Here is a 55,112-nt window from a genome sequence, read left to right as displayed (position 1 = left end):
CTGCCGCGCGGCAATCCGCCTGCGCTCGAGCCTGAGCCGGCGGATGCCTGAAGTGCGGTACACCCAAGGAGAGAAGGTCATGCCGTTCGATTTTTCCCCCACCATCCTGCTGGTCGAAGACGAGCCGCATATCCGGCGCTTCGTTCGCTCGACGCTCGAGGCGGAGGGCTGCACGGTATGCGAGGCGGAAACGCTCAGGCGCGGCTTGATCGAGGCCGGGACGCGCCAGCCAGACCTTGTCATTCTCGACCTGGGGCTGCCGGACGGCGATGGCGTGCAGTTGATCGGCGAGGTGCGAACCTGGACCCATGTGCCGATTCTGGTGCTGTCCGCCCGCAGTGGCGAAGCCGACAAGGTTGGCGCGCTGGATGCCGGTGCCGACGACTACCTGACCAAGCCGTTCAGCGTCGCCGAGCTGACCGCGCGCTTGCGCGTGCTGCTGCGCCGACATGCCAAGGCCAATCCGCAGGGGTCTTTCCAGATTTCGTTTGGCGACGTGCACGTCGACCTGTCCAACAGGACGGTGACGCGTTCCGGCCAGGCCGTGCATCTGACCCCGATCGAATATCGCTTGCTGGCGGTATTGATCGCGCATCGCGGCAAGGTCATGACGCACCGCGAACTGCTGCGCGAAGTCTGGGGCCCGGCGCAGTCCGAAAGCAGCCAGTACCTGCGGGTCTACATGGGACACCTGCGGCACAAGCTCGAAGCCGACCCGGCGCAACCCGCCCATCTGCTGACCGAGATCGGCCTGGGCTACCGGTTCGCGGGATAGACCCCGGGAAAGCCAGGATCTTTATGGGATTTACACGCAGGCGTGGCAGTCTTTTGATACCGTTTTTAGCCGTCTGCGCCTATCGTGGCGAGGCTCCCGCTTCGGGAGTTCCTTCAACTCTCGCCAAACGAAAATGACTTTCCTGCGCCAGACCTCCGGTGCGCTGCTTGTCTGCGCCGTACCTGCCCTTACGCTGTTTGCTGCCTGCCCCGCCATGGCGCAATCGCAGCCTGAAGCCGAAACGCCGACGCACGCGTTCAGCGCCAACGTCTCGGTGGCAACCGACTACCGCTACCGTGGCCTGATGCAGACCAACCGCCGGCCTGCCATCCAGGGCGGCTTCGACTACAGCCATGCCAGCGGTTTTTACCTGGGCAACTGGAACTCCAGCATCAGCTGGCTGGGCGACAGCAACGCGGAAGTATCGGCGCCGATCGAGATGGACTTCTACGGCGGCTACAAGGGCATGATTGGCACGGACTGGAGCTACGACGTCGGCGTGCTGCAGTACTTCTATCCGGGCGACTATCCGGCAGGCTACACGCGACCCTATACCACCGAGCTCTACGCCGGCCTGGGATATGGCCCGGTGACGCTGAAGTACTCCTATGCGCCGACCAACCTGTTCGGGTTCGCGGACAGCAAGCATAGCTGGTACGTCGACCTGTCGGCGAACGTGCCGCTCAATGTCTGGGGCCTGACGCTGAATACGCATGTCGGCTATCAGAAGGTGCAGGTGGCCAACGCATCGTATGTGGACTGGAGGATCGGCCTGACCAAGGACCTGGGCAAGGGCTTCGCGCTGGCGGTGGCCTATATCGATACCAATGCCGACAAGGCCGTGTACACCAATGCCAAGGGCCGCTACATGGGCCGTGGTACGGCGTGGGCGTCGCTGACCAAAACGTTCTGAGCGTTCGTGTCGCCGGTGCCGGTCTTGATGCCGATTTGATGGCGCCGCCCCCAATCCTTGCATCAAATTTAGACGTCGCTCGCTAGCATAAGGCTATGTCCAACATGCGACCCGCACGCGCGGGTTCACATCAACATGCGACCTTCAAGCCTGGCGGTTGATACGGTTCCCCGACGTCCCACCTCGCGCCGCGGCGAAAGCGCCGTCGCCGCGCCGCGCAAGGTTCCCTTGCCGGCGCCCGCGCGGATCCGGCTGCGCCTTGGCGTGTCTTCCGTCGAGGTGTTTGCCTTGCGCCGGACGCTGCACCAGGTGCTCGGTGGACGCATCCGCGTCTACGTGGTGAGCGTGGACTACCGGCACGGGGAAACCACGATGCACGTGGACCTGGCCCGCGCCGATCGCGACGCGGCCATGCATGCCATCATGACGGCGTTGCCGGCAGCGGAATTCGGCGCCACGACGGCGCTGGGGGACGACCATGTGGCGCACTGAAGAAGAGGCCTTCACCGGTCCCGCCGTGCAGTCCTGCACCGCGACCGAAGCGGCCGGCATCGGTGCGAATCCGCGCCGCTCGCCATGGGGCGTGTGGGTGCCCATGGTCACGCCGATGCGTGGCGGCGCGCTGGACCTGGCGGGCGCAGCCCGGCTGGCCGAGCATTACGTCGAGGCGGGCGTGAACGGCCTGATCATCCTGGGTACGACGGGCGAGGGTAGCCTGCTTTCCTGCCGCGAGCGGCAAGCCTTCACGGCGGCGGTGCTCGAAGCCGTCCATGGCGAGCTGCCGGTGATGGCCGGCGTAGGCGCCGTCGATACGCGTGCGGTGTGCGCGCAGGTGGCTGAACTGGATGCCTTCGATCTGGCGGGCTACCTGGTGCCGCCGCCGTACTACCTGCGGCCCTCCGACGAAGGCCTTGTCTGGCATTTTGGCGAGGTGGCGCGCGCAACCGGCCGCCCGCTGATGCTGTACAACGTGCCGAAGCGAACGGGTTGTCCGATGTCGCCTGCGCTGATCGCAACGCTGTTGGCGCACCCGCGGATCGTGGCGGTCAAGGAGTGCGACCGCGCCGGTTTGCAGGCATCTGGCAGCGATCCGCATGTTGCCGTGCTGTGCGGCGAGGATGCGGCCTTGCTCGATCACCTGCTGGCCGGCGGGGCAGGCATTGTCGCCGCGTCCGCCCATATCCGTCCGGACCTGTTCGTGCGCCTGCTGCAGCTGGCGCAGACCGGGCGCCTGCGCGCAGCCCGTGCCTTGTTTGCCAGGCTTGCCCCGCTGGTCTCGCTGCTGTTCGAGGAGCCGAACCCCGCACCGGTCAAGGCGGCCCTGGCGCTATCCGGCGTGATTGCCCCGGAAACCAGGCTGCCGTTGCAGCCGGCAAGCGCTGCGCTGGTCCACCGGCTGGAACACGCCATGGCCCTGCTCCCCTAGTGCCGCCACGCCGCGGCCCGCCCGTCCGCGGCGGTCCGGCGGCGCGTCACGGGATTACCGCTTGCCGTCTTTCGCGTACACGCGCTCGCCGGCCACCCACGTCTCGAGCACCTGCGTCTTCCAGATGTCGGCAGGCTTGACCTTGAACAGGTCCTGGTCCACCAGGATAAAGTCCGCCCACTTGCCCGGCTCGAGCGAGCCCAGCGTCTTCTCCTGGTGCTCGGCGTAGGCCGCGTCAAGCGTGAAGGCGCGGAAGGCCTGCGCCAGGGTCATGGCTTCTTCGGCATGCCAGCCCTGGATCGGGCGGCCTTCATGGTCGGTGCGGGTCACCGCCGCGTGCAGGCCGTAGAACGGGTTGGCCGATTCCACCGGGAAGTCCGAACCGCCCGCGATCACGGTGCCTTGCCCGAGCAGCGTCTGCCAGGCGTAGGCACCCTTGATGCGGTCCTTGCCGACGCGGTCTTCGGCCATGTTCATGTCGCTGGTCGCGTGCGTGGGTTGCATCGACGCGATCAGGTCCAGGCCCTTGAAGCGCGGGATGTCCGGCAGCGCGATCACCTGCGCGTGCTCGACGCGGTTGCGCAGTTCGCGCCCGCCCACCTCCCGGTAGGCCGCTTCCATGGCGTCCAGCACCTGGTGGTTGGTGGCGTCGCCGATGGCGTGGATGTTGACCTGGTAGCCGGCCTTGATCGCGGTCTTGACCGCGGCCTGCATGGCGGCATCGCTCATGAACAGCAGGCCGCTGTGCACGTGGTCGTCCGAGTACGGTGCCATCAGCGCCGCGCCGCGGCTGCCGAGCGCGCCGTCGCCGTACAGCTTGACCGCGCGCAGGTAATAGCGGTCATTGCCGTAGCCCGACAGCGGCCCCCTGGCCGACAGCGCCTTGAAGTCGTCGCCGGTGTCGCGGATCATGCCGTAGATGCGGGTGGTCAGCTTGCCCTGGTCGGCGAACTCGCGGTAGATGCGGTCTTCGGCGACGGTCACGCCGGCGTCGCCCGCGGCGGTCAGGCCGAGCGCGTTCATGTGCGCCAGCGCGGCGGCCAGCGCGGCGCGGCGGTCGTCGTCGCTGTACGGCGGGATCACGTTGTTGACCAGCGCCATGGCCTTGTCGACCAGCACGCCGGTGGGGTTGCCGCTGGCATCGCGCTCGATGCGCCCGCCGGCCGGATCCCTGGTGTCGCGCGTGATGCCGGCGGCCTGCAGCGCCTTGGTGTTGAGCCACGCGGCATGGCCGTCGACGCGCACCAGCCGCACCGGCCGGTCCGACACCGCGGCGTCGAGCTCGGCCGCGGTGGGGAAGCGGCCCAGCTTCCAGTTCACCTGGTTCCAGCCATAGCCCAGCAGCCACTTGCGCTGCGGGTTCTTGTCGCCATAGGCGCGGATCATGCCCTGCGCCTCGGCCAGCGTGCGCGTGCCCGACAGCGAGATCTCGGTGGTCTTGAAGCCCAGGCGGAACACGTGGCCGTGGGCATCGATCAGGCCCGGCAGCAGGGTCTTGCCCTGGCCGTCGATGCGCTGCGCGCCCGGATACTGCGCGCGCAGGGTGGCGGCGTCGCCGGTGGCCAGCACCTTGCCCTGGTCGAATACCAGCCCGGTGAAGCGGGTGAGCTGGTCCTGCTGCAGGGTATAGCCCTGCACCGATTCCACCAGCGTGGGCGCGGCGTGCGCGGGCAGGCCCAGGACCATGCCGGCGCCAAGCGCCAGCAGGCTGATGCGGATTGCTGTCTTCAAAGCCATGCTCCTTGTCGTTGTGCTTGTTTTGCTTGGTGACTGCGGATTGCCAGGCGCCCGGGAACGGCGCCTATTCACCGGCTGCCGGCACGGCGGTACGCATCACGTCGGCTTCGCGGGCCGGCAGCGCGGGGAATTTCATCTCGGCGTAGCGCACGAAGCGCGTCTTGCGCGCGATGCGGTAGCCCAGCCAGATCAGCAGGAAGATCGGAATGCCGATATAGGTGGCGGCCACGCCGACCCAGTCGATCTTGCCGCTGGTAAAGGCCTGGTAGTTCTGGCCCAGCGTCACGACCAGGCACAGCCCGAAGGCAAAGATCGGCCCGTAGGGAAAGAACGGCGAGCGATAGGGCAGGCGGTCCAGGTCATGCCCCTGGGCGACAAAGCCCTTGCGGAAACGGTAATGGCTGACGGCGATGCCGAGCCAGGCAATGAAGCCGGTCATGCCCGACAGGTTCAGCAGCCACAGGTACACCGACTTGCTTTCGAACAGCGAGGTCAGGAAGCACAGCGCGCCCACCGCGGTGGTGGCCAGCAGCGCCACCAGCGGCACGCCGTTGCGCGTCAGGCGGGCAAACACGCGCGGCGCGCGGCCCTCGGTGGCGAGGTTGTACAGCATGCGGGTCGAGGCGTACATGCCGGAGTTGCCCGCCGACAGCACCGCGGTCAGGATCACCGCGTTCATCACGCCGGCGGCAAAAGCCAGGCCCGCATGGCGGAACACCAGCGTGAACGGACTCACGCCCACGGTCTGCACGTCGCTCTTGAGCAGGCTGGGGTCGGTGTAGGGAATCAGGATGCCGATGATCAGGATCGCCAGCACATAAAACAGCAGGATGCGCCAGAACACCTGGCGCACGGCGCGCGGGATGTTCTTCGCCGGATCGGCCGATTCGCCGGCGGCGATGCCGATCAGCTCGGTGCCCTGGAACGAGAAGCCGGCAATCATGGCCACGCCGATCAGCGCGGGCAGCCCGCCGACGAAGGGCGCATCGCCGCTGGTCAGGTTGGCCAGCCCGTGGCTGGCCGCCATGTCGCCGCGCAGGATGCCGAAGATCATCAGCGTGCCGATGCCGATAAAGGCGACCACCGTCACCACCTTGACCAGCGCGCACCAGTATTCGGCCTCGCCGAAGCCGCGCACCGAGATCGCATTGAGCGCGAACATCAGGCCGAGAAACAGCGCGCTCCACAGCACGCCGGGCGTGTCCGGGAACCAGTACTGCATCACCAGCTGCGCCGCGGCGAGTTCCACCGCGATGGTCACGGCCCAGTTGTACCAGTAGTTCCAGCCGAGCGCGAAGCCGAAGCCCTCGTCGACATAGCGCGCGCCATAGGTGGCGAACGAGCCCGACACCGGCATATAGGCCGCGAGCTCGCCCAGGCTGGTCATCAGGAAATACACCATCGCGCCGATCAGGATATAGGCGGCCAGCGCGCCGCCGGGTCCGGCTTGCGCGATGGTGGCGCCCGAGGCCACGAACAAGCCCGTGCCGATGGAGCCGCCGATGGCGATCATGGTGAGGTGGCGTGCGCGCAGGCTGCGGCGCAAGGTGGGCGCGCTCGCGCCGGCGGAGGAAGGCTGGGAAGGTTGGGTCGACATCGGGATCCGGTCTGGGGGCGCGCCCTGCGGTACAGGCGAAAGGCCGCGAAGGCGCGCAACGCTGCCGGCAGCGCCGGGCGGCCGCAAGCTGCGAGTCCGCCACCGCGCGGGCGGCGACACATGCCGCAGGGCCTCCTCCCGGTGCTACCGGCCGGTATATTGGGCGGCATCATAAGAGAAATCGCTGTGCAGGGAAAGCCGCTGCGGACAGGCCGTGCCGGGCCGTGGTGCCGGGTGCCGCACTCGCCGCCAGGCCGTGCCTGGTCACCGGGACGCTTGCGCTGTAGGACAAACACCCGGCGCGGACAGGAATGGCACCGCTGCCGATGCCGGCGCGCGGGGTATATCTTGCGAGGTAGCAGGCGCTGCACGCCGGCCGGTGCGATTAACCGGCCAACCGGCCCATCCCCGTTCCTTCATTCACTGGCGCAGGGAGACTGACGGATGTTCCACACGCACAGCCATGTTCCGTTCGACGCCCGGCGGGCGCTGACCGCGGGGCGTGCCGGCGCCGGCTGGTGCCGGCGCGCGCGCCAGCTGGCCGCCTTCGCGCTGGCTGCCCTGCTCGGCGCCGCGGTGCTGGGCGGCTGCGCCAGCCTGCCGGCGCAGGCCGAGCGCACCCCCTCGACCGCGCCAGCCAATACCAGCGACACGCCTTTGGGCAAGGTGCTGGCGCCGCGCCTGGCCAAGCGTCCGGGCGAGTCGCTGTTCTATCCGCTGCAATCCGGACCCGACGCGCTCGCCGCGCGGCTGGCGATGGCACGCGCGGCGCAGCGCAGCCTGGACCTGCAGACCTATATCTTCGAGCCCACCGGCACCGGCGCGGCCGTGCTCGGCGACATCCTCGACGCGGCCGATCGCGGCGTGCGCGTGCGCATGCTGCTCGATGACCTGCATACCGGCGGCCTCGACAAGGTCCTGTCGGCGATCGACTCGCATCCCAATATCGAGGTGCGCCTGTTCAACCCGTTCGCCAACCGCAGCGTGCGCTGGCTGGAAATGCTCGTCAGCTTTAACCGCCTGGACCGCCGCATGCACAACAAGTCGATGACCGTGGACAACCAGATCACGCTGCTGGGCGGGCGCAATGTCGGCGACGCGTATTTCTCGGCGCGCACCGACATGGACTTCAGCGACCTCGACGTGCTGGTGGCCGGGCCGGCGGTGCCCCAGGTATCCGCGGTGTTCGACGAGTACTGGAACGACGCGTCGTCCTATCCCGTGGTGGCTCTGATCCCCGCCGGCAAGGAAGCGCCGGTGGAAATGCGCAGCCTGCGCAAGCGGCTGGAGGCGCGCGGCGACCAGGCCGTGGCCAGCCCCTACGTGCAGGAGCTGCTCGATTCGGGTCTGGCCAGGGGCATCGAAAGCGGGCATATGCCCGGCTACTACGGCAAGGCCGTGGTGGTCTCCGACAAGGCCGCCAAGATCACGCACCAGACCCACGACGAGCCGGGCCACGCCACCGCCCGGCTGGAGAAGATGATCAGCAGCGCGCAGAAGGAGGTGCTGCTGATCTCGCCCTACTTCGTGCCCGACGACGACGGCGAAGCCTGGCTGATCGCGCTGGCGCGGCGCGGCATCCGCGTGCGCATCCTGACCAACTCGTTCGAAGCCACCGATGTCAGCCCGGTGCACGCGGGCTACGCGCCGCACCGCCGGGCGCTGGTCGCCGCCGGCGTGGAACTGTACGAGCTCAAGCCCAGCGCCTACGCCGAGCTGGCCAACCGTGGCAAGGCCGCGCGCGGCTCGCGCTCGCGCGCCTGGCTGTCGTCCAGCCGCGCCAGCCTGCACGCCAAGAACTACATCGTCGACCGGCGCCTGGTCTTTATCGGCTCGCTCAACATGGACCCGCGTTCGGCCAGGCTGAATACCGAGATGGGCGTGGTGCTCGACAGCCCGGCGCTGGCCGAGCGCATGACCCGCTCCACCGAAGACGGCCTGCTCGACATGGCTTACCGCGTCGGGCTGCAGACCGACGGCGACGGCGGCAATCCGCGCCTGACCTGGACCACGCGCGAGAAGGGCCAGCTGGTGGTCTACGACGGCGAGCCAGGCATGGGCCCGCTGCAACATCTGGGGATCGGCGTGCTGCGCGTGCTCCCGATCAAGGAAGAGCTTTAAAGCGGCATCGGCGGGCGTCCCGCGGCTTTCCTGAACGCTGGTTTGGGGGTATTTTTTCCGGCACCGTAGCTCCCCTCCGGAGGAATTCCATGAAAGCTGCAGTGCTGCATCAACCCCGGACGCCGCTGGTGATCGAAGACGTGGCCATCGGCAAGCCCGGACCGCGCGAAGTGCTGGTGCGCACCGCCGCCGTCGGCGTGTGCCACTCGGACCTGCACTTCGTCGACGGCGCCTACCCGCATCCCGTCCCCACCATCCCGGGCCACGAGGCCGCGGGCGTGGTCGAGCAGGTCGGCGCCGAAGTCCGCACGGTCAAGCCCGGCGACCACGTGATCACCTGCCTGTCGGCCTACTGCGGCCATTGCGAACATTGCCTGACCGGCCACCTGTCGCTGTGCACCGAGCCCGATACCCGCCGCCGCGAAGACGAAGCGCCGCGCTTGCAGGCCGCCCATGGCAACGCCATGCACCAGTTCCTGAACCTGTCGGCCTTCGCCGAGCAGATGCTGATCCATGAGCACGCGCTGGTGGCGATCCGGCGCGACATGCCGCTGGACCGCGCCGCGCTGATCGGCTGCGCGGTGACCACCGGCATGGGCGCCGTGATCCATACCGCCAGGGTGCAGCCGGGCGAGACCGTCGCCGTGATCGGCTGCGGCGGCATCGGGCTGGCCACGGTCAACAGCGCCGCCATTGCCGGCGCGGGCCGCATCATCGCCATCGACCGCTTGCCCGGCAAGCTGGAGCTTGCCCGCAAGTTCGGCGCGACCGACGTGATCGATGCCAGCGAGGGCAACGTGCTGGACGCGGTGCGCGCCCTCACCGGCGGCGGCGTGCACCATGCCTTCGAGGCCATCGGCCTGAAGGAGACCACCGAGCAGGCCTTTGCCATGCTGCGCCGCGGCGGCACCGCCACGGTCATCGGCATGATCGCGCCGGGCGTCAAGATCGAGCTCAAGGGCAGCGATTTCCTCGGCGAGAAGCGCATCCAGGGCTCGCTGATGGGGTCCAACCGCTTCCCGGTGGACATGCCGCGCATGGTGGACTTCTACATGGCCGGCCGCCTGCACCTGGATGAGCTGATCGCGCAGCGGCTGCCGCTGGACCGCATCAACGACGCCTTCGACGAACTGCGCCGCGGCGAACTGGCGCGCTCGGTGATCCTGTTCGACTAGGCGCGCAGCCGGGCCGGTGCGCCGGCGCCGGCTTGTCCCTTCACGCCACGCAAGCGTCGACGCGGCGTTCAGTAAGGCTGGTCCGCCGGCCGCACCTCGAAGCGCAGGGTCTCGGCCAGGTCCAGCATCTCTTCATCGTCCTCGCTGCGCGTGATCCAGCCGGCGTAGGCGTCGCCGCCGGTATCCCAGTTCCATAGCGTATAGCCGGCCACGCGCAGCTGGTTGTGCACCAGCTCCATCAGTTCCGGCACGCTGGTGCTCTCCAGGAAGGCTTCGTCCTCGGGGTCATCGGTGCCCCAGTCGAGCTCCAGGTCCATGCGCTCGCACAGCTGGTTCAGGCAGCCGATAAAGGACTGCGCATCCTTCCAGTCGACAAAGAACCCGGACTGCCAGTCGATGACCTCGCGGATCACCCACAGCAGTTCCGGCCCCTCGGTGTCGTCGTCCTCGGCATCGAGCAGGGCATCCTCGAACATCGCCAGCTGCGCCGAGGTCTGGGCGCTGTCGCCAAGGTTGATCAGGGCGAAGAAACGCGCGATCGCGTCCTGCGTGTCGTCGTCCAGCGGTGTGGCCATCTTTTTTCTCCGGTTGCCGCGGCGCGCTAGGCCGCGATGCGGATGATCTCGCGTTGGCCGGCCGGTGTCACGCGCAGCGCGCGCGAGGTGCGCGTCGGCTCGACCCAGCCGCGCGCCAGCAGGCTGCCCAGCAGCGCCGCGCCGAGCGCGCCGCCCAGGTGCGGCTTGCGCTCGCTCCAGTCCGGGCAGGTGCAGGCAAACTGCCGCCGCTTGCGGCGCGCCGCCTCCACGTCCACGCCCAGCCCGCCCAGCGCCTGCGCGCCGTCGCCGCTGAGCTCGACCCGCGGCCCGTCCAGCATCAGCCAGCGCGACTGCGTCATGCGCTCGAACAGCCCCACCGCCAGCTCGCCCGCCAGGTGGTCATAGCAGGTGCGCGCCTGCCGCAGCGCCGGCGGCGCCGTGCGCGACACCGGCACCGCGCGCAGCCGCGGCGGCTGGCTCGCCAGCGATGCCGACGCCAGCGCCTCGATCGCCACGCCGATCTCCGGCGCCGCCAGCCGGTAATAGCGGTTGCGCCCGCGCGTCTCCGCCACCAGCAGGCCGCCCTCGGACAGGCGCGCCAGGTGCCCGCTGGTCGAAGACGCCGACAGGCCGGCAATCAACGCCAGCTCGCCGGCGGGCCGGGCGCTGCCGTCCATCAGCGCCCACAGCATGGCGGCACGGCCCGGGTCGGCGAGCAGGCTGGCGAGGTGGCTGATGCCGGGGGTGTAATCCATGGTTTGGGGTTGGGTGAAGGGTGTGATGCGGAGTATAGGACGCGGGGGGATTGCTGGTGAGCGGTGCTAATTAAGTTCTTACAAGCAAATTAAGTTCTTACAAGCAAATTAAGTTCTTACAAAGAGACGTCATCAGCGCTGGACGAGTGTGCGCGGACAATAAAGTCGTACAAACTGCGACAATAAGCACAGAGAAAGGCACAGCAAAAAACTCGCAAACTGGCCTGTGCACTAGCTTTCCTGACTTTATTGACAAGTCAGGCAGATGGTTGGTGGCGCGGCCCATTGTTGGCGGACCTGGCACACCAGGTTCATTCTTTTCGAATGGAAGTGCGCCAGAAGCTACTTATAATAGACTTCCACGTAGCGAGACGCCTAATATTCCGTCGCGCACCACTACCCCGCGCGAAACGGTGGCCAAACCGCAGAAGCGCACGGCCCGCGCCGGTGGTCTGTCGCTCGGGGGGGCCGCGGCAGATTACCTTCCGTAGTGGTCGTCTCAGCTGGCGCGTCGCTCCTCGACCGCCTGTTCCTCGGGTAATGCGTCGTCGCCACGGCGTCGCGTAAAGCGCGCAACATTGCGTGCTCGTCCACATTGTTTGCCGTGCGGGTCGATTCTCTGCACGGGTGAGGCCGCCATAGTTACTTCAAAGGCATGCCGGCGCATTGTCTCGATCCCCTTAGGCCTGTCGACGACAGTCTCTCAATAACGACAGCGAGAGGCACCCCGGTACAGCAGCCAACAAATAGACGTCCATCCGACGTCCCTGCTGCCGCCAGTAAGCTAGGCGGTGCCTATGGTGCGGTACACGTGAGGTTAAGCAATTCGTTCGCTGCCGCTTTGGCGTGGCCGCGTTTGAAGTCGGAGACTGAGTCGGTCACGGAGCCAAACTGACGACCCAGCCGCGCCTGACCACTTCGACTGCGTCAAGTTGTTCAGCCGGATGCATGGCAAAGTACCGGTTGCTCGCCGCCATCAGGAAGCTCGGCTTCACAAGGGAAGCGGGAATAGAGAACCATCGCGGCTAAGCGGAATACGTTCGCCTCAAGCTGATCTTGCGCGGACGCATTCGCAGACTGTGCGACGGCTGGCGCAGCGGGTGACCAGCCTCAAGAAACAAGGAGCGGAATTAGCTATGCGGTCGAAGGCCGTTTGTTGTTGGCGTCCTTCGCAGGATGGAGCGACCGTATAACTTCTGCGTTGCGCAGTAAGTCGGATAGAGGGAGGGATAAGGCGATCGCAAGCGCGTCCAACGTAAGCAGACGGGCTTCGGTAGCGCCCCGCTCGACTTTGCTTAGAGAGACGACATGAACGCCGGAAAGCTCACTAAGCTGTTGCTGAGTGAGTCCTGCTTGTTCGCGAGCGAGTCGGATAGCTTGGCCGACCGCGTGAAGAAGGTCCATCCCGTCAAAGAGTGCTCTCGGAAGTACCTTTTTCTACCGACATATGCTCGCCCGGTACAGAACGCTATAGCTATATAATTAGCGTTTACGCTAAACTTAAGCCTAGAGCCTAAGAAATTTTGCGGATGCACTTGGGTAAGTGACGTCATACATACACAGTAGAGTTGACGATGACTACCGCATCGATCCGCGGCGGCTGGCCTTTGCCGGATTCTCGGACGGCGCCAGCTATGCGCTGTCGCTGGGCATTACCAATGGCGATATCGCCAGCCATGTGATCGCGTTTTCCGGCGGCTTCATGTCGGTGTTCATGCAGACCGGTATTCCCAGGGTATTCGTCGCGCACGGGCTGGCCGACGAGCAGCTGCCTATTGCCACCAGCGGACGCGCGCATGCGGCCAGGCTGCGCGCCGCGGGCTATGACGTGGAATACGTCGAGTTCGACGGGACCCATGTCATCCATGCGCCCGTGGTCGAGCGCGCGATCGATTTCTTCCTGCAGTGAAACCCTGGCCGCTGGCCGGCGCGGCCACGCCATTGAACGGGAGTGCGGTACATGGATTTCGAGATTCCGGAGGCGCTGATCCATCCCCTGCTGGCGATGCTCGAAACCGGTTCGCCGCTGGCCCGGCAGCTGCAGCAGCATGGCGTGTGCCACGGCAATATGCTGGTGTCGAGCAAGCTGTTCGACGCGCACGCGCTCAGTTCGCTCTATACGCTCAGCAAGACGCAGAACGAACGCGCGCTGATGTTCCAGATGCTGGCGCTGGACAACATCTACAACGCGCCGCAGGCGCGCGTGATTCCGGGGCTGGACCAGCTGGTGGCGGGGCTGGCCGCCTACCTGTCGCGCGATGCCATCGACGGCTGGCTGTACCAGCGCAACCGCGACGGCGTGCTGCTGCCCTGGCTGGTGCGCCGCATGCGCTATGTATTGCCCGAGCAGGGCATGGCCTACGTGGTGGTGGATTTGCTCGCCAACACGATGCAGTCGGCCAACTCCGCGCTGACCGACCACCACCTGCGCCGCTCGGGCATGACCACGTCGATGGTGATCACGCGCGACGATATCGCCAACCGAACCATCCCGGAGTTGCTGGCTGAATTCGGCTTCTACAAGGAGTGCGCGGAATTCCGCCAGGAATATGAACAGCACGCGCAGCGCTTCGTGCGCTTCCAGCGCGGCTTCGGCGCGCAGTGCGTGGCGATGCGCGCGGCGTTCTCGGTCGATGCCAAGGGCGCGGCGGAGCTGATCCCGATCGCCGACGCCGCGGGCGCGCGCTGCGTGAATGACGAAGAGCGGCTGGAGCGCCGTTTCGAGATGACCTGCGACCCGTCGTTCTGGCGCGAGGCGGGCATCATGGAGGGCTTCGAGCGCGTGCCGCTGCATGGCTACGTGCACCTGTTCCACCTGGAGTGGCACCGCAATATCTGGGTGCACGTGCAGCACCTGGCCGAGTACCGCTACCAGCCCGCCCTGCGCGACAAGCTGGTGCTGCCCGCGCATCACCGCGACCTGATCGACGTCCTGACCTCGCACATGGACATGCTGGCGCCGGACTTCGTGCCGGGCAAGTCCGGCGGCACCACCATCCTGTGCCAGGGCGCGCCGGGCCTGGGCAAGACACTGACCGCCGAGGTCTATGCCGAGGTGGTCGGCAAGCCGCTGTACCGCGTGCACTCCGGGCAGCTTGGCACCACCGCGGCGTCGGTGGGGGCCACGCTGATGACCATCCTGCGCCGCGCCATGCGCTGGAATGCGATCCTGCTGCTGGACGAGGCCGACGTCTATATCCGCCGGCGCGCCAATGACCTCGAGCACAACGCCATCGTCGCCGAGTTCCTGCGCACGCTGGAGTACTTCAGCGGCTTGCTGTTCATGACCACCAACCGCATCGGCGACGTCGACGATGCCATCCTGTCGCGCTGCATCGCCACCATCCACTACACCACGCCGTGCCGCGAGGATGCCGTGCGGCTGTGGCGCCTGCAGGCGGCGCAGTTCGGCGCGGAACTGGACGATGCGCTGATCGACGCGCTGACCGACGCCTACCCCAGCGCGAGCGGGCGCGACATCAAGGAGCTGCTGAAGCTGGCAACGCGCTACGGCAAGGCCAGGGAGATTGCGCTGACGATGGATGTGTTCCGCCTGTGCGGGCAGTTCCGCGGCATCGGCTGACCACTGCGGCATACCGGCACAGGGCAGGGCGCGGGTATGATGGCGCATCCGACCAGGCAACCGCCCCCTGATCCCCGATGAGCCTCGACCCAGCCGAACTGCAGGCGCTACGCCCCTACCTGTTGCGCTTCGCGCGCCTGCAGCTGCGCGATGAGGCGGTGGCCGAGGATGCCGTCTCGGAAACGCTGCTGGCCGCGCTCGAGCATCCGGAGCGCTTTGCCGGCCAGTCCGCGCTGCGCACCTACCTGGTCGGCATCCTCAAGCACAAGATCATCGACGCGCTGCGCAGCGGCAGGCGCGAGGTCAGGCTGGCGCTCGCGAGCGACGGCGACGGCCAGCCGCAGTCCGACGACGACGCCTTCGACGCCCTGTTCACGCGCAACGGCCACTACCAGGATCCGCCCTCCGACTGGGGCGACCCGGAGCGCGCGTTCGAGCGCCGCGAGTTCTTCGAGATCCTGCAGCTATGCGTGGACCGACTGCCGGCGCGCACCGGCCGCATCTTCATGATGCGGGAATGGCTGGAGCTGGACACCGAGGAAATCTGTCAGCATTTGCAGATCAGCGCGACCAATGCGTGGGCGATGCTCTACCGGGCCCGCATGCGCCTGCGCGAATGCCTGGAACTGCACTGGTTCGGCCAGCGCGGCCGGCCCGGCAAGGCCGGTTGAGCCCGCTCACGCGTCCACGCCACCGAACCGCCACCGACCAACATGCCGGAAACCCCACCTTCCCGCCCGCCGCGCCGGCTGCTGCCGGACTGCGAAGAGGTCCACCACCTGACCATGAAGAGCCTGGACCTGCCGCTGTCCTGGGCGGAGCGGCTGCGCATGCGCTCGCACCTGGCGATCTGCGATGCCTGCACTCGCTTCAGCGCACAGATGCGCACGCTGCGCGAAGCCATGCACCGGCTGGGGCGCGACGAATGACAAAAGGCCAGCGCTGGCGCTGGCCTTCCTTCTGGTTTTCTCGCTGCGGGGGAGGCGGGCCTCTCAGGCGCGGGCGCCTTCGCCGTAGGGATCGAAACTGCCGGCGCGGCTGCCTTCGGTAAAGGTATCGAAGCTGCGGGCAGGCGCTGCCGATACGCCGCTGCGGTCCAGTCCGGCCACGGTGCGGGCCCCGTCGGTGAAGGGGTCGGCCTTGCCGGTCCGGGCACCGTCGGTAAAGGGATCGGCCTTGCCGGCGCGGGCGCCGTCGGTGAAGGCGTCGTGGCTGCGGAACTCATAACCATACTTGTCGCCCGGCACGGTGCTGCGGAAGCTGTAGCCGTACTTGTCGCCGGGCAGGGCGTCGGTGGCGGTCGCGGCTTGCGCTGCGCCCAGCGCGGCCAGGGTCAGGAGCAGGGCGGAAGCGAGGCGGGTGGTCTTGGTCATGGTGTTTCTCCGTTAGCTTGTTGAATTTGTCAGAAGGCGTTGCTTTGTGTGCGTGCCGTTCATGTACGGAACTATAGGAGCCAAGCCATGAAGCAAGCGGGCGCTTTGCCGGATGAGTTATTCAAAAATACTGAACAAGCTTGCCGGGCAGCGCGCACGCCTGCGATGACGCAAATGTAATGACCCCGTTGCCGCTTGCCCGCCGCGCCTCGGTTAAACTTGCGACTCGCCGCCGGCGCCCCGCTCGTCGCGCCTGCTGCGCCGATCTCACCATTCATGCAACGGCTCCTGCTCGTCCTCCTTGCGCTCGTCCTGCCGCTCCAGTTCGCCTGGGCGGGAGCGGCCGCGTATTGTGGGCACGAGGTCGCGCTGTCCAGGGCCCATTTCGGCCACCATGAGCACCGGCACCAGGCCGGCAGCGGCAAGCCGGACCAGCAAACCGATCCTGCGCAGGAAAAGGCCAAGTTGAACCTGGCCGACCCCGACTGCGGCGTCTGCCATATCGCCTCGCTGCCTTTCGCGCCGGCCGATGCGCAGGATGTGCCTGCGCTGCGCCGCGTGGAGCTGGCGCCGCCGGTGCCGCAGCCCCGCTTCTCCTCGCACAGCGCGCGCGCGCCCGACCGGCCGCAGTGGCCGCGTCTCGCTTAGCCGGCGAGACGACGCTTCCCCGCTATCCCGATCCCTTGCGATCGCCTGCTGGCGTCATGACCGCATGACGTCGGACGTCTCGCCGAATTTCCCCGGTTTTCTTCTGGTGCAATTCGATGCGAAGACTTTTGCTGCCGCTCGGGCTGGCGGCCGTGCTATCCAGCCCTTTCCCCGGTGTCGCGCAGACGCCGCCCGCCGCCGTGGCGCTGCCGTCGGCTCCCGCGCCTGCCGGCGCAACGCAGCCGGCCGGGACGCTGACCCTCGATGCCGCGCTGGCGCTGGCGGAAGCCGGCAGTTTCACCCTGTCCGCCGCCGGCAAGGAGCTTGACGCCACCGAAGGCGACCTGATCCAGGCGCGCGTGCTGCCCAACCCGGAACTGGCTGTGTCGATGGAAGACACGAGGAAGGCGTCGCGCGCGACCACCGGCCAGGTCAACCTGCCGGTCGAGCTGGGCGGCAAGCGCGCCGCGCGCATCGGCCTGGCCGAGCGCGGCCGCGAGCTGGCGCAGGCCGAGCTGGGCAGCACACGGGCCGAGCTGCGCGCCGCGGTGATCGCGCGCTTCTTCGGCGTGCTGGTGGCGCAGGAGCGTGTCCGGCTCGCCGAGGCTTCGGTCGGCATCGCCAGCCAGGCCGCTAACGCCGCCGGCCGGCGTGTCGCCGCCGGCAAGGTGGCCCCGCTGGAGGCCACACGCGCCAGCGTCGAGCAGGCCAACGCCGAGCTGGAGCTGGCCGAGGCCACCGGCGCGCTGCAGTCCGCGCGGCAGTCGCTGGCGGCACTGTGGGGCGAAAGCACACCCCGTTTTGCGCAGGGGCAGGGCGATCTCGATGTCCTGCCGTCGCGGCCCGCGCCGGCCGCGTTGCAGGCGGCGCTGGCAGACTCGCCGTTGCTGGAAGCCAGCCGCCTGGCGGCGGAGCGCAGCCGTGCCGAAGTGGCGGTGCAGCGCAGCCGCCAGTATCCCGACGTGACCGTGAGCGTGGGCGCCAAGCGCGACAACGAGGCCAACCGCAACATGGCGGTGCTGGGCGTGGCGATTCCGCTGCCGCTGTTCGACCGCAACCAGGGCAACCTGTACGCGGCGCTGCGCCGTGCCGACGGCGCACAGGATGCGCACGCCGCCACGCGCGTGCGTTTGCAAGGCGAGCTGCAGCAGGCTTCGACACAGCTGTCGGTGTCGCGCGCCGCGGCGCAGACGCTGCAGGCCTCGGTGCTGCCGGCGGCGGAACAGGCCTACGCCGCCGCCTCGCGCGGGTTCGAGGCCGGCAAGTTCAATTTCCTCGACGTGCTGGATGCCCAGCGCACGCTGTTCCAGGCGCGCATCCGCTACCTGGACGTGCTGGCCCGCACCTATGACGCGGCCGCCAGCATCGACCGCATCCTCGGACACTGATACGGAAGCTGCAGACATGGCAATGAGCAAGCAACAACGGGCCGCCGTGGCGGCCATCCTGTTCGCGGGGCTGCTGGGCAGCGCGGCGATCCTGTTCACCGGCACGGGGGGCGGCGCCACCGGCGAGGCTGCGCACGGGCATGCCGGACATGGCGACGAACACGGGCACGAGCACGGCGAGGAAGCGGACAAGATGGCGGGCAAGGCGGTGGCGCATGCCGGCGCCAGCGCGCCCGCGGCGCAACCGCAAGCCGAAGGCAAGCCGCACGTGATCGCGCTGACGCCGGCGCAGATCGAGCAGGCCGGCATCGGCATGGCCACCGCTGCGGCTGCGGCGCTGCGCAGCAGCGTCGATTTCCCCGGCGAGATCCGCTTCAACGACGACCGCACCGCGCACGTGGTGCCGCGCGTGGCGGGCGTGGCGCAGGCGGTGCCGGCCAGCCTGGGCCAGCCGGTGCGCCAGGGCGAGGTGCTGGCGCTGATTGCCAGCACCACGGTGGCGGAGCAGCGCAGCGAACTGCTGGCCGCGCAGAAGCGCGAGGCGCTGGCGCGGGCCACCTATGCGCGCGAGCAGACGCTGTGGCAGGAGAAAATCTCCGCCGAGCAGGACTACCAGCAGGCGCGCACCGCGCTGGAGGAGGCGCAGATCGCGGTGCAGAACGCACGACAGAAGCTCACCGCGATCGGCGCCGCCGAGCGCGGCGGGGCCGGCGGCGGGCTGAACCAGTTCGCGCTGCGCGCGCCGTTCGACGGCATCGTGGTCGAGAAACACCTGTCGCTGGGCGAAGCGGTCAAGGAAGACGCCAGCGTCTTCACGGTCTCGGACCTGAGTTCGGTATGGGCCGAGTTCGTGGTGTCCGCGCGCGACCTGGACCACGTGCGCGTGGGCGAGGCGGTCACGGTGCGCTCCAGCGCCTCTGCCACGCAGGCCGAAGGCAAGGTGTCCTACGTCGGCGCCTTGCTGGGCGAGCAGACCCGCACCGCCAGGGCGCGCGTGACGCTGGCCAATCCGGGCACGGCCTGGCGGCCCGGGCTGTTCGTCACGGTCAGCGTGCTGGGCGCGCCGGTACAGGTGCCGGTGACGGTGGCAGCCGACGCGGTGCAGCAGGTCGATGGCCAGAGCGTGGTGTTCGTCGCGGTGCCGGACGGGTTTGCGGTGCAGCCGGTCCAGACCGGGCGCTCCGATGGCAAGCGGGTCGAGGTGACCCGGGGCCTGCAGGCCGGCGCGCGCTACGCCGCGGCCAACAGCTTTATCCTCAAGTCCGAGCTGGGCAAGGCCAGCGCCGGGCATGAGCACTGAGCGGGAGGTGCCCATGTTCGAACGCCTGATCCGCTTTGCCATTGCGCAACGCTGGCTGGTGCTGCTGGCGGTGCTGGGCATGGCCGCGCTGGGCCTGTACAGCTACACCCGGCTGCCGATCGACGCGGTGCCCGACATCACCAACGTGCAGGTGCAGATCAATACCGCCGCGCCGGGCTATTCGCCGCTGGAGACCGAGCAGCGCATCACCTACCCCGTCGAGACCGTGATGGCGGGCCTGCCCGGGCTGGAACAGACCCGATCGCTGTCGCGCTACGGCCTGTCGCAGGTGACGGTGATCTTCCGCGACGGCACCGACATCCACTTTGCGCGCCAGCTGGTCAACCAGCGCATCCAGGAGGCGCGCGACCAGCTTCCGACCGGCATCACGCCCGCGATGGGGCCGATCTCGACCGGCCTGGGCGAGATCTACCTGTGGACGGTCGAGGCCGGGCCCGGCGCACGCAAGGCCGATGGCAGCGCCTACACGCTGTCCGACCTGCGCGAGATCCAGGACTGGGTGATCCGGCCGCAGCTGCGCAACGTGCCGGGCGTGACCGAGGTCAATGCCATCGGCGGCCATGCGCGCGCCTACGTGGTGGCGCCAGACCTGGCACGCATGGCGTCGTACGGGCTGGCGCTGTCCGATGTGGTCGGCGCGCTGGAGAAGAACAACGATAACGTCGGCGCCGGCTATATCGAGCGCCGCGGCGAGCAGTACCTGGTGCGCGTGCCGGGCCAGGTGCGCTCGCTCGATGAGATCGGCGACGTGATCGTCGGCAGCGCGCAGGGCCAGCCCATCCGCGTGCGCGACGTGGCCACGGTGCAGACCGGCGGCGAGCTGCGCACCGGCGCGGCCACCGAGAACGGCCGCGAGGTGGTGCTGGGCACGGTGTTCATGCTGATCGGCGAGAACAGCCGCGCGGTGTCGCAGGCGGTCGACCGCAAGATGGCCGAGATCAACCGCACGCTGCCGGCGGGGGTGCAGGCCGTCACCGTGTACGACCGCACCACGCTGGTCGACAAGGCCATCGCCACGGTCAGGAAGAACCTGCTGGAAGGCGCGGTGCTGGTGATCGCCATCCTGTTCCTGTTCCTGGGCAACCTGCGCGCGGCACTGATCACCGCGCTGGTGATCCCGCTGTCGATGCTGTTCACCTTCACCGGCATGGTCCACTACCGCATCAGCGCCAACCTGATGAGCCTGGGCGCGCTGGACTTCGGCATCATCGTCGACGGCGCGGTGGTGATCGTCGAGAACTGCGTGCGCCGGCTGGCGCATGTGCAGGCCAGCCAGGGCCGCGCGCTGACGCGCGACGAACGCCTGCAGGAAGTGTTTGCCGCGGCACGCGAGGCGCGCCGGCCGCTGCTGTACGGCCAGCTGATCATCATGGTGGTGTACCTGCCGATCTTCGCGCTCACCGGGGTCGAGGGCAAGATGTTCCATCCGATGGCCTTTACCGTGGTGCTGGCGCTGCTGGGGGCGATGGTGCTGTCGGTGACCTTCGTGCCCGCGGCGGTGGCGCTGTTTATCGGCAACCGCGTGGCCGAGCGCGAGAACCGGCTGATGGCGTGGGCGCGACGCCGCTACGCGGTGCTGCTGGAGCGCGCGCTGGCGTCGACGCCGGTGGTGCTGGCCGGCGCCGGCGTCGCCGTGGTGTTGTGCCTGGCGATGGCCACGCGCCTGGGCAGTGAGTTCGTGCCCAGCCTCAACGAGGGCGACCTCGCGGTGCAGGCGCTGCGCATACCCGGCACCAGCCTGACGCAATCGGTGGCGATGCAGCAGCAGGTGGAGATCGCGCTGAAGGCCAAATTCCCGGAGATCGCGCGCATCTTTGCCCGCACCGGCACCGCGGAGATTGCCTCGGACCCGATGCCGCCGAATATCTCCGACGGCTACATCATGCTCAAGCCCGAATCGCAATGGCCCGAGCCGCGCCGCACGCGCGACGCGCTGATCGCCGCGATCCGCGCCGAAGTGGGCAAGCTGCCGGGCAACAACTACGAGTTCTCGCAACCGATCCAGCTGCGCTTCAACGAGCTGATCTCGGGCGTGCGCTCGGACGTGGCGGTCAAGGTTTTCGGCGACGACAACGCCGTGCTGGAGCAGACCGCCAGCCGCATCGCCGCGGTGCTGCAGGGCATTCCGGGCGCGGCCGAGGTCAAGGTCGAGCAGACCACCGGGCTGCCGATGCTGACGGTGCAGATCGACCGCAACCAGGCCGCGCGCTACGGGCTGAACCTGAGCGATATCCAGGACGCGGTGTCGATCGGCATCGGCGGCAAGGTGTCCGGCACCTTCTTCAGCGGCGACCGGCGCTTCGATATCGTGGTGCGCCTGCCCGAGGCCGTGCGCGCCGACGTCGACGCGCTGCGGCGCCTGCCGGTGGCGCTTCCCAGGGACGCCGGTGCGCGCACCAGCTACATCCCGCTAAGCGAAGTCGCCAGCGTGGAGATGGCGCCGGGCCCCAACCAGGTCTCGCGCGAGAACGGCAAGCGCCGCATCGTCGTCAGCGCCAATGTGCGCGGGCGCGATATCGGCAGCTTCGTACCCGAGGCCGAGGCCGCGATCCGCGCGCGCGTGCAAATCCCCGCCGGCTACTGGACCAGCTGGGGCGGCACCTTCGAGCAGTTGCAGTCCGCCACCGCGCGGCTGCGCGTGGTGGTGCCGCTGGCGCTGGGGCTGGTGTTCGTGCTGCTGTTCGCCATGTTCGGCAACGTCAAGGATGGCCTGCTGGTCTTCACCGGGATTCCGTTCGCGCTGACCGGCGGCATCCTGGCGCTGTGGCTGCGCGGCATCCCGTTGTCGATCTCGGCGGCGGTGGGCTTTATCGCGCTGTGCGGCGTCGCGGTGCTCAACGGGCTGGTGATGCTGTCGTTCATCCGCTCGCTGCGCGAGGCCGGCCACGGCCTGGACCATGCCATCCGCGCAGGCGCGCTGACGCGGCTGCGCCCGGTGCTGATGACGGCGCTGGTGGCGTCGCTCGGCTTCGTGCCGATGGCGCTGGCCACCGGCACCGGCGCCGAGGTGCAGCGGCCGCTGGCGACGGTGGTGATCGGCGGCATCCTGTCGTCGACGGCGCTGACGCTGCTGGTGCTGCCGGTGCTGTACCGGCTGGCGCATCGCAACGATGCGCCGGTGGCGGTGCGCGCCGATGGGCAGGTTACGCCAATGGACGCGTGACCATCGTGCCCGGTGCCAAGTGACGGGTTGTATTGCTTACTGCGGCGTGCCGGGCAGCGCACCAGGAGTCAGCACGCTCCATCCCGAGACCCCGCTCGAGGTGGTGCGGCGCTGGCTCCTGAGGACGCCGTTCTGGTCGAATTCGAACAGCACCGTCGAAGCGCGGATCGCGCCGCCGGCAAACAACGGGCCGATGAACGGAATAAAGCTCTCGGGGTGCGGCTGGGACGTCGCGAACGAGTAGAGCAGGATGGTCGACCCGTCGCGCAGCGTGGCGTGCGAGGAAGGCGGGCCGAGCTGCGCGGTGACCTCGTCGAGCGTGGAAAAACCGGGCAGGAAGTTCGACAATTGCTCGGGCTTCACGTCGACGCCGGTGGAAACGCACGCCGCCAGCATGATGCCGGCCACAACCAGTGCGTGAACACGCTTCATGTCGTCACCGCCGTACTTGGTAGGGCGTGGCCGGCAGCGCGGTAAGGGCCGCGCTGCCGGCGCTGCCGCGCGAAGGCGCCCGGCACGCCGTGCTCAAAGCATACAACCAATCGCCGGGCCGCAGCGTCCTGCATTCGACCCTTCACGACAGCGTGAAGCTTCCGTCCCGGCCGCGGCGGCATGATGCCGGTGTGCGCCAGGAATTGCGGCGCAGCCAGCCCATACATGCGATTCGCGCCGCCATGCCAGAAACCATCACTGCTCCCTTTGCCGGAATCGACCCGCTCAGCGCCGTCACGCATCCCGACCCGTATCCCTACTACCGTGAACTGGCCGCTACCCGCCCCTTCTTTCGCGACCCACGCCTGGGGCTGTGGGTGGCCGCCGGGCCGCGCGAGGTGGCAGCCGTGCTTTCCCATCCCGACTGCCGCGTGCGTCCGGCCACGCAGCCGGTGCCGCCCACGCTCGCCGGCACTGCCGCCGGTGACCTGTTCGGCCGGCTGATCCGCATGAACGATGGCGCCGCGCATGCGCCGCTGAAGGCGTTGCTGATGCCGATGCTGGCGGCGGTGGAGGCGGGCCACGCGGCGCGGCAGGCCGCCGCGATGGCGCAGGTGCTGGATGCCGGCGACGGCGCGCACGCCGCGATGCCGGCCGCGTCGGTCAACCGCTGGCTGTTTGCGTTGCCCGTCGTCACGGTGGCCTCGGTGCTCGGCCTGCCAGTCGCGCACAAGCCCGGCATGGCGGTCGAGGTCGCGCAACAGGTCGCGGCCTTCGCCGCCGCCCAGTCGCCGCTGGCGGACGCCGACACCGTGCGCGCCGGTGCCGCCGCCGCGCGGTGGCTCGGCACATGGCTGGCGTCGTCGCTGGCCAGCGGCGTGGCGGCCGACGGCCCGCTGCCGGCGCTGCAGCACGCGGCACAGGCCGCCGGCATCGAAGCGCAGGCGGTCGCCGCCAATATCATCGGCGTGCTGGTCCAGGCCTGCGAAGCGACTGCCGCGCTGGCGGGCAACACACTGCTATGGCTGGGGCGCCATCCCGCGCAGGGCGATACGCCGCTGGAGGCCGTGGTGACGCGCGTCGCGCAGGCGGACCCGCCGGTGCAGAACACGCGCCGGTTCGTTGCCGCCAATACCCGACTGTGCGGTCACGCCGTCAGGGCCGGCGACACGGTGCTGGTGCTGCTGGCGGCGGCATCGTGCAGCGGCCTTGCGCACGACGGGCGGGCATGGACCTTCGGCCATGGCCGCCACGCGTGCCCCGGCGACCGGCTGGCGCAGGCGCTGGCCGGCGCCACGGTGGCCGCGCTGCGTGCGCGGGGCGCCGATCCGGCTGCGCTGGCGCAGGCATTCCGCTATCGTCCGTCGCTGAATGCGCGCATTCCCCATTTCCTTTGATCTCATGGAGACCAGCATGATCGCCGTCATCTTCGAAGCCGAGCCCGCGCCGGGCCGGCAGGACAGCTACCTCGACATCGCCGCGCACCTGCGCCCGCAGCTCGAGGCCATCGACGGCTTTATCTCGGTGGAGCGCTTCCGGAGCCTGACCAATCCTGACAAGCTGCTGTCGCTGTCGTTCTTCCGCGACGAAGCCGCGGTGATCGCCTGGCGCAATACGCTGGCGCATCGCCAGGCGCAGGCCGCCGGGCGCGGCGGCGTGTTTGCCGGCTACCGGCTGCGCGTGGCGCAGGTGCTGCGCGACTACGGGCTCGATGCGCGCGAGCAGGCGCCGGCGGACAGCCGCGCCGTGCACGACCGCGACGCGGACTGAGGACGCGGTGATGACGATGGAATCGATGGGCACGCAGGCCGCGTTTATCGGCCTGACCTTCCTGCTGGCGGGCTTCGTCAAGGGCGTGGTCGGGCTGGGCCTGCCCACGGTCGCGGTGGGCATGCTGGGGCTGGTGATGCCGCCCGCGCAGGCCGCGGCGCTGCTGGTGGCGCCGTCGATGGTGACCAACGTGGTGCAGTTGTTCAGCGGCCCGCGCTTCGGGCTGCTGGTGCGGCGCCTGTGGCCGATGCTTGCGGCGATCTGCGCCGGCACCTGGCTGTGCGCGGCACTGCTTCCGGCCGGCATGATGACGCACGCGACTTCCGCGCTGGGCGTCGCGCTGGTGCTGTACGCGGTGGTGGGTCTGGCCGCGGTAAAGCTGACGGTGCCGGCCGGCGCCGAACGCTGGCTCGGGCCGCTGGTCGGACTGGTGACGGGCGGCATCACCGCGGTCACGGGCGTGTTCGTGATTCCGGCGGTGCCCTACCTGCAAGGGCTGGGGCTGGACAAGGAGAGCCTGGTGCAGGCGCTGGGCCTGTCGTTCACGGTGTCGACCGTCGCGCTGGCGGTCAGCCTGGCGCTGGGCGGGGCGTTGCTGCACATGCCGGTGCTCGGGGCGTCTGCGCTTGCGCTGGTGCCTGCGCTGGGCGGCATGTTTCTCGGGCAGTGGCTGCGCCACAGGATCAGTCCGGAGCGCTTTCGCAAGCTGTTTTTCTGCGGGTTGCTGGTGCTGGGTGGGGAGCTGGCGATGCGGGGGTTGGGGTGAGGGACGTTGAGCCTTGTTGCTTGCGGTGGTTTGCTCCCCTCTCCCGCGCGCGGGAGAGGGGCGGGGGAGGGCCGGCGTGTGGCAAGCACGAGGCCGTTGTACTTCGTGGAAGCTCCCGCCCTCACCCCAACCCTCTCCCGCAAGCGGGAGAGGGAGTACACAATCGGTGTTGGGAATCCGTCAGCCTTACAAGGTTCCTCAGCGGCTCGCCTGCACCGTCCTGCCATTCAGCGGTTGCACCGGCCGCGCATTCATCGGATAGAGCTTCCGGAACGCCGCCAATTGTGCCGGCGACACTTCCGCCGGCGTCTTCAGCACCTGCCAGCGCACGTCCTCGCTGCATGGCGGCGTCGTCAGCGAACCGGTGAAAGACCAGTACGCCTGCTGCGCCGGCAGCAACGCCGCAACATCCAGCGGCGTGGCCAGTTCGCGCGATTCGCCGGCATGGGCCGGCAGGCTGGCGAAGACCGGCCTGAGCGCGGCGTTCTCGCGGCCCGACTTGAACAGCACGGCCACCACCGCCAGCTTGCCTTCGGCGTTCTGGTGCACCAGGTGCGCGACCAGCGGATAGGTCTTGCCGTTGATCTTCTCTTCGCTGGGCGTGTGGAAGTGGAACTGCAACAGCTTGTATGGCACGCCGTCCAGTTCGATCTGTCCCGCCGCCGGCAGGTTGACCTGCACGGTATGGCCGTTGTTGACCACGGTGCCGGGTGCCGCGGCGTAGCCGAAGCCGATCGGCTTCAGGTCCGCCGGCCGCGCCTTGCCGGTGCGGATGTCGATCGGCGACTGGTGCTTGCCCAGCGCGCAGGTCTGGTAGGCCTGGTCCAGCTCGGCCCAGTGGCTGGTGCCGGTGGGGCCGGTGTAGCTCCAGTGCGGTTCGTTGCCGGCCCATGCGGCCGGTGCGAGCAAGGCGGCGCAGAGGGTGAAAAGCGGCAGCTTGGTGTTCATGTGTCGATGCGTCCTCGTGTTGGTAAACCCCTTGTTTTCCGACGTGGTGTTATCGATCTGTCCCAGTCTTGAGTGCCGGACCCGGGCCCGGGCCGGAAATCATGCAGCAAAACTGCCAGCCTGCGAATAAGGCATTGCTGAATTCCGGTCTGCACTGCGCTTAACGCGAGTAAGGGCTGCATGCCGGTGCGCGATTGATGCGTGTCGCTCATGCTGTCACGCAAGCGACATCAAGCCGACATATCGGCCTACCACCATGGCGCATTGCCCAACTCCAGGAACCTGCAATGCGCCTGAGCGTCTTCCCTTCGCGCCGGACCCGCGCGGCACTGGCCAGCGCCGCGGTGGCGGCCTTGCTGCTGGCGGCATGCGGCGGCGACGATAACGACAACGACAACGGCTCGCCCACGGTCAGCGCGCCCACGCTGGTGGGCCGCGCCGTGCTGCCCGCCGCCACCTTTGCCAGCGGGCCGCAGTCGGGGCGCTATGTCACCGGCGACCTCAACGGGCAGACCGCGCCGTTTGCTTCGCAGCCGGTGCAGGGCTTCTCGGCGGTGCTGCGCAACCCGGACGGCAGCTTCATGGTGATGGCCGACAACGGCTATGGTTCGCTGGAGAACTCGGCTGACTTCAACCTGCGCGTCTACACGGTGGCGCCCACGTTCAAGACCGCGGCCGGCGGCACCGGCAGCGTGGCGGTGCGCAGCTTTATCGAGCTGAAGGATCCGAACCGGCATGTCAAGTTTGCCATCGCGAACCAGTTCACCAGCGAGCGCGTGCTGACCGGCGCCGACTTCGATATCGAGAGCATGCAGCGCGCCGGCGACGGCACGCTGTGGTTCGGCGATGAGTTCGGCCCGTTCCTGCTGCATACCGACGCCAACGGCGTGCTGCTGGAAGCGCCGATCCCGCTGCCGGACTTCGAGAACCCCGGCAAGGAGATCCGCTCGCCGCAGAACCCGTTCAACGAAGAGGCCACGCCGGTGCGCATCATGAACGCGGTGCGCGCGCATGCGTTCGCACATGGCGGCACCCGCGCGCCGGTGTTCGCGCCGTATCACGTGCAGCTCAAGTACGACGCCAACGGCGTCAAGTCGAGTCCCGACGCGCACTACGCGCGCGGCAGCAACCCGCAGCCGGGGCTGGCGCCGGCAGTGTCCGACACGCTCGACCTGGCCTCGGTCAAGGCCGCCGGCTACAGCGTGGTGACCTGGACCGTCAACGACAGCGCCAGGATGACCGAGCTGCTGAAGGCCGGCGTCAACGGCATCATCTCGGACCGGCCCGACCTGCTCTACGCGGCCGTCGCGGCCTACGATGCCAACGGCGACGGCAAGGCCGGCGACTACCTGACCGCCGATGGCCGGATCGATGCCGCCAAGTTCGATGCGCAAGGCCACCGCGGCGCGCGCGACCTGCGCCCGGAGAACACCCTGCCGGCGATGGAGGCCGCGCTGGACAACCTGATGACCACGCTGGAGACCGATGTCGGCATCACCGCCGACGGCGTCGCGGTGCTCAAGCACGATCCCTATATCGAATCGGTCAAGTGCCGCCGCGCTGACGGCGCGCCCTACGGCACCGCCGACGAGGTGCTGATCAAGAACCTGACCGCGGCGCAGATCCAGTCCACCTATATCTGCGACAAGCTGTTCCGCGGCCCGAGCCAGCGCAACGATGCCGCGCTGTCGCCGGTGTCGGCGGCGCTGGCGGCCGGCAAGGGCTACGCCAGCCCGTACGTGGTGCCGCGCGCGCAGGATGTGTTCGACCTGGTGAGCGCCTATGTGGCGTACTACAGCAGCGGCGCCGGCCAGGGCCATCCGCAGGCGGCGCAGCGCGTGAAGAACGCGCAGGCGGTGCGCTTCAATCTTGAGACCAAGCTCAACCCGCGCAGCGACAAGGACGGCAAGGGCAACGTCTACAAGGACCGCACCGTCGGCGCCGAGCAGATGGCCGACACGCTGGCGGGCGTGATCAGTACCGCCGGCATGGCCCAGCGCGCCGATATCCAGAGCTTCGATTTCCGCACGCTGCTGCGCGTGCAGGAGAAGTTCCCGGCGATCCGCACGGTGTACCTGTTCGGCGACTTCCCGATCTATGGCGACGCGGCCAACAGCGACGACGGCACCAACATGCAGGACGAGGCCGGCGCCAACACGCCGTGGATGGCGGGCCTGTACTGGCCGTACCGTGCCACCGTGACGTCGAACCCCATGCGCGCGAAGCGCTCGGGCGGCTTCGAGGGCATGGCGATCAGCCCGGACGGCAGCAAGCTCTATCCGCTGCTGGAACTGCCGCTGGCCGGCCACGACGGCAAGACGCTGCTGATCTCGGAGTTCGATATCGCCACGCGCCGGTACACCGGGGTGCAATACAAGTACCGGCTCGACGACAAGGGCACCAATATCGGCGATTTCATCCTGTTCAACGCCAGCGAGGGCATTGTCATCGAGCGCGACGGCTCGCAGGGCGACCCGAACGGCTTCAAGAAGCTGTTCCAGGTAAAGCTGGGCAAGGCGGGCGACTACGTCGCCAAGTCTGAACTGGCCAACCTGATGGCGCTGCGCGACCCGTCCGGCATCAGCGCCGGCGGCGCCCCGGGCGATGTGGCGCTGGGCGATCCGTTCGGCATGCCGTTCAACACCATCGAAGACGTGCTGGTGCTGGACGCGACCACGCTGCTGGTGATCGACGACAACAACTTCCCGTTCAGCGTGGGGCGGCATGTCGGCAGCAAGATGCCGGATGACAGCGAGTTCATCCAGATCCGGCTGCCCAAGGCGCTCAACCTGGGGGGCTAGGACGCCAGCCGGGCGCGACGCGGCGCGCTGGCATCCCGCCAGGGTGGGAGGATGTCAGCCGGGGCGCGCGCCCGCGTGCCGCTGTTCCAGCTGCGCGCGCACCGCCGAGATATGATCGCCGGCCTGGTCGACGGCGTTTTCCAGGTCGCTGGTGCTGCAGCCGAGCTCCCTGCACCAGTACTGCACTTCGAGCGGATCCGTCAGGTTGATGCGGCCCGGATCCAGGGGCCTGAACTCGCTGGTCACATCGCTCATGCTTGCCTCCGGTTCGTGTCTGGGGCGACACGGTCTTTGCATTGTAGGCAGACATCCGGCGCGCGTTGCATGCAAGTTGCGTCGGCCACAGCGCATATCATGTGGCGGTGATCCCTTGCACAGGAAGCCGCATGCCCCGCTCACCCGGCGCGAAACTCTGGTCCACGCTGAACAAGGCCGCCACCCGCCAGGCGCGCCAGATGCAGCGCGCCGTCAACAAGAACCTCACCAAGCCGATGACCGAGGCCATCGTGCGCAACGCAGTGAAGCAATCCGCTGCAGTCACCGCCGCCACGCAACGGGCCTTGTCGGGCGTGGTGTCGCCGGTGGCGGCGCCGCAAAGCCGTGGCAGCGGGCGCTGGGAAGAGGGCACGTGGGGCGCGCCGCTGGCGCCGCGCCGCTACCGCATCTTCGTGCCGGCCGGCGTTACCGCGTCGCGCCGCGCGCCGATGCTGGTGCTGCTGCATGGCTGCGGCCAGGACGCCGCCAGCTTTGCCGCGGTCACGCGCGCCGCCGCGGTGGCGCGCGAATCCGGCTGGGTGGTGTTGCTGCCCGAGCAGAGTTCGCAGGCCAATGCGCAGCGCTGCTGGAACTGGTTCCGGCCCGCGGCGCAGGGCGCCGTCGAAGCCGGGCTGCTGCTGACGCTGATCGAGCAGACCTGTCGCCGATATCCGGTGGCGGCGGACCGCGTCAGCGTGCTGGGCCTGTCCGCCGGCGGTGTGATGGCACTGATGCTGGGGCTGCGCTATCCGTCGCGCTTCGCCGCGGTGGGCTCGCACTCGGGCGCCGTGCCCTGGAGCGCCGGCAATGCCGCACAGGCCACGCGCGCCATGCGCGGGCAGCGCGGGCCCGACGCCAAGACCATGCAAGCGCTGCGCTTCGGCCTTGCCGGACGCCGACCGCCGCCATTGCTGCTGCTGCATGGCGATGCCGACCACATGGTCGACTTCAGCAACGCCACTGCCGCGGCCGGCATGTGGATGCATCTGCAGCCCGAAGGCACCCCGCCGCTGGCCGGCGTGCCGGCACGGCGCATCCAGCGCGGCATGCGCCGCGCCATCGACGTGTTCGACTGGTACGACGGCAGGTCCCCCTACCTGCAGCTGGTGCGCGTGGAAGGCCTGGGCCACGCCTGGAGCGGCGGCCCCGGCGGGCAGGCGTTCTCGGACCCGGCGGGGCCGGATGGGCTGAAGCTGGCGTTGCGGTTTTTTCTGGCAGTTGGGGGGTAAGCCGGCCTTGACGCCCTACCCCAGCCTGACAGGCTCAATCACCACATCACTCTCCGGACAAGCCACGCAGGGCAATATCAGGCCCTCGTCCTTCTCGTCCGGACTCAGCCCCGGCCACTCGATCCGGTAGCGGATCGTCCCCGCGTGCAGCCGGCTGGCGCAGGCGCGGCAGGTGCCGTTACGGCACGAATTGGGCAGCGCCACGCCTTCGAGCAAGGCTGCCTCCAGCAGGCTCAGCGCCGCCGGGGCGGCGAAGCGGGTAGAGCCCGGCAGCACCTGTGCGGTGAATTCGGCGCTTTCGTCCGCGCGCTCCGTGTCAGCCATGGCTGTCGTCCTCCGCCTGCGGGAACTGGGCGCGGCCATGGGTGGCGTCCCGCAAGGCATCGCGGGCGGCATCGAGCTGCGTCGCGGGCATGCGCAGCACCAGCGTCGCGAGCGCGCCGTAGCCGGTCTCGGCCAGCGTGCAGCCCGCGGGCGCCTCGTAGTCCAGCCAGCGGCGCACGCGCGGCTCGTCGGCGTAGTCGACCGCGACGGCCATCGTGCCATAGGCGATGCGCTCGACCCGTTCGGCGCCTTTCAGGGCCGCGGCGATGGCATCGGTGTAAGCGCGCACCAACCCGCCAGCTCCCAGCTTGACGCCACCGTAGTAGCGCACCACCGCCGCCAGCACGCCATCGAGGTCGTGATGGCGCAGCACTTCCAGGATCGGCCGCCCCGCGGTGCCGGACGGTTCGCCATCGTCTGACATGCCCGAGGCCCCGCCGGCCAGCAGTGCCCAGCACACATGGGTGGCGGTGGGGTGCTCGGCGCGCAGCGCCTGCAACGTGGCCATGGCGGCGTCGCGGTCGGCAACCGGCAGCGCCAGCGCCAGGAAGCGGCTCTTGCGGATCTCGATCTCGGCGTGGACGGGGCTGGCTAGCGTGTAGGTGGGCAAGGGCAAGCGGCGCAGGAACGGTACGGAAATCCGCGCCGGCCGGGCCGCGGAAGCAAGGCGGCAGTGTACCGCAGCGAACCGGACGTGCATCAAGCCGCACCAATTTGTGTTGCATCGTCAACCTGGTGTCACAAACGGCGCCTACGATGCGCCCCGGACGTGCGCGATGACGCCCGCCGCCCGCCTGTGCAACAGGTGCCTGGTTCCGCCCCCCGGGACTGGCGCAAACACGTAGTGAACCATCCCTTTCCTTTCCCCGGATCGAAAACATGCTCGAACAACCCAATGCTGGCCGTCGCAAGGCCCTGAAGCTGTTGGCCGGCGCACCCATGCTGCCGCTCGGCTTCGCCTCCACCAGCCTGCTGGCAGGCTGCGGCGGCGGCGATGACGCCGCGGTCGTGCCGGCGCCGGCGCCCGCGCCGGGCCCGGCCGCCACCTTCACCACCGCCGAGTTCGTGCCGATGAGCGCGCCGACGCTGGCCACGCCCGAGGCCATGGCGACCACCACGGTCGGCTCCAGCCTCAAGGTGTCCTTCAGCGACGGCAGCAGCCAGACCTACAAGCTGGCCTACCAGCCCTTCTTCGTCACCGGCGACACGCTGCCCGACGGCAAGGGCGGCACCATCGTGGCCGGCGGCTACTACGACATCAACAACCAGCCGATCATCGATACCTCGGTCGCCGGCAAGGAGCGCCAGTTCTTCTCCGACGCGCCGGACGGCAGCTCGCTGCTGACGCTGGCCAATCCCACCGTGCCGGGCGTCAAGGGCAACACGGTGTTCGCGGTGGTGCAGTTCGAATACACCTCGCGCAACCAGGGCAATGCCAGCATGTACGGGCTGCTGCCGTCGCCGATCGCGGTACTGACGCTGGACCAGGACCCGGCCACCGGCAAGCTGACCCCCGTCAAGTACCACAACGTCGACACCTCGGGCGTCAACGGCCTGTGGATTACCTGCGGCGCCAGCCTGTCGCCGTGGAACACGCACCTGTCGAGCGAGGAGTACGAGACCGACCTGGTGGACGCCAACGCGGTCACGCAGCTGCAGGGCTACAGCCGCAACCTGTACGGCGACCCGGCCCGCGCCAACGCCTACAACTATGGCCACCTGCCCGAAGTCACGGTGCACCCGGACGGCACCGGCACCATCAGGAAGCACTACTGCCTGGGCCGCATCTCGCACGAGCTGGTGCAGGTCATGCCGGACGAGCGCACCGTGCTGATGGGCGACGATGCCACCAACGGCGGCCTGTTCCTGTTTATCGCCGACCAAGCGCGCGACCTGTCCGCCGGCACGCTCTACGTGGCCAAGTGGCACCAGACCTCGGGCACCGGCCCGGGCAGTGCCACGCTGTCGTGGATCCGGCTGGGCCACGCCACCAGCGCCGAGATCCGCGCGCTGGTCGACGGCGGCATCCGGCTGGCCGACATCATGGATGTCAAGACCGCCGATCCGGCCGATGCCAGCTACACCCGCATCATTTACAGCGGCAGGCAGAACTGGGTGAAGCTGGTGCCGGGCATGGAAAAGGCCGCGGCGTTCCTGGAAACGCACCGCTATGCCGCGCTGGTCGGCGGCAGCCTGGGCTTTACCAAGATGGAAGGCACCACCGTCAACATCAAGGACAAGAAGGCCTATTCGGCGATGTCGCGCATCGAGTCGAGCATGCTGGCGGGCAACGCCGCCAATGCTGGCGACATCCAGGTGGAAGGCCCGTATTCCGGCGCAGTCTATGAGCTCAACCTGAAGGGCGGCCAGGCCGACAAGACCGGCACGGCGATGGCCAGCGAATGGGTGCCGGTCGACATGGCCGCGGTGCCTGCGCTGATCAGCGAGGACCTGGGTGGCGGCAAGATGAAGCAGCAGGATGCGCTGGGCAACTTTGCCAATCCCGACAAGGTGGCCACGCCGGACAACCTGAAGTTCTCGGAGAAGCTGCGCACGCTGTTCGTCGGCGAGGACAGCAACACCCACGTCAACAACTTCCTGTGGGCGTACAACGTCGACACCAAGGTGCTCAGCCGCGTGCTGTCGTGCCCGGCCGGCGCCGAGTCCACCGGCCTGCATGCGGTCGACGAGATCAATGGCTGGACCTACGTGATGAGCAACTTCCAGCATGTCGGCGACTGGGAATCCCCGCTGCACGACAAGGTCAAGGCGCAGCTCGATCCGCTGGTGCGCGCCAACTACAAGGACCGTTTTGGCGCGGCGGTCGGCTACCTGACCGGCGATCCCACCGGCATCAGGCTCGCCAGGACCTGATGCGGGACTGCGCGTAGGCATGACAACGGCGGGCTTCGGCCCGCCGTTGTCATTGGGGCACGGACGTCGATATCCGACTGTGGTCCGCTAACACGCGGCACCGGTTCAGGCGAGCCGGGGCTAACCCGCATCCGTTGCAACGGCCACAGCGCGTCGAGGATGGCCTCCATGCGGCTTGCGTCGCCGTGTCCTACAGTGGTGGGGGCGCCGGCCACGGCACTTCGCCGCCGGCGCGCCATCAGCCAGGACAACAAGAACCGCATAACAAGGAGACCAGGCATGAAACGAGCTGTCGGGAAAGCCGCGATGCTTTGCCTCGCCGCCACGCTGCTGTACGGCTGCGGCGGCAATGACGACGAGCCGGCGCAGAAGCCGCCGCCGCAAGCCGAAGAGAAGCGCCCGCAGGACGACCGCACCTTCACCATGGATGCGGCCACGCTGCCGTTCGCGGCGCTGGCCGGCGCGCCCGAGGCCGACCGCTGGTGGGGCGTGCAGGACGGCGCCGGCTACCGCATCGAGGTGCCGAAGAACTGGAACGGCCGGCTGGTGATGTATGCCCACGGCTATGCGGGCACGGGCGCGGCGCTGTCGGTGACCCTGCCGAGCATCCGCCGGCACCTGCTGGCGAACGGGTACGCGTGGGCCGCATCCAGCTATGCCAGGAACTACTATGACGTGCGCGCCGGCCTGGAAGACACCAACGCGCTGGCGCTGGCCTTCACGCGCATTGCCGCGCAGAACGGGCGCACTTTGGCGGCGCCGTCGCGCCTCTACATCGTCGGCCATTCGATGGGCGGCCATGTCTCGGCCGCGGCGGTCGACGAGGAGAACATCCAGGCCGCCAACCACAAGGTGCGCTACCACGGCGCGGTGCCGATGTGCGGCGTGCTCGGCGATACCGAGCTGTTCAACTACTTCGGCGCCTACCAGACCGCCGCGCAGCAGCTGGCGGGCTATCCGGCGACGGCGTGGCCCGCGGCCAACTGGGCGCAGATCGCGCCCGCGGTACGCGCCGCGCTGTTCACCACCTACCCAGGCCAGACCACGGCCCAGGGCGACACCCTCAAGGCCATCGTGCGCAACCTGACCGGCGGGCAACGGCCGCTGTTCGACTGGGGCTTCGGCGGCCCGGGCGCGCAGGGGCTGCAGGACGCGGTGTGGAGCACCTTCGGCCAGGACGGCTCGGTCAACGGCATCCTGACGCAGAACGTGGTCAACACCACCGGCATCACCTTCCAGTTCGACAATGACCCCGCGCAGTCGGCGGCGGAGCAGGCGTTCAACGCGGGCATCTTCCGCGTCAGCGGCAGCGCCGAGGCCAACCGTGCGCGCAGCGACGGCCTGCGCTGGATCCCCAGGACCAATGCACGCATCGGCGTGCCGGTGGTGACACTGCATACGCTGGGCGACATGTACGTGCCGTTCAGCATGGAGCAGATCTACAAGCGCCGCGCCGATGCCAACGGCACCGCGCAATGGCTGGTGCAGCGCGCCATCCGCGGCGTCAGCCATTGCGACTTCACCGTGGCCGAGCAGGCCAGGGCCTTCGACGACATGGTCAACTGGGAGCAGAACGGCGTGAAACCGGGCGGCGACGAAGTGCTGGATGCCGCCACCGTGGCCAGCCCGGCCTACGGCTGCAAGTTCACCGACAACACGCTGGCGAGCGGCGAGGAAAGCCCGACCACGGCGGCGCTGCGGCCGTCGGTGGCGCAGGCGTTCCCGTGCACGCCGGGCTGACCGGCGGATCGGCGCGCGGCGGCAGGCCGCGCGCCATTTCTGCTACGCTAGGCCCGTTCCCCAGCTACCGCCTGCGCATGCCATCATGACCGGCCCGACCCACGACCCCGACGCGCGCCGCATGGCGCCCGCCACCGAGCGCAACCGCGAGCCCATCCTCGCGGTGCTGCGCCAGGTGCTTCCCGCCAGCGGCACCGTGCTCGAAATCGCCAGCGGCACCGGCCAGCACGCCGTGCACTTTGCCGCGGCGCTGCCCGGCATCACCTGGCAGCCGAGCGATCCGGACGCGGCCGCACGCGCATCGATCGCGGCCTGGACCGCGCACGCGGGCCTCGCCAATGTGCGCGCGCCGCTGGCGCTCGATGTCTGCCGCCAGCCGTGGGGCATCGACGCCGCCGCTGCGGTGGTCTGCATCAACATGATCCATATCGCCCCGTGGGCCGCGGCCGAGGCGCTGTTCGCGGGCGCCGGCAAGCTGCTGGGGCCCGGTGGCGTGCTGTTCCTGTATGGCCCTTACCGCCGCGGCGGCGCGCACACCGCGCCCAGCAACGCCGCCTTCGACGCACAGCTGCGCGCCACCGATCCTGACTGGGGCGTGCGCGACATGGAGGCCGTGATCGCGCTGGGCGCGGCGCAGGGCCTGCGCTGCGACGAGCCGGTGCCGATGCCGGCCAACAACTTCTGCCTGGTGCTGCGCAAGTAAGGCGCCGCACGGGGTTGGCGGCATTGGCAAAAGTCGCCGGATTCAGCCGCGCACCAGCATCACCACCGCGGTGGCGATCAGGCACACCGCAAACAGGGCGCGCAGGCGGCGCTCTGGCATCCGGTGCGCCAGCGCCACGCCCGACGAGATGGTCAGCATGCCACCCAGCGACAGGGGCATGCCTCGGGCCCAGTCGACCTGGCCGGCATGGGCATAGGTTGCCAGCGCCACCACCGCGCCGGGCGTCACCAGCGCCAGAGCCAGGCCCTGTGCCGCCGCCTGCCGCAGCCCGAACAGGCCGACCAGCGCCGGCGCGGCCACCACGCCGCCGCCCACGCTGAAGAAGCCGGAGAACAAGCCGCCGGCCACGCCCACCAGCGGCATCCAGCGCGCCGACAGCCGCGCCTGCGGCGCGGTCACCGCGCGCCCCGGCAGCAGCCGCCACAGGAAGTACAGCGCCATGCCGATCATGAACAGCGCGAAGATCCGCCGCAGCAGCTGCGCGTCCATCGCGGTGGCCGCGCGCGCCGACAGCCAGGTCGCCAGCACCGCCGACAAGCCCAGCACCACCGCCGTGCGCAGCGCAATGCCGGCCCGCTTGCGGTATTGCCAGAAGCCGATCAGCACGTTGGGCGCGATCATCACCAGCGCGGTCCCCTGTGCCAGCTGCTGGTCCATGCCGAACAGCAGCCCCAGCGCCGGAATCGCGATCAGCCCGCCGCCGATGCCGAACAGCCCGCCCACCGCGCCGAGCAAGCCACCAAGTCCGAAGATCAGCAGGGAGGGCAGCAGCAGGTGGTCAGGCATCGATGCAAGGGGGGCAAAGCGGGGATGTGAGGCGGATGCCGGAGCAAGCGGGGGCAAGGCGCGGCGGCCTCGATCATACGCGAGCGGCCCCGCCGGCGCTTTGCACTAAAATCGGCGGGGTCATTCGATCCTGCGCTGCGCGGCCCGCCAGGCTTGCTGCATCGCACCCGTCACGGAGAACACGATGAAGGTCCAGAACATCCTGCAGACGATCGGCAATACCCCGCATATCCGCATCAACCGGCTGTTCGGCAACGGCCACGAGGTCTGGATCAAGTCCGAACGCAGCAACCCCGGAGCTTCGATCAAGGACCGCATCGCGCTGGCGATGGTGGAGGACGCCGAACGTCGCGGCGTGCTCACGCCGGGCGGCACCATCATCGAGCCGACCTCGGGCAACACCGGCATCGGCCTGGCCATGGTGGCCGCGGTCAAGGGCTACAAGCTGGTGCTGGTAATGCCCGACAGCATGTCGGTCGAGCGCCGCCGCCTGATGCTGGCCTATGGCGCCACCTTCGACCTGACCCCGCGCGAGAAAGGCATGAAGGGCGCGATCGCGCGCGCCGAGGAACTGGTCGCCGCCACCCCGGGCGCGTGGATGCCGCAGCAGTTCGAGAACCCGGCCAATGCCGACGTGCATGCGCGCACCACCGCGCAGGAAATCCTGAACGATTTCCCCGAAGGACTCGACGCGCTCATCACCGGCGTCGGCACCGGCGGCCACCTGACAGGTTGCGCGCGGGTGCTCAAGGAAAAATGGCCGGGGCTGAAGGTGTTCGGGGTCGAGCCGGTGGCCTCGCCGGTGATTTCCGGCGGCGCGCCGGCGCCGCACCCGATCCAGGGCATCGGCGCGGGCTTTATCCCGAAGAACCTCGATACCGCGTTGCTGGACGGCGTGATCCAGGTCGACGCCGAACCCGCGCGCGAGATGGCGCGCCGCTGCGCGCGCGAGGAAGGCATCCTGGTCGGGATCTCGTCGGGTGCGACCCTGGCCGCGATTGCGCAGAAGCTGCCGCAACTGCCGCCCAACGCGCGCGTGCTGGGCTTCAACTACGACACCGGCGAGCGCTACCTGACGGTCGAAGGCTTCCTGCCCGCGTAAGCGACGACGTCGCGACGAGCGCCCGGCGCGGGCGCTCGGAACGCTTCGTTGATCTGGAAGCAGGGCACGTCGCCCCAGCTGAAGCGGTCGTACAGGTCCAACGCCAGCACGTCACGCGCGCGCAGGCGATAAAACGTTCACATCGCCTCCGACCCGCTCAGCGCGACAGCAGGCCGTGCCGCTTGTGCCAGTCGGCCAGCGATTCTTCCGGCCATGTGTCGCAGTGCACATGGCCCTTGCCGCGCGGCACATCGACCCATGGCGCCACGGACTCCAGCGAGGCCTCCACCACCTCCGGCGGGCGCGGCAGCGGCGTATCGATGGCCGAGGCATGGGGATACAGCAGCTCGGGCCAGCGCGGATCCCACAGCCACAGCGCGCTGCCGCACTTGACGCAGAAATGCCGCTGCGCCGGCGAGCGCCGCGCGCGCTTGCCGGGCTCGCGCAGCACGGCATGGTAGACGCCGAGGTACTTGCGCCCGCGCACGCGCAGCGTGGCGGCATCGCCGCCGATGTTGATGGCATAGCCACCGCCGCCCGCGGTCTTGCGGCAGATCGAGCAATGGCAATGCATGTAAGGGCAGGGCGAATCGGACTCGAGCGAGAAGTGGACCGCGCCGCAATGGCAGGAGCCGTCGAGATGCATGGGAGGGTCCTTTGCACGGTGGCGTTCGGGGCAGTCCATTGACTGTAGAAAACCCCCGGCAAAGTGCCAAGGCCAGGCAGGCGGCTATCGCGCCTTGCGGAACGTCAGGTTGATGCGCAGCGGCCCCAGCAGCGGATGATCGCCATCGGCCAGCGGCGCCACGCCGTGGAACGCCAGCCGCGACGGCCCGCCCCACACCACCACGTCGCCATGCGCCAGCCGTATCCGCTGCGGCTTGTCGGCACGGCGCATGCCCCCGAACAGGAACACCGCCGGCAGCCCCAGCGACACCGAGACGATGGGCGCGGTGAAATCGCGCTCGTCGCGGTCCTGGTGCAGCGACAGGCGGGTGCCCGGCACATAGCGGTTGATCAGGCAGGCATCCGGCGCAAATCCGGCGAAGCCCGCCTGCGCCGCCGCGCTGGCAGCGAGCTCGCGGAAACTCGCGGGCATGTCTGGCCATGCTTGCCCGCTCAGCGGGTCGACCGCGTCGTAGCGATAGCCGCGCGCGTCGGAGACCCAGCCGCACGCGCCGCAGTTAGTCATCGCCACCGACATCTTCAGGCCGCCGGGGGTGACCATGTGCCGCCAGGGGGCCCGCGCCACGATGGTTTGCACGTCGGCGAGCAGCACGTCGGCATTGGCTCGCGCCGCGCCGCGCAGCACGACGGCACCGTCGGCGAGGGATTCGATGGCGGGGGTGGCGGCGCTGTCTTCGGGCAGGTCGTCGAACAGGTCGAACGTCATGGTGGAGAGGGTCCTGCGATAGCTTGGCGCGTTCAGGCGACCTTCAGTTCCAGCCGCTTTCCCAGCGCCCGGAACGCGGCCTCGATCGTGTCGATCTTGGTCGCATGATCCAGGTCGACGATGCGCTGGACTTCCTGCTTGCGGGTACGCAGGCGGCGTGCCAACTCCGCCTGCGTGACCCCCTGCGCGATCATCTCGTTGAGCAGCAGCACCTTTGCCGACATGCTGGCTGGCAGCTCGACCAGATGCTGGCCGCGTCCGGCCTTCGACGGCAGCGGCACCGGGCGGCCATCCTCGAAATAGAACTCCATGGCCGTGGCAAGCGCATCGGCGGCCATCTCCTGGGCCTGCTCGATCGTGGCGCCGCTGGTCAGGGCTTCCGGGATATCGGGAAACGAGACCGCAAAGCCATCGCCGTCGGGGACGATGTTGGCGGGGAAACGAAGCATATTGGAATTCCTCCCACGTCAACAGAGGCTTGTATGGTAATCAATAATGTTTACCAAGGCCAGCCGCACCTCCTCAACGTTTCAAGGTGTTCCGTCGGCCGTGTGCCGCGTCGGTGTACTCCCTCTCCCGCTCGCGGGAGAGGGTAGGGGTGAGGGCCGGCGCATCGACGAAGTGATGCGCGGCGGTATGCTGGCGCCTGCCCTCGTCCCCGCCCCTCTCCCGCAGCGGAGAGGGGAGCAAACCAGAGGTATGACGAAGCACCATAGGCCTTCCAACACCAGCGGTGTACTCCCTCTCCCGCTTGCGGGAGAGGGCCGGGGAGAGGGCCGGTGCATCGACGAAGTGAGGTGCGGCGGTATGCCTGCGCCCGCGCTCACCCCCGCCCCTCTCCCGCAAGCCGGAGAGGGGAGCAAACATCCAGCGCGCGCTCACGCAAACGTATCAATCTCTCCCCGCCCCAGCACGCGCGCGGGCCGTGCCGCGGCGCTGGCTCCTGGCCCCGCCTCAGCCGCCGCCACCGCAGCGCCACCAAAGCCGGCCTGTCCGCGCCCGTGCCCCGGCGCCTGCTGTTGCTGCCCGTTGCCGTTGCCGGCCTGGCTGGCAAAGCCATCGGCGCCCACCGAGGTGTGGCCCAGCTGGATGCCGTTTTCCGACAGCGCGGTGCGCAGGTGCGGCAGCGCGGCTTCGACCGCGGCGCGCACGGCCTGGTGGGGCGAGACGAATTGCGCCTGGGCCTGGTCGTTGACCACGTTCAGCACCACCTTCAGCGGCCCCAGGTCAGGTGGGTTCAGCTGCAGTTCGGCGCTTTGCTGGCCTTGCGTACCCAGGCGGATCATCTGCTGGCTCAGTGCCTGCGGCCACTGGCTGTCGTACAGCGGCGGGGCGACCACGGGCCGGCTGGCGGCAGCGGCGGCAGCGGCCGGAGCGGGTTGTCCGGCCAGCGTGGCGGCCACCGCAGGGGCGCTGTCGAGAGTGGCCGCAGCGGTCTCGCCGGCGCGCGCGGCGGCTTGCGTGGCAGCGAACTGGCCGGCGGCGGGGCGGGCATCCGGCGCGGCAGGACTGGCGGCGAGCGGATCGGCGCGATGCTGGCCGAGGCCGCTGTCGGGGCGATGCCCCGATCCGCCCGCGGAGGCGCCGGTGTCCTGGCCCGGCAGGTCCGCTTGACGGAGCGCCAGCGCGTCGCCCGCAACGGTGGGCGTGGCGCCGGCTTTTGCATCGGTGCCGGCGCTGCCGGGCTGCAGCGCCGCGCGTTGCGAGGCGATGGTGGCCAGCGTGTCGGCGACCGACGGCTGCGCCGGTCGCGATTCGGCGGTGACCGCCTGCAACGGGTCGGCCAATGCGGTGCCGTCGGCAGGGGCTGCCGTGGTGCCGGCTTGGACCTGGGTTTGCGCGGTGGCGTTCGGCACGGTGGCGCCGCTGAGCGCCGCCTGCAAGGCCGCGGCACTGCCGGTGTCGGCCATGCCGGCGACAGCGGCGCCTGCGGCGCCGGCTGGCACGGTCGCGGGGTTCGCTGGCGCGGCGGCGGGACGCATCAGCGCCAATGCGGCGGCTGCGGCGGCGGCTGCATCCGTCGGCGTTGCCGCCGCGGCGTCTTCCTGGTCCTGATCCTTCTCGCCGGCAGCGGCCTTCTTGCCCGTGGCGGCGGTGTGTTGCGGCTTGCCGGCGTCTGCCTGTGCTGACGCTGGCCGCGCCGCGGGTTTGTCGCGCGCGACCGTCTCCCTGGCGGCGGGCGCCGGAGCGGCGGCCTGGTGGCTGTCGCGCGCCTGCGAGAGCGCGTCGCGGAAGCCGCTGGTGGCGGCGTCGGCGCTGGCGCGCCGGGCGCCTTCCACCGCGTTGGCGGCGCTGCTGACAATCTGGCTGATATCGATCATGGGGATTCGCTACGGTGTGGCCCGGCGGGTGGTTGCCGTCCGGGCATCGTTCAGGCTTCGCTCAGGCGGCCGGCCGCGGTGCGGACCAGGCGGGCGGCGTATTCGTCGTTGGCGCGCTGCTCGCGGCGCGCGGCCACCTGTTCCTGTTTCGCCTCCGCGCGCGCGATCAGCGTGTCGAACGAGTTCAGGCGGCGCTTCTGGTGCTGCCAGCGGTTGCGGCCGGCCAGCAGGTCGGCCTCGGCCTTGGCCAGGGCCGCGCCCTGCTGGCGGATGGCCTGGTCCAGTGAATCGAGGAAGCGCGAAAAGTCCTGCCAGCGGCTGGAGGTGATGCCCTGTGCCGCCACCACCTGCATGCGCTCGCGGTATTCCTGGCGGTACTGCGTGAGCTGGTTGAGCTGCAGTTCCGCCTGCGTGCGCAGGCCCTGCAGCCGGCCGAGCTCGCGCGCGGCGGCGTCGGTGTCGGTCTGGGCCAGGTCAGCCAGCGTGTTGAGCGGTGAATGCTTGAGCATGTTCACTCCTGTCGAAGAGGCTGTGCAGCGCGGCGATGGCGTCGGCGTAGCCGGCGCGCTCGTGGATGTCCTGCTGCAGGAAGGCTTCCATGCGCGGATGCAGCTGGATCGCCAGGTCCAGTTCCGGATCGTTGCCCGGCACGTAGGCGCCCACGCTGATCAGGTCGCGGTTGCGCTGGTAGCGCGACATCAGCTGCTTGAAGCGGCGCACCGAGCCGAACTGTTCATGCGGGATCAGCGCGGTCATGGCGCGGCTGATCGAGGCCTCGACGTCGATGGCCGGATAGTGGCCGGCTTCGGCCAGGCTGCGCGACAGCACGATGTGGCCATCCAGGATGGCGCGCGCGGAATCGGCGATGGGGTCCTGCTGGTCGTCGCCTTCGGTCAGCACGGTGTAGAACGCGGTGATCGAGCCGCCGCCCTCGGGGCCGTTGCCGGTGCGCTCGACCAGCGTCGGCAGCTTGGCGAAGACCGACGGCGGATAGCCCTTGGTGGCGGGCGGCTCGCCGATCGCCAGTGCAATCTCGCGCTGGGCCATGGCGTAGCGCGTCAGCGAATCCATGATCAGCAGCACGTGCTGGCCCTGGTCGCGGAAATACTCGGCCAGCCGCGTCGCATAGGCGGCGCCCTGCATGCGCAGCAGCGGCGAGCAGTCGGCCGGCGCGGCCACCACCACCGAGCGGCGCCGACCCTCCGGCCCCAGGATGTTCTCGATGAATTCCTTCACCTCGCGGCCGCGTTCGCCGATCAGGCCGACCACGATCACGTCGGCGCTGGTATAGCGCGCCATCATGCCCAGCAGCACGCTCTTGCCCACGCCCGAGCCCGCGAACAGTCCCATGCGCTGGCCGCGGCCGACGGTCAGCATGCCGTTGATGGCGCGCACGCCGGTGTCGAGCACGGTTTCGATCGGGGCCCGCATCAGCGGGTTGATCTGCTCGCCGGCGAGCGGCACTTCCATCGCCGCGGCGAGCGAGCCGAGCCCGTCCAGCGGGCGGCCCGCCGCATCCAGCACGCGGCCCAGCAGCCCGGCGCCGACCGGCAGGCGCTTGGAGCCCGGCTCGCGCGGCGCGGTGGTGCCGGCCGGCTGCGGCGACGGCTCGAGCGGGTAGACGCGCGCGCCCGGCAGCAGCCCGACCACGTCGGACTGCGGCATCAGGTAGAGGCGGTCGGCGCCGAAGCCGACCACTTCTGCCTCGGCGGTGCGCGGGGCGTTGCTGTCGGTGGTGAACTGTCCGGCGGGCAGCTCGATCAGGCAATCGCTGCCCACCGGCAGGCGCAGGCCCACGGCTTCCAGCACCAGCCCCGCGGCGCGCGTCAGGCGGCCGCAGCTGCGCTTGCTGTCGAGCCGGGCGATGCCGGCGGCGGCGCCGTTGAGCGCGCCGATCCAGTGTTGCGCATGGTCGTGCGCGACGTGGTGGGTGTCCTGCGCGGTGTCAGGCATGCGGCGGCTCCCACGGATCGTCGCGGCCCAGCGCCCGCACCACACGGGTCCAGCGCGTGGGCAGCGTGGCGTCGCGCTCGCCGCTGGCGGCGCTGGCGATGCAGCCGCCGCGCGCCACCGACGGATCGGCGCGCACGGTCCAGCCGGCGGCGGCGAGTTCGCCTTGCAGATGGGCTTCCACCAGCGCCACGTCGTCCGGGTGCAGCAGCAGGGTGGGCGATCCGGACAGCGCCGGTTCGCTGGTCAGCAGCTCGCGCACCGCCGGCAGCAGCGCCGCGGCGTCCTGCGCCAGCGTCGTGCGCACCAGCTGGCGCGCCACGTCCAGCGCCAGCGATACCAGCGCGTGCGCGACCGCGTCGTCGACGTTGCTCAGCGCGCTGCGGAAATTGCCGGCCAGCGCCTGCAGCTGCGCGGCCTCGTTGCGGGCGGCTTCCAGCCCGCGCGCATAGCCTTCGCGATGGCCGTCGCCGTAACCCTGGGTCTGGCCCTGGGTGTAGCCCTGGGCGTAGCCTTCCTTGCGCGCGCCCTCGCGCATCGCGTCGAGCGCGGCGAAATCGATCGGCGGCGGCGCGGGTTCGGCCGGCACGGCGGCCAGCGTCTCCAGCGGCTCGGCATGCCGGGAATCGAGCGATCCCATCTGCCAGCGCTGCCAGCCGGCACCGCCACGCGCGCGGCGCGGCGGCTCGAACGGCGCGAAGCCGCCGGCACCGGTGGCGGCACCATGGCCGCCCAGGGACGAGAGCGGTTCGGCGCCCAGGCCGCGGCGCCCGGCCCCGCGCTCGGGGTCTGCCTCAGACATAGGCATCGTCGCCTCCGCCGATCTGCACTTCGCCAGCATCCGCCAGGCGCCTTACCACCTGCAGGATGGCCTTCTGCTCGGCCTCGACCTGCGACACGCGCACCGGGCCCAGCGCCTCCAGGTCCTCGCGCAGCATCTCGCCGGCGCGGGTCGACATGTTGCGGATGAACTTGTCGCGCAGCTCCTGCGGCGCGCCCTTGAGCGCGACGATCAGCGATTCGGTGGCGATTTCCTTGAGCACGCGCTGGATGCCGCGGTCGTCGACCTCGAGCAGGTTCTCGAACAGGAACATCTCGTCGATGATCTTCTGCGCCAGGTCGCCGTCGTGCAGGCGCACGCCGTCGATCACCGCCTCTTCGTGCGCGGTGCTCATCAGGTTGATGATCTCGGCCGCGGTGCGCACGCCGCCCATGCGGCTGCGCTTCAGGCTCTGGCCCGCCAGCAGCTTGGTCAGCACGTCGGTCAGTTCCTGCAGCGCGCCCGGCTGCACGCCGCCGAAGGTAGCAATGCGCAGGATCACGTCGTTGCGCAGGCGGTCGGTGAACAGCCCCAGCACCTCGGACGATTTCTGGCGGTCCAGGTGGATCAGGATGGTGGCGATGATCTGCGGGTGCTCGTCGCGGATCAGCTCGGCGATGGCGGTGGCGTCCATCCAGTTCAGCGAGTCGATGCCGCCGCCCGGATCGCGCGACTCCAGGATGTCCTCGATCACCGACTGCGCGCGCTCCTCGCCCAGCGCCTTGTTCAGCACGCTGCGGATAAACGCGCTGGAATCGACGTTCAGCGCCAGGTACTGCTCGGTCTCGGCGCGGAACTCGCCCAGCACCTCGGCCATTTCCTCGCGGGTGACCGAGCTGAGCGTGGCCATGGCCGAGCCCAGCTCCTGCACCTCGCGCTGCGACAGGTGCTTGAACACCTCGGCCGCGGCATCCTCGCCGATCGCCATCATCAGCACCGCGCTCTTCTGCAGGCCGGATTCAGAGATGCCCTTAGCGGTTGTCATTGCTAATCCAGTTCTTGATCACGCTGGCGACCAGGCGGGGGTCGCGCTGGGCGGCGTCGCGCACCAGCGCGAGGTCGCTTTCATACTTGGCGGCGAGCCGCAGGATTTCCGGATTGGCCGGCTCTTCGGGCGGCAGCAGCACCGCCTCGGTCTCGTCCCTGGGCTCGGGCGCCGGCAACGGCGGCGCGGTGTAGCGGCGCAGGATCGGGCGCGCCACCTTGAACCACACGAACAGCGCCAGCAGTGCCAGCAGCAGGTAGCCGGCCAGGCTCTTGCCCAGTGCAATCATCTCGGGCTGCTTCCACATTGGCAGTTCGGGCTCGGCCTTCTCGCGCTCGGCGGTGAAGGGGCTGTTGACCACGTTGATGGAGTCGCCGCGATCGGCCGAGAACCCCATCGCTTCCTTGGTCAGGTTCTGGATCTGCGCCAGCAGCGCCGGCGGCAGCGGCTCGGCGACGAGCTTGCCCTTGGCATCGGCCTGCTGGCGGTAGTTGACCACCACCGCCACCGACAGCCGGCGCACGCCGCCCGGGGCCTGCTGCACATGGCGCACCGAGCGGTCCAGCTCATAGTTGACAGTGGAGTCGCGGCGATTGCTGCTCGGGCCGCTGGACGCGGTGGTGGTGGCGCCCTGCGCGGCCTGGCCGGGCTGGCCCTGGGCCGGCGCGCCGGCCTGGCCCGGCGCCTGGCCCGCGCGCGGCGTCTGCGGCGTGGTCACCGGCGCGGCGGCGGCAGCGGGCGGCTGGTTCGACAGCGCGCCGGGCACGCCGCCCGGCGGCGTTGCACCCTGCTGGGTCGATTCGCTGGTCTGCTGGCTGCGGATCGCGGTGCGGGTCGGGTCCTGGTTGGGCTTGTAGCTCTCGTCGGTGTGCTCGACGATGGAGAAGTCCACGTCGGCGGTGACCTGCGCGCGCACGTTGTCCTTGCCGACGATCGGCGTCAGGATCGCCTCGATGCGCTTCAGGTAGTTCTGCTCCAGCGCCTGCACGTACTTGAGCTGGGTGGCGTCGAGCATGCGCTCGTTGCCGGTGTTCGACAGCAGGTTGCCGTGCTGGTCGACGATCGAGATCGACTTGGGCGTCAGCTCCGGCACGCTCGACGACACCAGGTGGCTGATCGCCGCGACCTGGCCTTCGTCGATGGCGCGGCCCGGGTACAGCTGCAGCACGATAGACGCGGTAGGCTTCTGGCGCTCGCGCACGAACAGCGTCGGCTTGGGAATGGCCAGGTGCACGCGCGCGGACTGCACCGCGGCGATCGATTCGATCGAGCGCGCCAGCTCGCCCTCCAGCCCGCGCTGGTAGTTGACCTGTTCGGCAAACTGGCTGATGCCGAACTTCTGGTTGTCCATCAGTTCCATGCCCGCGGTGCCGCTCTTGGGCAGGCCTTGCGAGGCCAGCCGCAGGCGCGTCTCGTGCACCTTCTCGGCCGGCACCATCACCGCGCCGCCACCTTCGGCGAACTTGTACGGCACGTTCATCTGCTGCAGCGACTGCAGCACCGCGCCGCCGTCGCGCTCGGACAGGTTGCTGTACAGCACCTTGTAGTCCGGGCCGCGCGACCACAGCACGCCCACCGCGATCGCCGCGGCCAGGGCCGCGCCGCCCAGCATCAGCGGTAATCTGGGGTTGGCCTTCAGGCGCTCCAGCATTTCGGCCGGACGCCCGGGCAGTGCCACTGCCGCGGTCATGCGCGTGCTCCGGAGGCGGCGCGGCCAGGCGCGCGACGGCAACCGCGCTGCGGCTCGCCCTGGTTGTCGGCCCGGCTCGCGGCACGGCTAGCCGTGCGGCTCACATTGCGCTGCAGAGAAAACACGCGTACTCCCGAATCGATGGTTGTCTGTGGATCGGCCGGCCCCGGCGCGAGGCGGGCACCAGGGCAGGCGCGCTGGCCTGCGCTTTTGCGGCACGGTGGCAATGATCGGCCAGACTTGAGGGAGACAATGCGGCGAATAGACCCGGTTTTCCGGCCGATTTCGGTCCATGGGGCGAGGCCGGCGGCGGGTACGCTGCGAGGGCTGAAACTGGCCCCGGATCCGCCTGGCGCGGGCCCGTCCCAGGCCGGGAACCGGCCAACCGGCGCCAACGGTGCGCCTTACGACCAACCGGGCCGGACCACCGGCCGATCACGACCCATGACCACTATCTCTTCCATCGAGGGCATGCTGCAGCAACTGCGCGGGATGTCCCAGGTTGCCTCCGGCAACGCCGCAGGGCAGGCCGCGGCGCCGGTCGGCGGCGGCTTCGCCGGCGAGCTGCAGCGCTCGCTCGGCCGCATCAACGCCGCGCAGGAGCGCGCCTACGGCCAGGCCGAGGCGTTCGAGCTGGGCAAGCCCGGCGTGGCGCTCAACGACGTGATGATCGACCTGCAGAAGGCCAACGTATCGTTCCAGACCGGGGTACAGGTGCGCAACCGGCTGGTGGCGGCCTATCAGGAGATGATGAATATGCCGGTGTGAGGCCAGTGCCTCGCCCGACGGAAAAAGCCCCCGGCGCGCGCAAGCGGCCGGGGGCTTTTGCCGTCGGGCCCGGGCCTACCCCGGACCCGGCGCGCCGGGCTCCAGCCCGGATTCCAGCTGGTAGATCCACGCCAGCAATTCGGCCACCGCCACGTAGAGCTGCGGCGGCACGTGGCTGTCCAGGTCGACCTGCATCAGCAGGTTCACCAGCGTCGGTGAATCGTGGACATAGACGCCGGCTTCGCGGGCGCGCGCGATGATGGCCTCGGCGACGACGCCATAGCCCTTGGCCACCACGCGCGGCGCCTTGTCGCTGTGCTGGTACGACAGCGCGATCGCCGCCCCGCGTTCTTGTGCTGTGTCGCTCATTGCATCCCGCCTTGCGCCAGGCTGTCCTGTGTCTGCACGCTCAGCCGCTGCACGGCGATGCCATGCGCCTCGAGCTGGCCGCGCAACTGCGGCCGCGCCGCGATAAGGCGCGCGGCCACGTCGGTCTCGGGCGTGGCTACACGAGCGTCGAGACCGCCAGGGCCGAGGGTCAGCACCGCTTCGACCACGCCAAGGTTCGGCAGCTGCAGCCGCAGGCGGCTCGACCACGGCCGCGCGGCTTCGCCATGGCCGGCAGCGGCGTCCGCCTCCGCGCGCAGCAGTTCCCATTCGATCGGCACGCCTGGCCAGGCTTCGCCGGCAAAGCGGAACTGCTGCGTGGCGAGCAACTCCAGCTGCTGGCGGACCACGCCTTCGGTGGCGGGATGGATGGCCGGACCTGCGGCCGCCGGCCGGCCGGCATCCGCCGTGGCGGCCTGCGCACCGCCATCGGATGCGCGCTGTGGCTGGCTGGCAAGGCTGTCCAGTGCGGCCATGCGCGCGCCGGCCTCGGCCGTGGACTGGTAGGCCTGTGTGGCCAGCGCTGCGGCCGAGGGACGCTGCGCCGCGGGCTCGGCGGCGGTGTGGCTGTAGACGGCCGTGGTGGAGGTGCCTTGCCGCAGCGCCTGCTCGGCTGCCGCATGGCTGTGGGCCACGCGCGGATTGCCGGCCGACGCCAGCGCTTCGGCCAGCACCTGCGACGCCGGCAGCAGCGGCGGCATGGACGGCCGCGCCGGTTCTGCCCCCGCGCCGCTGCCGGCATAGGTCAGCTGCAGCGACGGCGGCGTGGTTGCGGCGCCCTGGCTTGCGCCGGCCGGGACAGCTGGCCGGCCTGGCACCGCAACCTGCGCCTGCGGCTCCTGGCGCAGGCTGGCGAGCCCGCGCGCGCCGGCCACCCACTGCGCCAGATGCGATTCATAGAACAGGCCACTCTGGCCGACCGCATTGGCCAGCGCCGCGGCGGTAGCCTGCGCCGATGCCGTCGTGGGCGCCGCGGGCAGCAGCGACGCATTGCCCCGCACCGGCCGGGCTTCGGCACCGTCCATCACGGCCAGGATGGCGCGCGCCGCGGCGCTCAGCGATTCCTGCGTCGATGCGCCCGGCAGCAGGGCGCCCTGGCCGGTGATGGCATTGGGGCCGCCGGCCAGCGCGCTGTGGCGGATGGCCTGGCCGGTGGTGTTCTGGACGTTCGATTCGGTCGCCTCGGCCACGGGCTGCAGCGCCGCGACCTGGTCGATGGCGATGGCGGTGCGCAGCGTCTGGGGGTCGGGGGCCTGACCGGGTGCCAGGCCTGGTGGCAGGTGGATGCCGGTCATACGGGTCGCGTGGCTCAGGGGCGGCGGGCGGTGCGGCCTGCCGGTGGGAGTGTGGAGCGGCGTTCAGGCCGCCTCGGGGAGCGGCGTTCAGTCCGCCCCGGGGAGCGGCGCCCAGTCCGCCTCAGGTGGTGGCGCCTGCCGTCGCACCATACGCGGCGCTCAGCTCGAACTGCCGGCGCGAGCTGGTCAGCATGTCGCCGAGCCGCTTGAGTTGCGGCAGCGCCAGGTCGCGGATGCGGGCGTCGTAGGTCAGGATGCGATCCAGCAGCTGGTAGCGCCGCATGCGCTCGGCATCGGAGAAGGGGGCGTCGTGGTCGAGCAGGCGCAGGCGCTCCACCTGTGCCAGGTAGGCCTGCTGCAGGGTGGTCACCGTGTCCCAGTCCGCGCCTTGCGCGGCCTCATGCATGCGCGCGGACAGCGCGAGGATTTCCTCGTAGCAGGCCACGATCGGCGAAAACACTGGAGGGAAGGCCATGTCAGTTGTCCTGTAAGGCGGGTTGCCGCTCGGTCCCGGCGGCCGCGTCATCGATCTGTGCCCAGGCCGAGGCCAGGCTTTCCAGCAGCGCGTCGACCTCGGCCAGCAGCGCCGCGTCGCTGCGCAGGTTGGCCAGCATCAGCCGGCGCACCATGTATTCGTACAGCGCTTCGAGGTTGGCCGAGATCTCGCCGCCGGCGTCGTGGTCGAGCACGGCACGCAGGCCGTTGTCGATGATGTCGATGGCCTTGGAGATGGCATTGCCGCGTTCGGCGACATTGCCGCCCTCCAAGTGGAACCTGGCCCGCGCGATCGCGGCGCGCGCGCCGTCGTACAGCATGGTGATCAGCTTGTGCGGGCTGGCGCTCATGACACCGGTCTGGACGCCGACCTGGGCGTAGGCGTTGGCGGATGCGCGGGCGAACATGGCTTGGATTCCTAAGTGGCGGTGGGATGCGGCGGCTTACTTCTTGATGCTGTTGTTAAGCGCGTTGAACTGCTGCGTCAGGTAGCTGCTGGTGCGGTTCATCTGCGCCACCACCAGGTCCAGCTGTGTGAACTGGGCCTTGTAGCGGTCGACGGTGGCGGTGACGCGGTCCTGGACGCGGTCATAGTCGTCCTCCAGGTCCTTCAGCGTCTTGGTAATGCCATCCTGCGCTACCTTGAGCGCGCCGTCGGTCTTGCTCAGGCCCTCGATATAGGCGGTGGCCCGCTTGCCGATGCCGCCGTCGCCGGTGGTGCTGGAGAACAGGGACGTGACCCCGCCCAGGTTGTCGTTCAGCGCCTTGGTCAGCTTGGCATCGTCCAGCTTCATGGTGCCGTCTTTCTGGAACGTGATGCCGACGTCGATCAGCGTGATGGTGCCGCCGTTGCCGTCGTCCATGGCGCCGCCCAGCATCGATCGCAGGCTCGACTGGATCGAGCGCAGCGTGCCGTCGCCGGTCAGCGCGGCCGACGTGCCGGCCTTGGTATCGAACGCCGTCAGCGACTTGGCGGTGCTCTGGATGTTGTTGTACGCGGTGACGAAGGCCTGGATCGAGGCCTTGATCGCGTCGTTGTCGCGCGTTACCACCAGCGAGGTGGTGCCGGTCTTCGACAGGTTCATGGTCACGCCCTGCGCGGCGTCCACCACGGCATTGCTCTGGCTGACCACGTCGATGCCGTTGATCTTCAGCGTCGCGTTGGCCGGCGGCACCTTCTGTTCCATCTTGTTGGCCGCGGGCGCGGCGGCCGGGTCGAAGGCGACCACGTTGTTCAGCGCCGGGTCCGTCGAGGACACGCGCATGGTGGCCTGCGTGCCGGTCTTGTCCGAGGTCAGCACCAGGCGGTACGGGCTGGCGCTGCCGTCATTGACGATGCTGGCGGTCACGCCGATGCCGGCCTTGTTGATGGCATCGCGCATGCCCTCGAGCGACGAGCCCGCCGCAATGGTGACCTTTTTGGTGCTGGCGGGAGCGCCGCCGGTGGCCAGCGCCTCGCCGAAGTCGAACACCAGCTCGCCGCCGCCGATCGCGGCCTTCTGGTCGGCCACGTTGCCGCTGACCAGCGACTGCGCGGTCGCCAGCGTGTTGACGGTGATGGTGTAGTTGCCCGGCACGGCATTGGCCGCGGTGGTCACCGACATGACGTCCGGCGTGCCGACCGCGGCCTTGACCGCGCCGAAGGTGGCGGCGCCGGACAGCTTCGTGGCGGCGGCCTTGTACGCATCCAGCACGCTCTGCACCTGGCTGTACGCGGACAGCTTGGTCTGGTAGCTCTTGGCCTGGGTGTTGATGGCCTCGAGCGGCACCTGCTCGGCCTTCTGCAGCTGGTCCAGCAGGGTGCTCAGGTCCAGGTTGGAGCCGATGCCGATGGAGGAGATCGTTGCCATTTTATTGTCTCGTCTTCAACTGTTGATCAGGTCTCAGGCCGCCTGGCTGACGAACAGCCCCTGCAGCTTGTCGATCGCGCGGGCGATGCGCAGCAGCTCTTCGGTCGGCATCTGCCGGATCAGGTCGCCGGTTTCCTTGTCGACCACCTTGGTGATGACGCGGTGCGTGGTTTCGTCGATCTCGAAGCGCAGCCCGATCGAGGTGGTCTTGAACGCTTCCACCAGCTCGCTGATTGCGGCGGAGGTGGCGCCGGTCTGTGCCGGGGCATTGGCGACGTCTTCCTCCGGCGCGCGCAGGCCGGCGCGTGCGGGCATCGCCGCCGTGCCGTGGGCCGGCACGTCGGGCGGCAGGCGTCCTGCGGTCAGGTTCACGGTGGGAAGAAGCGCCATGCTGTGCTCCGTTGGCGTGTGGCTGGTTCAGGGTGAAACGCTTGGCGGGCAGCGGTCTGCCTGCGAAACGCTCCAGCGCGTTCCTGGGCGTTGGCAAAAAGGCCGGGCCTTGCGGCCCAGCCTCGTATGCCAGTCTGCGGATGCGATTAACGCAGCAGCGACAGCACGCCTTGCGTGGTCTGGTTGGCTTGCGCCAGAACCGAGGTACCAGCTTGTTGCAGGATGTTCGCGCGGGTCATGTTCGACACTTCCGTTGCGTAGTCGGCGTCCTGGATGCGCGAGCGCGAGGCCGACAGGTTCGTCACGGCGGTGCCCAGGTTGGAGATCACCGAGTCAAAACGGTTTTGCACCGCGCCCAGCGAGCTGCGCAGGTCGTCGACCTTCTTGATGGCGGCATCGATGGAAGCCAGCGGGCTGGCGGTCGAGCCGGTCTGCAGGCTGCCCACGGAGATCTTCGACGTGTCGACGGTAAATGCGGCGGTGCCGCTGGTCGTCGTCGTGTCGGCCGACTGCGGGTCCAGTGCGACGTAGCGGTACATCGAGGTGCCGTTCACAGCCCCGGTGAAGCCTTGGTTGATCAGCGAGGTGGCTTCACCAGCGCTTGCCGGGGTGATCTTCACTTCCGCGTACAGGTTACCGTTTTTGTCGGCCACCGCGTTGCCAGTGAGGGTCGCGCCGCCGGCAGCCAGGCCGAGCTTGGTCGACAGATCGTCAGTGGTCTTCTCTGCCACGGTCGTGGCCGTGACGGCAGTGGTCGAGCCATAGATAGCCTGCAGCTGCGCAGCCGTCGGTGCGTCGCCGGCGGCGGATGCGGTCGTGCCGTCGAAGGCGAAGCTGGCCGTCGCCGTCGGGCCGGCAACGTTGAAGCCTTGCATGCCCAGGGTCTTGGAGCTGATTTCCGTCAGGTTGATCGTGATGGTTTCGCCATCGTTCGCGCCAACCTGGATCGTCAACGGCTTGGCGCTGCTCGACAGGACCTTCACGCCGTTGAAGTCGGTCTGTTGCGACGTACGGTCGATTTCAGCCAAGCGCTGGGTGATTTCATCCTGGATCGACTTCAGGTCCGAACCCGAGTTGGAGCCGTTGGCGGCCTGCACGCTCAGTTCACGGATACGCTGCAGGTTGTTGTTGACTTCGGTCAGCGCGCCTTCAGTGGTCTGCGCCAGCGAGATGCCGTCGTTGGCGTTGCGCTGGGCTTGGGTCAGGCCCTTGATGTTGGCGGTGAAGCGGTTCGCAATGGCCTGGCCGGCGGCGTCGTCCTTGGCGCTGTTGATGCGCAGGCCCGACGACAGGCGTTGGATCGCGGTGTTCAGCGACGATTGCGAAGCGTTCAGGTTGTTCTGAGTCATCAGAGACAACGAGTTGGTGTTAATGACTTGCGCCATGGTACGACTCCTGTATGCAAAGTTTTGGGCATTCCGGCTAGTGCCGTAACGTTGGCGGCCTGCTTTGCAGGGCGTAGAGTGCCTCCGTTGCTTGGGTTATCGACCGGGCAAGGCAAAGGTTTAGAGTGATCTCCGCGATAGTTTCGCGGGGTGCCGGCAGGGCGGGGGAGGCGTCGTACGGCGACGTGGGTCGGGGGTGGGAAAGGGTTTGGGCCGTGCGCCGGCCTAGCGCCGCTTGCGCGTGCGCGGAATATAGAGCGGCACGAAATCCGGCGCGGCCACCGCTTCCGGTGCCACGCCTATCGCCTCCGGCGCGTCGGCCGACGTGACCAGGCAGATGGCGCGCTTGTAGACCACGGTGGGCTGGATGTCGTCGGGCCGCCGGCCGAGCAGCAGCACGAAATCGTCGGCGGCCAGCACCAGCCCGTGCAGCCGGGCGCCATTGGATAAATGCACGATCACCGGCGACTGGGTGATGCGGTACGCCGCGAATTGCTGGGACTGCAGTTGCCGTCGGCTGGGTTGCTTGGGCGGGATTTCCTTCTTCTTCACAACGACTCCGGAAGAGCCCGCAAGGGTTCTGGCGGCTGATAACGGTCCGTTGGCCGGCGGCCTGGGATGCGGCACGGCCTGGGCGGCAGGGGAAACATCCGCTCTCGGTAACGGCGACCGGGCTGGCCGCCTGCATTGCGCCCAGGCCCGGCCCGGCGTGCGGGCCACGGAATGTCGCGCAATGGCCGGCGGTTGGCGCTGCCAGAAGAGAAGGGGAATACTTCAGGGCTGAGGGTAACAAAGTTTTACAAGCGTTGACGGACGGCATGGCACTCATCATCTAGAGGCAATGCTCTACTTATTTTGTTGCGTTCCGTCGTATTTTTTGATAGATAGCTGCGCCCGAGCGGGCGAGCGGAGGCGCGCCCTTGGCCGGCAAGCGCAGGCGGGCATTGGGCTGGCGGGGATTTGCCAGCCTCTGCAAGAAATAACCTGAAAATGATTTCAGGGGCAGAATTGCCAGAAATACGCAAAAGCGCGCGTTTCGCGCTAGGGGAATCCCCTGATAGAAGCGGGATTTACACCTCATGTAAGCGCGTTTATATTCGTCACAAGAGCTGTTTGGCTCG

At 69.0% G+C, this 55,112-nt stretch carries 53 protein-coding genes and 1 pseudogene (1 of these 54 running past the window's edge); 25 read left to right on the top strand and 29 right to left on the bottom strand.

All coding sequences use genetic code 11. From position 1 onward, the window contains the following. The 5 genes from A3AG_RS0111855 to dapA all read left to right on the top strand — a co-directional run. Positions 1-51: the final stretch of a DUF4118 domain-containing protein gene (locus A3AG_RS0111855; protein ID WP_018005607.1), read on the top strand. It extends 2,805 nt beyond the left edge of the window; 51 of the gene's 2,856 nt are visible here — the last part of the coding sequence; its start codon lies beyond the left edge, outside the window; its stop codon occupies positions 49-51. Between the two features lie 28 nt (positions 52-79). Continuing rightward, positions 80-775, top strand: coding sequence for a two-component system response regulator KdpE (gene kdpE / locus A3AG_RS0111850; RefSeq protein WP_018005606.1), 696 nt, complete (start codon positions 80-82; stop codon positions 773-775). 133 nt (positions 776-908) lie between these two features. After that, entirely contained in the window at positions 909-1,688 is a 780-nt protein-coding gene (locus tag A3AG_RS0111845) for a TorF family putative porin (RefSeq protein WP_018005605.1), read from the top strand. Between the two features lie 135 nt (positions 1,689-1,823). Continuing rightward, positions 1,824-2,180: a hypothetical protein gene (locus A3AG_RS0111840; protein WP_018005604.1), complete on the top strand. Its 357-nt coding sequence runs from the start codon at positions 1,824-1,826 to the stop codon at positions 2,178-2,180. After that, a complete protein-coding gene (dapA, locus tag A3AG_RS0111835; RefSeq protein WP_018005603.1) occupies positions 2,167-3,114 on the top strand; it encodes a 4-hydroxy-tetrahydrodipicolinate synthase in 948 nt (315 codons plus the stop codon). The genes A3AG_RS0111840 and dapA overlap by 14 nt, the downstream gene beginning before the upstream one ends. Before the next feature lie 54 nt (positions 3,115-3,168). Here dapA and A3AG_RS0111830 read toward each other — a convergent pair whose 3' ends face one another. Both A3AG_RS0111830 and A3AG_RS0111825 read right to left on the bottom strand, forming a co-directional pair. Further along, complete coding sequence (locus A3AG_RS0111830) at positions 3,169-4,845, bottom strand: amidohydrolase (RefSeq protein ID WP_018005602.1); 1,677 nt, start codon at positions 4,843-4,845, stop codon at positions 3,169-3,171. Positions 4,846-4,915: 70 nt separating this feature from the next. Then, positions 4,916-6,448 carry an amino acid permease gene (locus tag A3AG_RS0111825; protein WP_018005601.1) on the bottom strand — a complete coding sequence of 511 codons (1,533 nt, stop codon included), beginning with the start codon at positions 6,446-6,448 and terminating at the stop codon, positions 4,916-4,918. Between the two features lie 444 nt (positions 6,449-6,892). On the opposite strand from A3AG_RS0111825, the gene A3AG_RS0111820 reads away from it, so the two are divergent. Next, on the top strand, positions 6,893-8,569 hold the full coding sequence (locus tag A3AG_RS0111820) for a phospholipase D family protein (protein WP_018005600.1): 1,677 nt from the start codon (positions 6,893-6,895) through the stop codon (positions 8,567-8,569). An 89-nt stretch (positions 8,570-8,658) separates the two neighbouring features. Next, positions 8,659-9,744 (top strand): Zn-dependent alcohol dehydrogenase, encoded by a 1,086-nt coding sequence (locus A3AG_RS0111815; protein WP_020384452.1) that lies wholly within the window; start codon positions 8,659-8,661, stop codon positions 9,742-9,744. 68 nt (positions 9,745-9,812) lie between these two features. Here A3AG_RS0111815 and A3AG_RS0111810 read toward each other — a convergent pair whose 3' ends face one another. The 3 genes from A3AG_RS0111810 to A3AG_RS34830 all read right to left on the bottom strand — a co-directional run bounded on the left by A3AG_RS0111810 (position 9,813) and on the right by A3AG_RS34830 (position 12,439). Further along, entirely contained in the window at positions 9,813-10,319 is a 507-nt protein-coding gene (locus A3AG_RS0111810) for a DUF6630 family protein (RefSeq protein ID WP_018005598.1), read from the bottom strand. Between the two features lie 26 nt (positions 10,320-10,345). After that, positions 10,346-11,035 (bottom strand): ArsR/SmtB family transcription factor, encoded by a 690-nt coding sequence (locus tag A3AG_RS0111805; protein WP_018005597.1) that lies wholly within the window; start codon positions 11,033-11,035, stop codon positions 10,346-10,348. Between the two features lie 1,134 nt (positions 11,036-12,169). Then, positions 12,170-12,439, bottom strand: coding sequence for a helix-turn-helix domain-containing protein (locus A3AG_RS34830; RefSeq protein WP_081610721.1), 270 nt, complete (start codon positions 12,437-12,439; stop codon positions 12,170-12,172). A gap of 163 nt (positions 12,440-12,602) precedes the next feature. On the opposite strand from A3AG_RS34830, the pseudogene A3AG_RS31600 reads away from it, so the two are divergent. The 4 genes and pseudogenes from A3AG_RS31600 to A3AG_RS0111785 all read left to right on the top strand — a co-directional run. Beyond that, a pseudogene (locus A3AG_RS31600) lies at positions 12,603-12,944 on the top strand (alpha/beta hydrolase); the annotation flags it as partial. A 51-nt stretch (positions 12,945-12,995) separates the two neighbouring features. Next, positions 12,996-14,618 carry an ATP-binding protein gene (locus A3AG_RS0111795; RefSeq protein ID WP_018005595.1) on the top strand — a complete coding sequence of 541 codons (1,623 nt, stop codon included), beginning with the start codon at positions 12,996-12,998 and terminating at the stop codon, positions 14,616-14,618. Positions 14,619-14,695: 77 nt separating this feature from the next. After that, entirely contained in the window at positions 14,696-15,289 is a 594-nt protein-coding gene (locus A3AG_RS0111790; protein ID WP_026164125.1) for a sigma-70 family RNA polymerase sigma factor, read from the top strand. 42 nt (positions 15,290-15,331) lie between these two features. After that, a complete protein-coding gene (locus A3AG_RS0111785; RefSeq protein WP_018005594.1) occupies positions 15,332-15,547 on the top strand; it encodes a zf-HC2 domain-containing protein in 216 nt (71 codons plus the stop codon). A 63-nt stretch (positions 15,548-15,610) separates the two neighbouring features. Here A3AG_RS0111785 and A3AG_RS0111780 read toward each other — a convergent pair whose 3' ends face one another. Next, a complete protein-coding gene (locus A3AG_RS0111780; protein ID WP_018005593.1) occupies positions 15,611-15,991 on the bottom strand; it encodes a hypothetical protein in 381 nt (126 codons plus the stop codon). Between the two features lie 276 nt (positions 15,992-16,267). On the opposite strand from A3AG_RS0111780, the gene czcI reads away from it, so the two are divergent. The 4 genes from czcI to A3AG_RS0111760 all read left to right on the top strand — a co-directional run bounded on the left by czcI (position 16,268) and on the right by A3AG_RS0111760 (position 22,511). Then, positions 16,268-16,639: a cation efflux protein, CzcI family gene (czcI, locus tag A3AG_RS0111775; RefSeq protein WP_018005592.1), complete on the top strand. Its 372-nt coding sequence runs from the start codon at positions 16,268-16,270 to the stop codon at positions 16,637-16,639. 116 nt (positions 16,640-16,755) lie between these two features. After that, positions 16,756-18,027 (top strand): TolC family protein, encoded by a 1,272-nt coding sequence (locus tag A3AG_RS0111770; protein WP_018005591.1) that lies wholly within the window; start codon positions 16,756-16,758, stop codon positions 18,025-18,027. Positions 18,028-18,043: 16 nt separating this feature from the next. After that, positions 18,044-19,327 carry an efflux RND transporter periplasmic adaptor subunit gene (locus tag A3AG_RS0111765; protein WP_018005590.1) on the top strand — a complete coding sequence of 428 codons (1,284 nt, stop codon included), beginning with the start codon at positions 18,044-18,046 and terminating at the stop codon, positions 19,325-19,327. Between the two features lie 13 nt (positions 19,328-19,340). Beyond that, positions 19,341-22,511: a CusA/CzcA family heavy metal efflux RND transporter gene (locus A3AG_RS0111760; protein ID WP_018005589.1), complete on the top strand. Its 3,171-nt coding sequence runs from the start codon at positions 19,341-19,343 to the stop codon at positions 22,509-22,511. 36 nt (positions 22,512-22,547) lie between these two features. Here A3AG_RS0111760 and A3AG_RS0111755 read toward each other — a convergent pair whose 3' ends face one another. Next, a complete protein-coding gene (locus tag A3AG_RS0111755) occupies positions 22,548-22,943 on the bottom strand; it encodes an META domain-containing protein (RefSeq protein ID WP_018005588.1) in 396 nt (131 codons plus the stop codon). A gap of 242 nt (positions 22,944-23,185) precedes the next feature. On the opposite strand from A3AG_RS0111755, the gene A3AG_RS0111750 reads away from it, so the two are divergent. The 3 genes from A3AG_RS0111750 to A3AG_RS0111740 are packed head-to-tail and all read left to right on the top strand — an operon-like array spanning position 23,186 to position 25,479. Continuing rightward, positions 23,186-24,340 (top strand): cytochrome P450 family protein, encoded by a 1,155-nt coding sequence (locus A3AG_RS0111750; protein WP_026164124.1) that lies wholly within the window; start codon positions 23,186-23,188, stop codon positions 24,338-24,340. A 16-nt stretch (positions 24,341-24,356) separates the two neighbouring features. After that, complete coding sequence (locus tag A3AG_RS0111745; RefSeq protein ID WP_018005586.1) at positions 24,357-24,713, top strand: antibiotic biosynthesis monooxygenase family protein; 357 nt, start codon at positions 24,357-24,359, stop codon at positions 24,711-24,713. Between the two features lie 10 nt (positions 24,714-24,723). Then, a complete protein-coding gene (locus A3AG_RS0111740) occupies positions 24,724-25,479 on the top strand; it encodes a sulfite exporter TauE/SafE family protein (protein WP_018005585.1) in 756 nt (251 codons plus the stop codon). A 198-nt stretch (positions 25,480-25,677) separates the two neighbouring features. On the opposite strand, the gene A3AG_RS0111735 is transcribed toward A3AG_RS0111740, so the two are convergent. Beyond that, positions 25,678-26,427, bottom strand: a complete 750-nt coding sequence (locus tag A3AG_RS0111735) for a carbonic anhydrase (RefSeq protein ID WP_018005584.1) — start codon at positions 26,425-26,427, stop codon at positions 25,678-25,680. Positions 26,428-26,714: 287 nt separating this feature from the next. Between A3AG_RS0111735 and A3AG_RS0111730 the strand changes: the two genes are divergently transcribed. Next, positions 26,715-29,228: an esterase-like activity of phytase family protein gene (locus A3AG_RS0111730; protein ID WP_018005583.1), complete on the top strand. Its 2,514-nt coding sequence runs from the start codon at positions 26,715-26,717 to the stop codon at positions 29,226-29,228. Positions 29,229-29,282: 54 nt separating this feature from the next. Here the strand turns inward: A3AG_RS0111730 and A3AG_RS0111725 are convergent, their stop codons facing one another. Next, positions 29,283-29,483 carry a DUF3606 domain-containing protein gene (locus A3AG_RS0111725; RefSeq protein ID WP_018005582.1) on the bottom strand — a complete coding sequence of 67 codons (201 nt, stop codon included), beginning with the start codon at positions 29,481-29,483 and terminating at the stop codon, positions 29,283-29,285. Between the two features lie 131 nt (positions 29,484-29,614). Here A3AG_RS0111725 and A3AG_RS0111720 point away from each other — a divergent pair, with 131 nt between their 5' ends. Next, on the top strand, positions 29,615-30,712 hold the full coding sequence (locus A3AG_RS0111720) for an extracellular catalytic domain type 1 short-chain-length polyhydroxyalkanoate depolymerase (protein WP_018005581.1): 1,098 nt from the start codon (positions 29,615-29,617) through the stop codon (positions 30,710-30,712). Positions 30,713-30,727: 15 nt separating this feature from the next. On the opposite strand, the gene A3AG_RS0111715 is transcribed toward A3AG_RS0111720, so the two are convergent. Beyond that, the gene (locus A3AG_RS0111715) at positions 30,728-31,036 is read right to left on the bottom strand and encodes a 2Fe-2S iron-sulfur cluster-binding protein (RefSeq protein ID WP_018005580.1); all 309 of its coding nucleotides are present in this window, start codon (positions 31,034-31,036) and stop codon (positions 30,728-30,730) included. Beyond that, complete coding sequence (locus A3AG_RS0111710; RefSeq protein WP_018005579.1) at positions 31,029-31,646, bottom strand: IMPACT family protein; 618 nt, start codon at positions 31,644-31,646, stop codon at positions 31,029-31,031. The genes A3AG_RS0111715 and A3AG_RS0111710 overlap by 8 nt, the downstream gene beginning before the upstream one ends. 269 nt (positions 31,647-31,915) lie before the next feature. On the opposite strand from A3AG_RS0111710, the gene A3AG_RS0111705 reads away from it, so the two are divergent. The 3 genes from A3AG_RS0111705 (at position 31,916) to A3AG_RS0111695 (ending at position 36,353) form a co-directional block, all read left to right on the top strand. Then, the gene (locus A3AG_RS0111705; protein WP_018005578.1) at positions 31,916-33,910 is read left to right on the top strand and encodes a PhoX family protein; all 1,995 of its coding nucleotides are present in this window, start codon (positions 31,916-31,918) and stop codon (positions 33,908-33,910) included. A gap of 279 nt (positions 33,911-34,189) precedes the next feature. Beyond that, on the top strand, positions 34,190-35,650 hold the full coding sequence (locus A3AG_RS0111700; protein WP_026164123.1) for an alpha/beta hydrolase family protein: 1,461 nt from the start codon (positions 34,190-34,192) through the stop codon (positions 35,648-35,650). An 85-nt stretch (positions 35,651-35,735) separates the two neighbouring features. Further along, complete coding sequence (locus tag A3AG_RS0111695) at positions 35,736-36,353, top strand: DUF938 domain-containing protein (RefSeq protein ID WP_018005576.1); 618 nt, start codon at positions 35,736-35,738, stop codon at positions 36,351-36,353. A 42-nt stretch (positions 36,354-36,395) separates the two neighbouring features. Here the strand turns inward: A3AG_RS0111695 and A3AG_RS0111690 are convergent, their stop codons facing one another. Beyond that, positions 36,396-37,160, bottom strand: a complete 765-nt coding sequence (locus A3AG_RS0111690) for a sulfite exporter TauE/SafE family protein (protein WP_018005575.1) — start codon at positions 37,158-37,160, stop codon at positions 36,396-36,398. Positions 37,161-37,344: 184 nt separating this feature from the next. Here A3AG_RS0111690 and cysK point away from each other — a divergent pair, with 184 nt between their 5' ends. After that, a complete protein-coding gene (gene cysK, locus A3AG_RS0111685) occupies positions 37,345-38,262 on the top strand; it encodes a cysteine synthase A (protein WP_018005574.1) in 918 nt (305 codons plus the stop codon). A gap of 157 nt (positions 38,263-38,419) precedes the next feature. Here cysK and A3AG_RS0111680 read toward each other — a convergent pair whose 3' ends face one another. From A3AG_RS0111680 to fliF, 9 genes are all read right to left on the bottom strand, one after another. Then, entirely contained in the window at positions 38,420-38,908 is a 489-nt protein-coding gene (locus tag A3AG_RS0111680; protein WP_026164122.1) for a GFA family protein, read from the bottom strand. An 84-nt stretch (positions 38,909-38,992) separates the two neighbouring features. Next, positions 38,993-39,655 carry a DNA oxidative demethylase AlkB gene (alkB, locus tag A3AG_RS0111675; RefSeq protein WP_018005572.1) on the bottom strand — a complete coding sequence of 221 codons (663 nt, stop codon included), beginning with the start codon at positions 39,653-39,655 and terminating at the stop codon, positions 38,993-38,995. A gap of 32 nt (positions 39,656-39,687) precedes the next feature. Beyond that, on the bottom strand, positions 39,688-40,104 hold the full coding sequence (locus tag A3AG_RS0111670) for a type II toxin-antitoxin system HicB family antitoxin (RefSeq protein ID WP_018005571.1): 417 nt from the start codon (positions 40,102-40,104) through the stop codon (positions 39,688-39,690). Positions 40,105-40,533: 429 nt separating this feature from the next. Then, a complete protein-coding gene (locus A3AG_RS0111660) occupies positions 40,534-41,976 on the bottom strand; it encodes a flagellar hook-length control protein FliK (RefSeq protein WP_018005569.1) in 1,443 nt (480 codons plus the stop codon). A 50-nt stretch (positions 41,977-42,026) separates the two neighbouring features. Then, positions 42,027-42,485 (bottom strand): flagellar export protein FliJ, encoded by a 459-nt coding sequence (gene fliJ, locus A3AG_RS0111655; protein WP_018005568.1) that lies wholly within the window; start codon positions 42,483-42,485, stop codon positions 42,027-42,029. Next, positions 42,451-43,929, bottom strand: a complete 1,479-nt coding sequence (gene fliI / locus A3AG_RS0111650; RefSeq protein WP_018005567.1) for a flagellar protein export ATPase FliI — start codon at positions 43,927-43,929, stop codon at positions 42,451-42,453. Before fliI ends, fliJ begins: the two co-directional genes overlap by 35 nt. Then, positions 43,922-44,734, bottom strand: coding sequence for a flagellar assembly protein FliH (fliH, locus tag A3AG_RS0111645; RefSeq protein WP_018005566.1), 813 nt, complete (start codon positions 44,732-44,734; stop codon positions 43,922-43,924). The genes fliI and fliH overlap by 8 nt, the downstream gene beginning before the upstream one ends. Then, a complete protein-coding gene (gene fliG, locus A3AG_RS0111640) occupies positions 44,721-45,731 on the bottom strand; it encodes a flagellar motor switch protein FliG (protein WP_018005565.1) in 1,011 nt (336 codons plus the stop codon). The genes fliH and fliG overlap by 14 nt, the downstream gene beginning before the upstream one ends. Then, complete coding sequence (fliF, locus tag A3AG_RS0111635; protein ID WP_018005564.1) at positions 45,718-47,421, bottom strand: flagellar basal-body MS-ring/collar protein FliF; 1,704 nt, start codon at positions 47,419-47,421, stop codon at positions 45,718-45,720. The genes fliG and fliF overlap by 14 nt, the downstream gene beginning before the upstream one ends. Positions 47,422-47,865: 444 nt before the next feature. Here fliF and fliE point away from each other — a divergent pair, with 444 nt between their 5' ends. Then, positions 47,866-48,189 carry a flagellar hook-basal body complex protein FliE gene (gene fliE, locus A3AG_RS0111630; protein ID WP_018005563.1) on the top strand — a complete coding sequence of 108 codons (324 nt, stop codon included), beginning with the start codon at positions 47,866-47,868 and terminating at the stop codon, positions 48,187-48,189. 75 nt (positions 48,190-48,264) lie between these two features. Here the strand turns inward: fliE and A3AG_RS0111625 are convergent, their stop codons facing one another. From A3AG_RS0111625 to A3AG_RS0111590, 8 genes are all read right to left on the bottom strand, one after another. Beyond that, positions 48,265-48,558 carry an EscU/YscU/HrcU family type III secretion system export apparatus switch protein gene (locus A3AG_RS0111625; protein WP_018005562.1) on the bottom strand — a complete coding sequence of 98 codons (294 nt, stop codon included), beginning with the start codon at positions 48,556-48,558 and terminating at the stop codon, positions 48,265-48,267. Continuing rightward, positions 48,555-49,871, bottom strand: a complete 1,317-nt coding sequence (fliK, locus tag A3AG_RS0111620) for a flagellar hook-length control protein FliK (RefSeq protein ID WP_018005561.1) — start codon at positions 49,869-49,871, stop codon at positions 48,555-48,557. The genes A3AG_RS0111625 and fliK overlap by 4 nt, the downstream gene beginning before the upstream one ends. A gap of 121 nt (positions 49,872-49,992) precedes the next feature. Further along, positions 49,993-50,346, bottom strand: a complete 354-nt coding sequence (locus A3AG_RS0111615) for a flagellar protein FliT (protein ID WP_018005560.1) — start codon at positions 50,344-50,346, stop codon at positions 49,993-49,995. A gap of 1 nt (position 50,347) precedes the next feature. After that, entirely contained in the window at positions 50,348-50,773 is a 426-nt protein-coding gene (fliS, locus tag A3AG_RS0111610) for a flagellar export chaperone FliS (RefSeq protein ID WP_018005559.1), read from the bottom strand. 36 nt (positions 50,774-50,809) lie between these two features. Beyond that, on the bottom strand, positions 50,810-52,216 hold the full coding sequence (gene fliD / locus A3AG_RS0111605; RefSeq protein ID WP_018005558.1) for a flagellar filament capping protein FliD: 1,407 nt from the start codon (positions 52,214-52,216) through the stop codon (positions 50,810-50,812). A 33-nt stretch (positions 52,217-52,249) separates the two neighbouring features. Beyond that, a complete protein-coding gene (locus A3AG_RS0111600) occupies positions 52,250-52,606 on the bottom strand; it encodes a flagellar protein FlaG (RefSeq protein ID WP_018005557.1) in 357 nt (118 codons plus the stop codon). Positions 52,607-52,752: 146 nt separating this feature from the next. Next, positions 52,753-53,991, bottom strand: a complete 1,239-nt coding sequence (locus A3AG_RS0111595) for a flagellin FliC (protein WP_018005556.1) — start codon at positions 53,989-53,991, stop codon at positions 52,753-52,755. Positions 53,992-54,216: 225 nt separating this feature from the next. Continuing rightward, positions 54,217-54,543 (bottom strand): RNA chaperone Hfq, encoded by a 327-nt coding sequence (locus A3AG_RS0111590; protein ID WP_018005555.1) that lies wholly within the window; start codon positions 54,541-54,543, stop codon positions 54,217-54,219. Positions 54,544-55,112: the final 569 nt, after the last annotated feature.

The organism is Cupriavidus neocaledonicus, from assembly GCF_000372525.1.
In the GTDB taxonomy this organism is placed as follows: Bacteria; Pseudomonadota; Gammaproteobacteria; order Burkholderiales; family Burkholderiaceae; genus Cupriavidus; species Cupriavidus neocaledonicus.
Note: the sequence above shows the minus strand (reverse complement) of the source record. Positions and strands in the feature narration are given on the sequence as shown.

Excerpts from the sequence above, each read along its gene's own strand:
- kdpE (WP_018005606.1), top strand. The coding sequence starts at position 80 with ATGCCGTTCGATTTTTCCCCCACCATCCTGCTGGTCGAAGACGAGCCG.
- A3AG_RS0111845 (WP_018005605.1), top strand. The coding sequence starts at position 909 with ATGACTTTCCTGCGCCAGACCTCCGGTGCGCTGCTTGTCTGCGCCGTA.
- A3AG_RS0111840 (WP_018005604.1), top strand. The coding sequence starts at position 1,824 with ATGCGACCTTCAAGCCTGGCGGTTGATACGGTTCCCCGACGTCCCACC.
- dapA (WP_018005603.1), top strand. The coding sequence starts at position 2,167 with ATGTGGCGCACTGAAGAAGAGGCCTTCACCGGTCCCGCCGTGCAGTCC.
- A3AG_RS0111825 (WP_018005601.1), bottom strand. The coding sequence starts at position 6,448 with ATGTCGACCCAACCTTCCCAGCCTTCCTCCGCCGGCGCGAGCGCGCCC.
- A3AG_RS0111820 (WP_018005600.1), top strand. The coding sequence starts at position 6,893 with ATGTTCCACACGCACAGCCATGTTCCGTTCGACGCCCGGCGGGCGCTG.
- A3AG_RS0111815 (WP_020384452.1), top strand. The coding sequence starts at position 8,659 with ATGAAAGCTGCAGTGCTGCATCAACCCCGGACGCCGCTGGTGATCGAA.
- A3AG_RS0111810 (WP_018005598.1), bottom strand. The coding sequence starts at position 10,319 with ATGGCCACACCGCTGGACGACGACACGCAGGACGCGATCGCGCGTTTC.
- A3AG_RS0111805 (WP_018005597.1), bottom strand. The coding sequence starts at position 11,035 with ATGGATTACACCCCCGGCATCAGCCACCTCGCCAGCCTGCTCGCCGAC.
- A3AG_RS34830 (WP_081610721.1), bottom strand. The coding sequence starts at position 12,439 with ATGGACCTTCTTCACGCGGTCGGCCAAGCTATCCGACTCGCTCGCGAA.
- A3AG_RS0111795 (WP_018005595.1), top strand. The coding sequence starts at position 12,996 with ATGGATTTCGAGATTCCGGAGGCGCTGATCCATCCCCTGCTGGCGATG.
- A3AG_RS0111790 (WP_026164125.1), top strand. The coding sequence starts at position 14,696 with ATGAGCCTCGACCCAGCCGAACTGCAGGCGCTACGCCCCTACCTGTTG.
- A3AG_RS0111785 (WP_018005594.1), top strand. The coding sequence starts at position 15,332 with ATGCCGGAAACCCCACCTTCCCGCCCGCCGCGCCGGCTGCTGCCGGAC.
- A3AG_RS0111780 (WP_018005593.1), bottom strand. The coding sequence starts at position 15,991 with ATGACCAAGACCACCCGCCTCGCTTCCGCCCTGCTCCTGACCCTGGCC.
- czcI (WP_018005592.1), top strand. The coding sequence starts at position 16,268 with ATGCAACGGCTCCTGCTCGTCCTCCTTGCGCTCGTCCTGCCGCTCCAG.
- A3AG_RS0111770 (WP_018005591.1), top strand. The coding sequence starts at position 16,756 with ATGCGAAGACTTTTGCTGCCGCTCGGGCTGGCGGCCGTGCTATCCAGC.
- A3AG_RS0111765 (WP_018005590.1), top strand. The coding sequence starts at position 18,044 with ATGGCAATGAGCAAGCAACAACGGGCCGCCGTGGCGGCCATCCTGTTC.
- A3AG_RS0111760 (WP_018005589.1), top strand. The coding sequence starts at position 19,341 with ATGTTCGAACGCCTGATCCGCTTTGCCATTGCGCAACGCTGGCTGGTG.
- A3AG_RS0111755 (WP_018005588.1), bottom strand. The coding sequence starts at position 22,943 with ATGAAGCGTGTTCACGCACTGGTTGTGGCCGGCATCATGCTGGCGGCG.
- A3AG_RS0111750 (WP_026164124.1), top strand. The coding sequence starts at position 23,186 with ATGCCAGAAACCATCACTGCTCCCTTTGCCGGAATCGACCCGCTCAGC.
- A3AG_RS0111745 (WP_018005586.1), top strand. The coding sequence starts at position 24,357 with ATGATCGCCGTCATCTTCGAAGCCGAGCCCGCGCCGGGCCGGCAGGAC.
- A3AG_RS0111740 (WP_018005585.1), top strand. The coding sequence starts at position 24,724 with ATGACGATGGAATCGATGGGCACGCAGGCCGCGTTTATCGGCCTGACC.
- A3AG_RS0111735 (WP_018005584.1), bottom strand. The coding sequence starts at position 26,427 with ATGAACACCAAGCTGCCGCTTTTCACCCTCTGCGCCGCCTTGCTCGCA.
- A3AG_RS0111730 (WP_018005583.1), top strand. The coding sequence starts at position 26,715 with ATGCGCCTGAGCGTCTTCCCTTCGCGCCGGACCCGCGCGGCACTGGCC.
- A3AG_RS0111725 (WP_018005582.1), bottom strand. The coding sequence starts at position 29,483 with ATGAGCGATGTGACCAGCGAGTTCAGGCCCCTGGATCCGGGCCGCATC.
- A3AG_RS0111720 (WP_018005581.1), top strand. The coding sequence starts at position 29,615 with ATGCCCCGCTCACCCGGCGCGAAACTCTGGTCCACGCTGAACAAGGCC.
- A3AG_RS0111715 (WP_018005580.1), bottom strand. The coding sequence starts at position 31,036 with ATGGCTGACACGGAGCGCGCGGACGAAAGCGCCGAATTCACCGCACAG.
- A3AG_RS0111705 (WP_018005578.1), top strand. The coding sequence starts at position 31,916 with ATGCTCGAACAACCCAATGCTGGCCGTCGCAAGGCCCTGAAGCTGTTG.
- A3AG_RS0111700 (WP_026164123.1), top strand. The coding sequence starts at position 34,190 with ATGAAACGAGCTGTCGGGAAAGCCGCGATGCTTTGCCTCGCCGCCACG.
- A3AG_RS0111695 (WP_018005576.1), top strand. The coding sequence starts at position 35,736 with ATGACCGGCCCGACCCACGACCCCGACGCGCGCCGCATGGCGCCCGCC.
- A3AG_RS0111690 (WP_018005575.1), bottom strand. The coding sequence starts at position 37,160 with ATGCCTGACCACCTGCTGCTGCCCTCCCTGCTGATCTTCGGACTTGGT.
- cysK (WP_018005574.1), top strand. The coding sequence starts at position 37,345 with ATGAAGGTCCAGAACATCCTGCAGACGATCGGCAATACCCCGCATATC.
- A3AG_RS0111680 (WP_026164122.1), bottom strand. The coding sequence starts at position 38,908 with ATGCATCTCGACGGCTCCTGCCATTGCGGCGCGGTCCACTTCTCGCTC.
- alkB (WP_018005572.1), bottom strand. The coding sequence starts at position 39,655 with ATGACGTTCGACCTGTTCGACGACCTGCCCGAAGACAGCGCCGCCACC.
- A3AG_RS0111670 (WP_018005571.1), bottom strand. The coding sequence starts at position 40,104 with ATGCTTCGTTTCCCCGCCAACATCGTCCCCGACGGCGATGGCTTTGCG.
- A3AG_RS0111660 (WP_018005569.1), bottom strand. The coding sequence starts at position 41,976 with ATGATCGATATCAGCCAGATTGTCAGCAGCGCCGCCAACGCGGTGGAA.
- fliJ (WP_018005568.1), bottom strand. The coding sequence starts at position 42,485 with ATGCTCAAGCATTCACCGCTCAACACGCTGGCTGACCTGGCCCAGACC.
- fliI (WP_018005567.1), bottom strand. The coding sequence starts at position 43,929 with ATGCCTGACACCGCGCAGGACACCCACCACGTCGCGCACGACCATGCG.
- fliH (WP_018005566.1), bottom strand. The coding sequence starts at position 44,734 with ATGCCTATGTCTGAGGCAGACCCCGAGCGCGGGGCCGGGCGCCGCGGC.
- fliG (WP_018005565.1), bottom strand. The coding sequence starts at position 45,731 with ATGACAACCGCTAAGGGCATCTCTGAATCCGGCCTGCAGAAGAGCGCG.
- fliF (WP_018005564.1), bottom strand. The coding sequence starts at position 47,421 with ATGACCGCGGCAGTGGCACTGCCCGGGCGTCCGGCCGAAATGCTGGAG.
- fliE (WP_018005563.1), top strand. The coding sequence starts at position 47,866 with ATGACCACTATCTCTTCCATCGAGGGCATGCTGCAGCAACTGCGCGGG.
- A3AG_RS0111625 (WP_018005562.1), bottom strand. The coding sequence starts at position 48,558 with ATGAGCGACACAGCACAAGAACGCGGGGCGGCGATCGCGCTGTCGTAC.
- fliK (WP_018005561.1), bottom strand. The coding sequence starts at position 49,871 with ATGACCGGCATCCACCTGCCACCAGGCCTGGCACCCGGTCAGGCCCCC.
- A3AG_RS0111615 (WP_018005560.1), bottom strand. The coding sequence starts at position 50,346 with ATGGCCTTCCCTCCAGTGTTTTCGCCGATCGTGGCCTGCTACGAGGAA.
- fliS (WP_018005559.1), bottom strand. The coding sequence starts at position 50,773 with ATGTTCGCCCGCGCATCCGCCAACGCCTACGCCCAGGTCGGCGTCCAG.
- fliD (WP_018005558.1), bottom strand. The coding sequence starts at position 52,216 with ATGGCAACGATCTCCTCCATCGGCATCGGCTCCAACCTGGACCTGAGC.
- A3AG_RS0111600 (WP_018005557.1), bottom strand. The coding sequence starts at position 52,606 with ATGGCGCTTCTTCCCACCGTGAACCTGACCGCAGGACGCCTGCCGCCC.
- A3AG_RS0111595 (WP_018005556.1), bottom strand. The coding sequence starts at position 53,991 with ATGGCGCAAGTCATTAACACCAACTCGTTGTCTCTGATGACTCAGAAC.